General features: G+C 74.1%; 38 protein-coding genes and 1 riboswitch (1 of these 39 only partly in view). Of the genes, 7 read left to right on the top strand and 31 right to left on the bottom strand.

The features are described from left to right. Nucleotides 1-609 carry the 5' portion of an acyl-CoA dehydrogenase family protein gene (locus ACR80Q_RS11320; RefSeq protein ID WP_435377717.1) on the bottom strand. The gene continues 597 nt to the left of window position 1, outside the view, so the window shows 609 of its 1,206 coding nt (coding positions 1-609); its start codon is at nucleotides 607-609; its stop codon lies off the left edge, out of view. 116 nt (nucleotides 610-725) lie between these two features. Here ACR80Q_RS11320 and ACR80Q_RS11325 point away from each other — a divergent pair, with 116 nt between their 5' ends. Further along, nucleotides 726-1,661, top strand: a complete 936-nt coding sequence (locus ACR80Q_RS11325) for a 5'-3' exonuclease (RefSeq protein ID WP_435377718.1) — start codon at nucleotides 726-728, stop codon at nucleotides 1,659-1,661. 41 nt (nucleotides 1,662-1,702) lie between these two features. On the opposite strand, the gene ACR80Q_RS11330 is transcribed toward ACR80Q_RS11325, so the two are convergent. The 20 genes from ACR80Q_RS11330 to arc form a co-directional block, all read right to left on the bottom strand. Continuing rightward, on the bottom strand, nucleotides 1,703-2,518 hold the full coding sequence (locus ACR80Q_RS11330; protein WP_435377719.1) for an energy-coupling factor transporter transmembrane component T family protein: 816 nt from the start codon (nucleotides 2,516-2,518) through the stop codon (nucleotides 1,703-1,705). Next, nucleotides 2,515-4,272, bottom strand: a complete 1,758-nt coding sequence (locus tag ACR80Q_RS11335) for an ABC transporter ATP-binding protein (RefSeq protein ID WP_435377720.1) — start codon at nucleotides 4,270-4,272, stop codon at nucleotides 2,515-2,517. Before ACR80Q_RS11335 ends, ACR80Q_RS11330 begins: the two co-directional genes overlap by 4 nt. Beyond that, complete coding sequence (locus ACR80Q_RS11340; RefSeq protein WP_435377721.1) at nucleotides 4,265-4,879, bottom strand: ECF transporter S component; 615 nt, start codon at nucleotides 4,877-4,879, stop codon at nucleotides 4,265-4,267. The genes ACR80Q_RS11335 and ACR80Q_RS11340 overlap by 8 nt, the downstream gene beginning before the upstream one ends. Continuing rightward, complete coding sequence (locus tag ACR80Q_RS11345) at nucleotides 4,876-5,592, bottom strand: YkoF family thiamine/hydroxymethylpyrimidine-binding protein (RefSeq protein ID WP_435377722.1); 717 nt, start codon at nucleotides 5,590-5,592, stop codon at nucleotides 4,876-4,878. The genes ACR80Q_RS11340 and ACR80Q_RS11345 overlap by 4 nt, the downstream gene beginning before the upstream one ends. A gap of 56 nt (nucleotides 5,593-5,648) precedes the next feature. Further along, nucleotides 5,649-5,753, bottom strand: a riboswitch (TPP riboswitch). A gap of 49 nt (nucleotides 5,754-5,802) precedes the next feature. Next, nucleotides 5,803-8,583, bottom strand: coding sequence for a DEAD/DEAH box helicase (locus tag ACR80Q_RS11350; RefSeq protein WP_435377723.1), 2,781 nt, complete (start codon nucleotides 8,581-8,583; stop codon nucleotides 5,803-5,805). A 10-nt stretch (nucleotides 8,584-8,593) separates the two neighbouring features. After that, nucleotides 8,594-9,601 (bottom strand): diacylglycerol kinase family protein, encoded by a 1,008-nt coding sequence (locus tag ACR80Q_RS11355; protein ID WP_435377724.1) that lies wholly within the window; start codon nucleotides 9,599-9,601, stop codon nucleotides 8,594-8,596. 78 nt (nucleotides 9,602-9,679) lie between these two features. Beyond that, complete coding sequence (tatC, locus tag ACR80Q_RS11360; protein ID WP_435377725.1) at nucleotides 9,680-10,528, bottom strand: twin-arginine translocase subunit TatC; 849 nt, start codon at nucleotides 10,526-10,528, stop codon at nucleotides 9,680-9,682. 34 nt (nucleotides 10,529-10,562) lie between these two features. After that, a complete protein-coding gene (gene tatA / locus ACR80Q_RS11365; protein ID WP_435377726.1) occupies nucleotides 10,563-10,874 on the bottom strand; it encodes a Sec-independent protein translocase subunit TatA in 312 nt (103 codons plus the stop codon). Between the two features lie 32 nt (nucleotides 10,875-10,906). Next, a complete protein-coding gene (locus tag ACR80Q_RS11370; protein WP_435377727.1) occupies nucleotides 10,907-11,065 on the bottom strand; it encodes a hypothetical protein in 159 nt (52 codons plus the stop codon). 132 nt (nucleotides 11,066-11,197) lie between these two features. After that, nucleotides 11,198-11,557: a hypothetical protein gene (locus tag ACR80Q_RS11375; RefSeq protein ID WP_435377728.1), complete on the bottom strand. Its 360-nt coding sequence runs from the start codon at nucleotides 11,555-11,557 to the stop codon at nucleotides 11,198-11,200. A 132-nt stretch (nucleotides 11,558-11,689) separates the two neighbouring features. Then, nucleotides 11,690-13,780: a helix-turn-helix transcriptional regulator gene (locus ACR80Q_RS11380; RefSeq protein ID WP_435377729.1), complete on the bottom strand. Its 2,091-nt coding sequence runs from the start codon at nucleotides 13,778-13,780 to the stop codon at nucleotides 11,690-11,692. Nucleotides 13,781-13,825: 45 nt separating this feature from the next. Further along, complete coding sequence (locus tag ACR80Q_RS11385) at nucleotides 13,826-14,869, bottom strand: FKBP-type peptidyl-prolyl cis-trans isomerase (protein WP_435377730.1); 1,044 nt, start codon at nucleotides 14,867-14,869, stop codon at nucleotides 13,826-13,828. 86 nt (nucleotides 14,870-14,955) lie between these two features. After that, nucleotides 14,956-16,335 carry a Pup--protein ligase gene (gene pafA / locus ACR80Q_RS11390; RefSeq protein ID WP_435377731.1) on the bottom strand — a complete coding sequence of 460 codons (1,380 nt, stop codon included), beginning with the start codon at nucleotides 16,333-16,335 and terminating at the stop codon, nucleotides 14,956-14,958. A 22-nt stretch (nucleotides 16,336-16,357) separates the two neighbouring features. Beyond that, entirely contained in the window at nucleotides 16,358-17,065 is a 708-nt protein-coding gene (gene prcA, locus ACR80Q_RS11395) for a proteasome subunit alpha (protein WP_435377732.1), read from the bottom strand. After that, nucleotides 17,062-17,922: a proteasome subunit beta gene (prcB, locus tag ACR80Q_RS11400; RefSeq protein ID WP_435377798.1), complete on the bottom strand. Its 861-nt coding sequence runs from the start codon at nucleotides 17,920-17,922 to the stop codon at nucleotides 17,062-17,064. Before prcB ends, prcA begins: the two co-directional genes overlap by 4 nt. Next, nucleotides 17,922-18,119: a ubiquitin-like protein Pup gene (locus ACR80Q_RS11405; protein WP_435377733.1), complete on the bottom strand. Its 198-nt coding sequence runs from the start codon at nucleotides 18,117-18,119 to the stop codon at nucleotides 17,922-17,924. The genes prcB and ACR80Q_RS11405 overlap by 1 nt, the downstream gene beginning before the upstream one ends. Nucleotides 18,120-18,185: 66 nt before the next feature. Then, a complete protein-coding gene (gene dop / locus ACR80Q_RS11410; RefSeq protein WP_435377734.1) occupies nucleotides 18,186-19,751 on the bottom strand; it encodes a depupylase/deamidase Dop in 1,566 nt (521 codons plus the stop codon). Between the two features lie 92 nt (nucleotides 19,752-19,843). Then, nucleotides 19,844-20,365, bottom strand: a complete 522-nt coding sequence (locus tag ACR80Q_RS11415; RefSeq protein WP_435377735.1) for a DUF421 domain-containing protein — start codon at nucleotides 20,363-20,365, stop codon at nucleotides 19,844-19,846. Nucleotides 20,366-20,476: 111 nt separating this feature from the next. Further along, nucleotides 20,477-21,229, bottom strand: coding sequence for a VOC family protein (locus ACR80Q_RS11420; protein ID WP_435377736.1), 753 nt, complete (start codon nucleotides 21,227-21,229; stop codon nucleotides 20,477-20,479). 63 nt (nucleotides 21,230-21,292) lie between these two features. Continuing rightward, nucleotides 21,293-22,870, bottom strand: a complete 1,578-nt coding sequence (gene arc, locus ACR80Q_RS11425; protein WP_435377799.1) for a proteasome ATPase — start codon at nucleotides 22,868-22,870, stop codon at nucleotides 21,293-21,295. A 278-nt stretch (nucleotides 22,871-23,148) separates the two neighbouring features. On the opposite strand from arc, the gene ACR80Q_RS11430 reads away from it, so the two are divergent. Then, complete coding sequence (locus ACR80Q_RS11430; RefSeq protein WP_435377737.1) at nucleotides 23,149-24,141, top strand: trypsin-like peptidase domain-containing protein; 993 nt, start codon at nucleotides 23,149-23,151, stop codon at nucleotides 24,139-24,141. Nucleotides 24,142-24,186: 45 nt separating this feature from the next. Here the strand turns inward: ACR80Q_RS11430 and ACR80Q_RS11435 are convergent, their stop codons facing one another. The 3 genes from ACR80Q_RS11435 to ACR80Q_RS11445 are packed head-to-tail and all read right to left on the bottom strand — an operon-like array spanning nucleotide 24,187 to nucleotide 26,691. Further along, nucleotides 24,187-24,492 carry a hypothetical protein gene (locus ACR80Q_RS11435; RefSeq protein ID WP_435377738.1) on the bottom strand — a complete coding sequence of 102 codons (306 nt, stop codon included), beginning with the start codon at nucleotides 24,490-24,492 and terminating at the stop codon, nucleotides 24,187-24,189. Between the two features lie 37 nt (nucleotides 24,493-24,529). Continuing rightward, a complete protein-coding gene (locus ACR80Q_RS11440) occupies nucleotides 24,530-25,492 on the bottom strand; it encodes a tRNA (adenine-N1)-methyltransferase (RefSeq protein ID WP_435377739.1) in 963 nt (320 codons plus the stop codon). Then, nucleotides 25,489-26,691, bottom strand: a complete 1,203-nt coding sequence (locus tag ACR80Q_RS11445) for a site-2 protease family protein (RefSeq protein WP_435377740.1) — start codon at nucleotides 26,689-26,691, stop codon at nucleotides 25,489-25,491. Before ACR80Q_RS11445 ends, ACR80Q_RS11440 begins: the two co-directional genes overlap by 4 nt. Nucleotides 26,692-26,779: 88 nt before the next feature. Here ACR80Q_RS11445 and ACR80Q_RS11450 point away from each other — a divergent pair, with 88 nt between their 5' ends. Further along, nucleotides 26,780-27,814 carry a RecB family exonuclease gene (locus ACR80Q_RS11450; RefSeq protein WP_435377741.1) on the top strand — a complete coding sequence of 345 codons (1,035 nt, stop codon included), beginning with the start codon at nucleotides 26,780-26,782 and terminating at the stop codon, nucleotides 27,812-27,814. Between the two features lie 20 nt (nucleotides 27,815-27,834). On the opposite strand, the gene ACR80Q_RS11455 is transcribed toward ACR80Q_RS11450, so the two are convergent. After that, nucleotides 27,835-28,995 carry a hypothetical protein gene (locus tag ACR80Q_RS11455; protein WP_435377742.1) on the bottom strand — a complete coding sequence of 387 codons (1,161 nt, stop codon included), beginning with the start codon at nucleotides 28,993-28,995 and terminating at the stop codon, nucleotides 27,835-27,837. Next, the gene (locus ACR80Q_RS11460) at nucleotides 28,992-29,528 is read right to left on the bottom strand and encodes a sigma-70 family RNA polymerase sigma factor (RefSeq protein WP_435377743.1); all 537 of its coding nucleotides are present in this window, start codon (nucleotides 29,526-29,528) and stop codon (nucleotides 28,992-28,994) included. Before ACR80Q_RS11460 ends, ACR80Q_RS11455 begins: the two co-directional genes overlap by 4 nt. A 244-nt stretch (nucleotides 29,529-29,772) precedes the next feature. Between ACR80Q_RS11460 and ACR80Q_RS11465 the strand changes: the two genes are divergently transcribed. From ACR80Q_RS11465 to ACR80Q_RS11475, 3 genes are all read left to right on the top strand, one after another. Then, nucleotides 29,773-30,561: an ABC transporter ATP-binding protein gene (locus tag ACR80Q_RS11465; protein ID WP_435377744.1), complete on the top strand. Its 789-nt coding sequence runs from the start codon at nucleotides 29,773-29,775 to the stop codon at nucleotides 30,559-30,561. Beyond that, complete coding sequence (locus tag ACR80Q_RS11470) at nucleotides 30,561-33,062, top strand: ABC transporter permease (RefSeq protein ID WP_435377745.1); 2,502 nt, start codon at nucleotides 30,561-30,563, stop codon at nucleotides 33,060-33,062. The genes ACR80Q_RS11465 and ACR80Q_RS11470 overlap by 1 nt, the downstream gene beginning before the upstream one ends. A gap of 155 nt (nucleotides 33,063-33,217) precedes the next feature. After that, nucleotides 33,218-34,366 (top strand): NAD(P)/FAD-dependent oxidoreductase, encoded by a 1,149-nt coding sequence (locus ACR80Q_RS11475; protein WP_435377746.1) that lies wholly within the window; start codon nucleotides 33,218-33,220, stop codon nucleotides 34,364-34,366. An 80-nt stretch (nucleotides 34,367-34,446) separates the two neighbouring features. Here the strand turns inward: ACR80Q_RS11475 and ppc are convergent, their stop codons facing one another. After that, a complete protein-coding gene (gene ppc, locus ACR80Q_RS11480) occupies nucleotides 34,447-37,287 on the bottom strand; it encodes a phosphoenolpyruvate carboxylase (RefSeq protein WP_435377747.1) in 2,841 nt (946 codons plus the stop codon). A 185-nt stretch (nucleotides 37,288-37,472) separates the two neighbouring features. On the opposite strand from ppc, the gene ACR80Q_RS11485 reads away from it, so the two are divergent. Next, the gene (locus ACR80Q_RS11485; protein ID WP_435377748.1) at nucleotides 37,473-38,120 is read left to right on the top strand and encodes a class I SAM-dependent methyltransferase; all 648 of its coding nucleotides are present in this window, start codon (nucleotides 37,473-37,475) and stop codon (nucleotides 38,118-38,120) included. A gap of 86 nt (nucleotides 38,121-38,206) precedes the next feature. Here ACR80Q_RS11485 and ACR80Q_RS11490 read toward each other — a convergent pair whose 3' ends face one another. From ACR80Q_RS11490 to ACR80Q_RS11505, 4 genes are read right to left on the bottom strand one after another with little or no spacing between them, the layout of a single operon-like run. Continuing rightward, nucleotides 38,207-39,262: an ABC transporter ATP-binding protein gene (locus ACR80Q_RS11490; RefSeq protein ID WP_435377749.1), complete on the bottom strand. Its 1,056-nt coding sequence runs from the start codon at nucleotides 39,260-39,262 to the stop codon at nucleotides 38,207-38,209. Beyond that, nucleotides 39,259-40,326 (bottom strand): ABC transporter ATP-binding protein, encoded by a 1,068-nt coding sequence (locus ACR80Q_RS11495; protein WP_435377750.1) that lies wholly within the window; start codon nucleotides 40,324-40,326, stop codon nucleotides 39,259-39,261. The genes ACR80Q_RS11490 and ACR80Q_RS11495 overlap by 4 nt, the downstream gene beginning before the upstream one ends. Before the next feature lie 5 nt (nucleotides 40,327-40,331). Beyond that, nucleotides 40,332-41,303 (bottom strand): ABC transporter permease, encoded by a 972-nt coding sequence (locus ACR80Q_RS11500; RefSeq protein WP_435377751.1) that lies wholly within the window; start codon nucleotides 41,301-41,303, stop codon nucleotides 40,332-40,334. Between the two features lie 21 nt (nucleotides 41,304-41,324). Further along, nucleotides 41,325-42,374, bottom strand: a complete 1,050-nt coding sequence (locus ACR80Q_RS11505; protein ID WP_435377752.1) for an ABC transporter permease — start codon at nucleotides 42,372-42,374, stop codon at nucleotides 41,325-41,327. Nucleotides 42,375-42,463: the final 89 nt, after the last annotated feature.

A 42,463-nucleotide genomic window follows, 5' to 3' on the forward strand; every position in this document is an offset into this window, starting at 1 on the left:
CAGGAACGCCGAGATCCCCGTGCTGGGCGCCCCGCCCTCGGGTGCGGGGGACGTGCGGGCGAACACCGTGTAGCTGTCGGCCATGCCGCCGTGGGTGATCCAGGCCTTGGTGCCGTGCAGGCGCCAGCCGTCGCCGTCCCGCTCCGCGCGGGTGCGCATCGCGGCGGCGTCGGAGCCGGAGTCGGACTCCGACAGGCAGTAGGCCGCGAGCAGCTCGCCGCCCAGCAGGTCCGGCAGCCACCGCTGCACCTGCTCGGGCGTACCCGCCAGGGCCAGGCCGTGGCAGGCGAGGACGTGGACGCTGGTGCCCATCGCGACGGTCCCCCAGCAGCGGGCCAGCTCCTCCAGCACCTGCAGGTAGACGACGTAGGGCTGCCCGCCCCCGCCGTGCTCCGGGTCGTAGGGCAGGCCCAGCAGACCCGCCTTGCCCAGCAACCGGTAGGCGTCGCGGGGGTACTCCTGCAGCCGGGCGGCGCGGTCCTCGGCCTCGGCGGCCACGGGCGCCAGCTCGGCGTCGGCGATCTCGCGCACGAGCGCGAGGAGCTCGGTGGCCTCGTCGGTGGGCAGGTCACGGGCGGGGGCGGGGAAGGGTCGTCGTCGACCGGTCACGGGCGTTCCTCGGGGTGTGAGGGGTGGTGGGGTGCCGCGGGGTGGCGGCTGGGGTCACGATAACCGGGCGTGCGCGGCCTCGCCCGGTCGTCGGCCCGGCCTGCCAGCATGAGCGCGTGAGCAGACTGCTGGCCGTCGACGCCGCCACGTTGTACTTCCGGGCCTTCTACGGCGTGCCCTCCTCGGTCCGGGCGCCGGACGGCTCGCCGGTCAACGCGTTGCGCGGGTACCTCGACATGACGGCGATGCTGCTGGAGCGGTTCTCCCCCGCGGCCTACGCCGCCTGCTGGGACGCGGACTGGCGCCCCGCCTGGCGGACCGACCTCATCCCGTCCTACAAGGCCCACCGGGTCGCCGAGGGCCAGGAGGAGGAGGTCCCCGACGAGCTGTCGCCGCAGGTGCCGCTCATCGCCGAGGCCCTGGCGCTGCTGGGCCTGCCGCGGGTCGAGGCCGCGGGGATGGAGGCCGACGACGTCTGCGCGACGGTCGCGCGGCGGTGGACCGACGCGGGTCTCGGTCCGGTGGACGTGGTCAGCGGGGACCGTGACCTGCTGCAGCTGGTCGACGACGAGGCCGGGGTCCGGGTGGTCTACGTGGCCAAGGGCGTCAAGGACGCGCCCGCCATGACCGGGGCGGACCTGCTGCACCGGTACGGGGTCGCCGACGGTCGCGCGTACCTGCACATGTCCGTGCTGCGTGGCGACCCCTCCGACGGGTTGCCCGGCATCGCCGGGATCGGCGAGAAGTCCGCGGCGGACCTGATCGCCCAGCACGGCGACCTGCACGCGGTGATGGCCGCCGCGGCCGACCCCGACCGTCCCATGACGCCGGCCCGGCGCGCGAGGCTGGTCGGCTCGCTCACCTACGTCCTGGCGGCGCTGCAGGTCGTCAGCGGGGTGGACGACGCCGACGTCGTGCCACCGGCCACCGACGACTGGCTGGTCCGGGGGCCGGCCGACGACGACGCGGTGACGGCGTTCGGCGAGCGGTGGGGCTGCGCGCGTCAGATGGCCCGCGTCGCCGAGCTGGCCCGCACGGCCGCGACCCGCTGAGCCCCGGGTGGTCGCCCGGGTCCACCACCACCGGCCTCCCCTCACCCGGTGAGCGCACCGGGACCGTCCAGCAGGTCCAGCGACCACCCCAGCAGCAGGACGGCCACCATCACCACCAGCACGGAGCCCGCGAACCACGCGTCGCGGGCCCGCAGCGGCGCCGGGCGCCAGGTGGTGCGCGGCTGCAGCCCCAGGCCCCTCGACTCCAGGGACTGCGCGAGCCGCTCACCGCGTCGGACCGACACCACCAGCAGCGTGAACACGACGCCGGCCAGGAACCGGGGCGAGCGCGGCAGCCGGCCGTCGGTGCGCAGCGGGGCCCGCACGGCGTGGGCCTGCCGGATGGTCTGCCACTCCTGCGGCATCTGCTGCAGCATCCGGTAGCCGGCCAGCAGGGCGTGCGTCACCCGCGCCCCCAGCCGCGCGTTCTGGTGCAGGCTGGTCATGAGCGCCACCGGCCCGGTCGAGGCGATGAACCCGATCGCCAGCACCCCGATGAGCAGGGTCCGGGCCGCCAGCGCCGACCCCACCTCCACCCCCTCGACCGTGACCCGCAGCACCCCCCAGCGCCAGAGCACCTCCCCCGGCCGGCTCAGGACGTTGACCAGGAGCAGCCCGGTCGCGAAGGCGACGAACGGCAGGTGGGCCAGGGCGAGCGTCCGGGCGGGCAGCCGCGTGCCCGCCGCCACCGCGACCAGGCCGAGCAGGTACAGCACCGTGGGCACGAACGGGTGCAGCACCAGCAGCATGGCGGCCGACACCACGACCAGGACGCCCAGCTTGACCGTGGGGTCGACGCGCCCCAGCGGGGACGGCGCGGCCCGCTCGTCGGGGGCGAGCCGGGCGGTGGCGCTCATGCGGGCACCACCGCCGGGCCCACCGCGGGCAGCCCGTCCAGGCGCTGCAGGACCCGGGCCAGCCCCGCGGGGTCCTCCCCCGGCAGCTCCGCCAGCAGCCAGGCCACCAGCGCGGGCAGGCGCAGCCCTGCGCCCTCCAGCACGTCGGGACGGCGGAGGACGTCGACCGTGGGGCCGTCGGCCAGGACGCCGTCACGGGCCAGGACGACCAGCCGGTCGGCCACGGCCGCCACGCTGCGCAGGTCGTGGCTCACCAGCAGCACGGCCCGCCCGGCGGCCGCCTCGCGCCGCAGGGTCTGCAGCGTGGCCGCGGTGTCACGGCGGTCCAGGCCCAGCGTCGGCTCGTCCAGCAGCAGGCAGGGCCGGTCGTGGGCCAGCACGGCGGCCAGCCCGACGCGCCGCTTCTCCCCGCCCGACAACCGGTACGGGCTCTGGTCGCCCAGGTGCTCCAGGCGGTGGTCCCGCAGGGCCGCCGCGACGGTGGCGGCCGAGGTCGCGGGGTCGAGTCCGTGGGCCACCTCCTGGCGGACGGTCGTGGCCAGCAGCTGGTGCTCGGCGTGCTGGAACACCATCCCCGGGCGCGCCCCCTGCACCGTGCCGGCCGCGGGGGCCAGCAGCCCGGCCAGGGTCAGCAGCAGCGAGGACTTGCCCACCCCGTTGGCCCCCAGGACCGCGACGACCTCACCGGCGTGCAGCCGCAGGTCGACGTCGCGCAGCAGCGCCGGGGTCGGCCCGGGCGGCGGGGGGCGTCGACGCAGCCCCCGGCGACGCGCCCGCGCGGGGTCGGCGTGGCGGCGGTCCCGCACCGCCAGCCCTCGGGCGTACAGCACGACCTCCCCCGGTGGGGTCGGGCCGAGCCCCGGTGGGGTCGGACCGTGCCCGTCCCCCGCCACGAGCTCGCGCAGCAGCGCCCGGTTGGCCGCCGCGGCCAGCCCGCCGGCCACCCCGGTGACGGCGTGCAGCTCGGCCTCCAGCGGCAGCCAGCACCCCCCGGCCCGGAGCTCCGCCGAACGACCGAGCAGGACCTCGGCGGTCGGGCCGTCGGCCACCACGCGGCCCTGCTCCGACAGCACCACCGAGCGGTCGGGCAGCCCCGCGGTCCCCGCCTCCCCGGCCAGCTCGTCCAGGCGGTGCTCGACCATGACCACGGCCGGTCGGTCGTGGGCCACGACGGACCGCACGGCCGCACGGACGGCGGCCACCCCTGCCGGGTCGAGCATCGAGGTCGGCTCGTCCAGCAGCAGGACGCGGGGCCGCGCGGCCAGGGCCGCGGCCAGCGCGACCCGCTGCGACTCCCCACCGGACAGCCACGCCGTGGGCCGGGCCAGCAGGTGCTCCGCGTCCACCAGCGCCAGGACCTCCCGCACCCGCGGGCCGATCCGGTCCGGGTCGACGGCCTGGTTCTCCAGCGGCAGCGCCACCTCGGTGTCCACGTGGGGCAGGCAGACCGCGCCCGTCGGGTCCTGGGCCAGCACCCCGACCTGCCGGGAGAGCTCGACGACCGTGGTGCCCGCGGTGTCGACGCCGCCCACGACCACCCGTCCCGTGGTCCGGGCGGTGACCGTGTGGGGCACCACCCCGGTGATGGTCTGCAGCACCGTGGACTTGCCGCACCCCGAGGCCCCCAGCAGGAGCACCTGCTCCCCCGGGGCCAGGTCGAGGTCGACGTCGCGCAGGACGTCCTCGCCACGGCGGGGGAACCCCACGCCGACGCGCTCGAGCCGGACCGCGGGGTCGACGCCGTCCTCAGGCACGTCCGTCCGCCAGCTGGGCCCGGCCGATGGCGAAGTTGTCCAGGACGCCCGTGCGGGCGAGCCGGTCCACGACGACCTTGGCCAGCAGACCGCCCAGGACGACCCCGGACACCAGCTGCACCACCAGCCGCAGCACGAAGACGTCCTGGCCGTACCAGCCGAACCGGAACGCGGACCAGAAGAACACCAGCCCGGCCCCCAGGAGGCCCGACACCGCGAACACGGCCCAGCCGTAAGACCGGTACCGCGTGGCCGCGAAGGCCAGCTCGCTGCCGAACCCCTGGATCGCGGCGGCGACCACCAGCAGCGGGCCGACGGGCGAGCCCAGGAACACCACCTCGACCACGGAGGCGAGCACCTCCGCGACGAGACCGGCCCCGGCCCGGCGGACGATGGCGATGGTGATCGGCGCGACCATCAACCACCCCCCGAACACCACGTGCTGCGCCAGGTCGCCGGCCGGGCCCATGAGGATGGCCAGCCCCGTCCACGCCTGCACCAGCGCCCAGTAGACGAACCCGAACACCACGGCGAGCACCACCATGAGGACCAGGTCGCGCAGCTCCCAGCGGAACAGCCGGGGCGCCGGGGCCACGGGCGCGCTCACCGGTCACCGGCCGCGCTCGGGGAGCCGACGGACACCGTCAGGTGGCTCACGACGTGCGCGACGACGGACCCGACCGAGCCCCACGCGTCGGCCGCGGTGGCCAGCACCTCCGCGACGTCCCCGCTGAGCCGCGTCGCGTAGTGCGCGGCGCCCCTGGTGGTGCCCCGCTCGACCGCCTGGGCGATGGCCCGCTCGATGTGGACCATGTGGGCCCCGTCGTCGGACCCGCCGTCCAGCAGCGGGTACAGCGACCACTGGGCGGCGGCCGTCACGCCGGTGGGCTCGACCTGCACCGGGTCCGGGCGGGACAGGCCGGTGACCGACAGGTCGCAGCCCACCTCGCCCGGGCAGCCGCGCGACAGCAGGACGTGGGCGACGACGTGCCCGCCGCCGCTGCGTCGGTGCGCCGCGGCCAGCACGGCGGCCAGGTAGGCCACGAGCCGCTGCTCGGCCGGTTCGTCGACCGCCCCGACCCAGGTGCTCACGTCGTCGGTCTCCAGGGTCAGCCCTCGGGTGAGCCCGGCGCGCTCGACGTCCGCCAGGGCCCCGAGGATGACCGCGACGAAGTCGTCGCAGTGCGGGTGCAGGCTGAACCGCATCCCGATGCCGCGCTCGCGCGGCGTCGCGGTCCCGCTGCTCGGGCTGCCCGTGGTGCTCCTGGTCCCGCTGCCGGTGCCGGTCGTGCTGCTCGTGGTGCTTCCGGTCGTGGTCATGACGTCCTCGCTGTCCCGCCCACGGGTCGACCGAGACGACCGCCGTGCCGGACGCACGTCGGTACCTGGCCCTGCTCCCTACGCCGGTGCTAACCGGATCAGGTGACGGGTCTGCGGACGTTCCGCACTCTCAGCGCTGCTGCGCTCCCCGGGGGTCGGACAGGACCTTACGCACCGTCGCCCGGACGTGTCGAGGCGGGGTGCGTCCGCCTAGGCCGCGGGGCCCAGGGAGTACTCGACGACCCCCCGGCGGACCCGCTTGACGGCGTCACCGGCCGCGGCGCGCAGCAGGCTGCCGCGCGGGGCGGAGGCCTGGACCTGGTCGAGCAGGTCCAGGGTCTGCCGGCACCAGCGGACGAAGTCGCCCGGGCTCAGGTCGCTCTCGCGCAGCACGTTCTCCAGCGGCTGGCCCTGCGCCCACCGCCACACCGGGGCCGCGAAACCGGGGTCGGGCTCCCGGGTGGACGTCACCTTGTGCCGGTCCTCCACGTCGGTGAGGGCGGACCAGGCCCGCATCGTCGCGTCCCAGGCCAGCGCCGTGCCCCGCCCGGGCAGGCGGGGGTCGACGCCCTCGACCTCGCGACGGGCCTCGAAGACCAGGCTCGACACGACCGCCGCCAGCGCGGGTCCGTCCAGGTCGTCCCAGATGCCGGTGCGCAGGCACTCGGCGACCAGCAGGTCGGAGTGCGTGTAGATCGAGCGGAGCGCGTCGCCGGCGTCGGTCACGGTCTCGCCGTCCAGGTAGCCGAGCTCGTCGAGCACCTCGCACACCCGGTCGAACGTGCGGGCGATGACGGCCGTGCGGCCCTGGATGCGCCGTTGCAGGCCCCGGTGGTCGCGCTCCAGGTCGTCGCGGCGCTGGGCCCAGCGGGCGTGGTCCTCCCGCTCGGCGCAGCCGTGGCAGGGGTGGGCGCGCAGCTCGCGCCGCAGCTGCACCAGCTGCAGCTCCCCCGCGTCCTCGCCGTGGCGGCCACGCCCGGGCGGCTCGTCCTGGTGAGGAGGGACGACGTCGCCGCCACCGACCGCCGCCAGGGCGTTGCGCATGCTGCTGGCCAGGTCGCGGCGGGCCCGGGCGTCACCGGCGTCGAAGTGCTTGGGCACCCGGACGGTAGTGGCCACCCGGACGGCGGAGGGGAAGCTGACGGTCTCCAGCCGGCGGACCTGGCGGTCCGCGGTCAGCACGGTCGGGCGAGGGCCGGGCCCGTTCAGGCCCGGGTCCAGCACGACGGCCCAGCCGCGCTTGCGCCCGGCCGGCACGTCGATGACGTCCCCGCGGCGCAGCCGCTCCAGGGTGGCCGAGGCGTCGGCGCGACGGTCGGCCGACGCCCGCCGCGACAGGTCCTTCTCCAGGATCGAGATGCGCCCGCGCAGCCGGTGGTAGCCCTCGAAGTCGCCCAGGTGGCACGTCATCGCGTCGGAGTAGCCCGCCAGCGCCTCCTCCTGCTTGCGCAGCTGCGTGGCCAGCCCGACCACGCCGCGGTCGGCCTGGAACTGCGCGAACGACGTCTCCAGGATGGACCGGGCCTCGTTGCGCCCGACCCGCTGCACCAGGTTGACGGCCATCGAGTAGGTCGGCGCGAAGCTGGACCGCAACGGGTAGGTGCGGGTCGAGGCCAGCCCCGCGACGTGGTCCGGCTGCAGGCCGTCGCTCCACAGCACCACCGCGTGGCCCTCGACGTCGATGCCACGGCGCCCGGCCCGCCCGGTCAGCTGGGTGTACTCCCCCGCCGTGATGTCGACGTGCTGCTCGCCGTTCCACTTGACCAGCTTCTCCAGCACGACGGAGCGGGCCGGCATGTTGACGCCCAGCGCCAGGGTCTCCGTGGCGAAGACGACCTTGACCAGACCGCGCCGGAAGAGCTCCTCCACGGTCTCCTTGAACGCGGGCAGCAGACCGGCGTGGTGGGCCGCCACCCCCCGCTCCAGGCCCTCCACCCACTCCGACCAGCCCAGCACGCCGAGGTCGGCGTCGGGCAGCGACGCGGTCCGCTCCTCGGCCAGCAGGCGGATCTCGCGCCGCTCGTCGGGCGTGGTCAGCCGTACCCCCCAGGCCAGGCACTGCCGGACGGCGGCGTCGCAGCCGTTGCGGCTGAAGATGAAGTGGATGGCCGGCAGCAGGCCGTCGGCGTCCAGGGCCTCGACCACGGTGGCCCGGCTGGGGGCGCCGCGGCGTCGGGGCCGGCTGCCGCCCCGCTGCGGGCGACCCTTGTAGCGACGCTCGGAGCGCGACTCCTCGCGGGCCAGCGCGACGAGCTCCGGGTTGACCAGGCCGGGGTCGTCCCCCGGCAGACCCAGCACGGGGTCGCCGTCGGGGTCGACGAACAGGTCGTGCAGCCGCTTGTCCACCAGCACGTGCTGCCACAGCGGCACGGGGCGGTGCTCGCTGACCACCACGCGCGTGTCCCCGCGCACGGTGGCCAGCCACTCGCCGAACTCCTCGGCGTTGCTGACGGTGGCCGACAGCGAGACCAGCTGCACGTCGTCGGCCAGGTGGATGATGACCTCCTCCCAGACCGCGCCGCGGAACCGGTCGGCCAGGTAGTGCACCTCGTCCATCACGACGAAGCCCAGCCCGGCCAGGGTCGGTGAGCCCGCGTAGATCATGTTGCGGAGCACCTCGGTGGTCATCACGACCACGGGGGCCTCGCCGTTGACCGACACGTCACCGGTCAGCAGGCCCACCGCGTCGGCGCCGTGCACCGCGACCAGGTCGTTGTACTTCTGGTTGGACAGCGCCTTGATCGGGGTGGTGTAGAACGCCTTGCGTCCGGTGCGCAGGGCCAGGTCGACGGCGAACTCGCCCACCACGGTCTTGCCCGCCCCCGTGGGGGCGGCCACCAGCACGCCGTGCCCCTCGGCGACGGCCTGCATGGCCTCGAGCTGGAAGTCGTCCGCCTCGAAGGCCAGCCCGGCGACGAAGCGACCGAGCGGTGAGCTCTCCTGCCGCTGCCTGGCGCGTGCCGCGGCGAACCGTTCGGCGGGGCTGGACATGCGTCCCAGGTTACGTGCGTGCGGGAGACAGCACCGCCACCGCCCCGCCGTGAGCGGTGAACCGTCGCGGCAGCGGCCCCAGCCGCTCGCCGTCGCCGTAGGCCACGATGGGTCGCGGGTGGCGTCCGAGCGGGTCGACGTGGACCTCGACCTGCCGGGCACGCCGCACCTCGACGGCGTCGATCTCGACGTGGGTCCCGGCGTACACCCGGGGGAACAGCCGGACGAACCGGTGCAGCGCGACCGGGGTGACCACGACCACGTCCAGCAGCCCGTCGCCGTGGTCCGCGTGGGGCGCGATGTGCATCCCCCCGCCGTAGGAGCTGGTGTTGGCCACGGCGACGAGCAGGCCCTCGGTGCGCCACTCCTCGCCGTCGAGGTGCAGCCGGTACGGGACCGGGCGGAACAGCGGCAGCTCGCGGACGATAGCCAGGTTGTACCGCGCCGCGCCGCGCGGCCAGCGCCAGCCGTTGGCCCGTTCGTTGACGACGGCGTCGAACCCGGCCGCGGTCACCCCCGCGACCCAGCGTGCGGCGGCCACGCTGCCGTCCGGGCTCAGCTGCTCGACCTGCATCCCGTCCACCCGGCGGACCGACCCCAGCCGCAGGCAGGCGTCGATGGTGTCCACGGCGGCGACCGGGTCGGCCGGCAGGCCCCAGGCGCGCGAGACGTCGTTGCCGGTGCCGGCGGGCACCACCCCGAGCGGGACGTCGGTCCCGCTGACCACGTTGACCCCGAGGTGCACCACCCCGTCGCCGCCGACCACGACCAGCGCGTCGACGCGCTCGTCGCCGGTCCTGGTGACGGCCTCGCGGGCCAGGCGCTCGGCCGTGGCGGCGTCGGCGGCGACGACCCGCTCGACCTGGTGGCCGAGGCCTCGCAGCCGGACCACGGCCGCCTCGCCGATGCCGGCCCCGCGGCCGCCGCCCGAGCTGGGGTTGATGAGCAGGGCGACCCGGAGGCCGGAGTCCTGGGGCGTCGTCGTTGCCGCCGCGTCGTCGCGGTCCCGGTCCCTCACGGCCGGAACATACCCGGATCCTGCGCCGACCCCGTCAGGCTCGCCCGGGGGCACGGGTCGGCGGCCGGGCCGGGAGGGTCAGGGCTTGTCGACGGGAGAGGGCTCCTCGTCGAGCTCCGACGGCTCCTCGTCCAGGACCGAGGCCTCGTCGTCGTCCAGCCCGGCGGTGCCGTCGCGGCGGCGCCGGCGCCAGTCGTTGACGCAGGCGATGCCCACCGCGACCCAGTACAGGCCGACGATGGGGATGGCGAGGGTGAACATGACGATGATGTCGGGCGTCGGGCTGGCGATGGCCGCGAAGACGAACGAGGCCACGATGGCGACGCGCCAGCCCTTGAGCAGCGCGCGGCCGCTGGCCAGCCCGGCGAAGTTGAGGGCCACCATGACCACGGGCAGCAGGAACGCGATGCCGAACCCGAGCGCGACCCGGGTGACGAACGACAGGTACAGGCTGAAGTCGAAGATGCTGCCGACCTCCTCGGGGTTGAGCCCGGTGAGGAAGATGAACGCGTTGGGCAGCACCAGCCAGGCCAGGGCCACGCCGGACAGGAACAGCGGGACCGACGCCGCGAGGAACCCGACGGAGTACCAGCGCTCCTTGCGGGTGAGCCCGGGCGTGATGAACGCCCAGACCTGGTAGATCCAGACCGGGCTGGACCCGATCAGGCCGATCCACAGCGACAGCTTGATCCGCTGGTCGAACGCCTCGGTCGGTGACGCGAACCGGAGGTCGAGCTCCATGTCGTTGGCGGCGGAGGCGACCTGGATCGGGGTGACGAGCTCCGAGATCAGCCAGGGGTAGACGAACCAGCCCCCGATGGCACCGAGGACGATGAACGCGGTCGAGACGAAGAACCGGTTGCGCAGCTCGACGAGGTGCGCCCGCAACGGCATGCGGCCATCAGGGGTGCGGGCCTTGCGGAGCACGGTCGCCTCCTGGCGTCAGGCGATGAAGGACGGGTCAGACGTCGTGACGGGCCGGGTCGGTCCTGCGCGGCTCGTCGACCGGGTCGACGCGGGGGGCGTGGTCGTCGGCGATCACGCGGCCCTCGAGCGGCTCGGTGGCGTTGTCGGGCGTCGCGGGGCGAGCGGGGGCCGCGGGCTTGTCGTCCTTGCCCTCGTCCTTCATGGTCTTGACCTCGCTCTTGAAGATCCTCATCGATCGACCGATCTGCCGGGCGGCGTCGGGCAGACGCTTGTACCCGAAGAGGACCACGACGGCGAGGATGATGATGACGAGCGCGAACGGCTGGTCGATGAGGTTCCGGAACATGCGCCTACCTCCATAGGTCGATGGCGAGGAGTCTACGTCTCACGAACGTCCGTGGGACGCGAGGAGGGCTGCGACGCCTCTCCCGCGCGAGCCGCGGCGGTCTCGATCTCGCCGAGCAGCAGGCGGGACTTGCGCCACACCTCGCGGGCCTGCAGGAACAGGTAGATGAGCCCGACCAGCGCTATCAGCACGCACGCAAGGACCCATCCCACGACCGACACGCTAGCCGGTCGTGGGCGGGCCCGGGGGCAACGGTGGCTGACCGTTGCCCGGCAACCTGCCCCAGCGCTCGGGTGGCCCCCGCGTCCGCCGTCACCTCGGGGTCAGAGGGTCGCGGACTCCCCCGCCGGGCGGGGCCGGTCGTGGGTCTGGGCCGCGGCGGACACCAGGTCGGCGGACTCCAGCCAGAGGCAGAAGTCGAGCAGGTCGTCGTGGGACAGGGCGGGCCCGGCGTGCGGCTCGAGCGCCTCCGCCGGGATGACCCAGCGCTCGGGCAGGACCCCACCGGTGCGCAGCAGGGCGACGACGTCGCCCCCGGCCGGCTTCCTGACCTCGTCGCCGCACTCCGAGCACGAGAAGCTGTAGAAGCTCCGGTCCTCGACCGAGCACACGACGAGACGGACCTGCCGCGGCGTGAGCTCGACATCTCCGCACGACGGGCACGACGCCTTGATGACCGTCATGTCGCCCTCCTCGCTGTCCGGCCCTGCTGGGCCTGTTCCGGGAGCCGGTGGCGGCTCCTCGTGTGACAACGGTTCGGCAGGGCAGCCCGAGAACTTGAACGCCGGGACGGCGTCGTGTCCGGATTCGCGGTGCTAGTGGGCCTCTGCGGCCCGCGGCGGGGGTCCAGGACCACCCGAACGGTCCAGCGCCGCGGCGGCGGCACCGGCGACGGCCGCCCGCACCGACGCGGGGGCGAGCACCTCGGCGCGCCCGCCCAGCCCCAGCACCAGCCGCACCACCCGGGCCGGGTCGGCCACCCGCATCCGGACGTCGCGGGTGCCCTCGCCGACCGCCACGTCCTCCACCGGGTAGCTCTCCGCCACCCACTGCGCGCCGCGGTGGAGCCGGATCAGCACGGCGAGGTCCGCCGGCGAGGGCGGCACCTGCCCGTGCAGCGACGACCCGACGGCCGCGGGGACGTGGCTCCGGCCGGGGGTGGCGGGCACCTCGACGTCGAGCACCTCGGCCGACACGACGCGGTCGAGGCGGAACAGGCGGACCTCGTGGGCCCGGTGGCACCAGCCCTGCAGGTAGTGCCGACCCGACTCGTGGACGATGCGCTGCGGGTCGACGTCGCGCACGGACAGCTCGTCCCGCCCGGCGGACAGGTACCGCAGCCGGAGCCGGTGGTGCCCGAGCAGGGCCCGGGTGACCGTGTCGGCGTGCCGCGGCGGCCCCCACGGGTCGGGGACGAGGCCGACGTGCACGTCCTGACCGACCGTGAGCAGCTCCAACGTGGTCGCGGCCGAGGTGAGCGCGCCCCGGTCGTGCGGCCCGGGGACCTCCTCCAGGAGCCGCAGACCCAGCAGCAGCACCACGGCCTCCTCGCCGGTGAGGCGCAACGGCCGGCTGATCGGCTCGGCGTTGCCGATCCGGACGACACCCCCCTCCCAGTCGGCCTCGATGAGGTCGTCCGGCAGGTGGCCGGGCGTGCCGCAGACGAAGAGCAGCTCCAGGTCCTTGACCACCTGCTTCTCGGAGACCTCGAAGTGCCCGGCCAGCTCGGTGAGGGTGACCCCCTCGCGCCGCAGCACGAACGGCACCATGGCCAGCAGGCGGGACAGCCGTTCGGTGGCCCCCGGACCGTGCGCCGCCGGGGCCACCGCGGACGGCGGGCCGGCGAGGGCGTCGGGCTCCCCGGCGGGGCTGCTGTGGCGGGCCAGGGCGGCGCGCCAGACCACGTCGACCGCCTGGACCAGCTCGAACGGCTCGATGACCTGCACGTCGGGGCCGGTGGCCGCGACGGCCTCCACCACGACCCAGGGCAGGTGGTCGGCCCGGTCGGGGTCGCCGCCGTACAGCCGGACGCGCACCTCGTCGCCGTCGCCGGGGTCGTCGCCGGAGCGCACGGCCATCGCCCGCAGCCGCCCGCCGCGGCCGGGGGCGAGCCGGAGCACGGCCACCCGTTGCGGTCCGCTGCGGGGACCGGCCGGCCCGTCCACCGCGCGCAGCACGTGCAGCGCCTGCGTGACGGCCGCCTCGTCGGGCGGCGGGGCCGCGCGTCGTCCCCGCACCACGGTGACGGCGCCGTCGATGCGGCTGAGCCGGAACACCCGGGCGGCCCCGCGGTCGTCGTCGAGCCCGACCAGGTACCAGGTGCCGGCCCGCAGGACCAGGCGCCAGGGCTCGACCGTCCGGACCGCCCGCTGCCCGTCGGGTCGCCGGTACGCGAACCGGACGACCTGGCCGAGGCGCAGCGCGTCGTGCAGGGGCGAGAACGACCGCTCCACGGTCCGCACCACCGGGTCGACGAGACCGGCCAGGTCCCGGGCCGCGTCCACGGCCCGCATCGGGTCGTCGGAGGCACCCACCGCCTTGAGCTTGGTGAGGGCCCGCGCCGCCGGCACCGCCAGGTCCGCCTGCTGCCAGACGTGGGCCGCGAGACCCAGCACGGCGACCTCCGCGGGCGTGAAGGTCACCGGCGGCAGCTCGTAGGCCCCGGCGTCGATCCGGTACGCGTCGTCGGCGTCCACGAGCACGTCGCTGGGCACGGTGACGATCGGGACCCCGATCTGACGGAGGTCCTCCTTGTCACGCTCGAACATCCGCTCGAAGGCCGTCTCGCTGGGCGAGGCGGCGTACTGCGGCACGGCCCGGCGCAGGTCCTCGCGCCGCATGCCACGACGGGTGGCACGCAGCGCGATGACGAGGTTGAGCAGCCGTTCGGTCCGGGAACCCGACATGCCGCCCACCTCCTCCTGCGCCAGGGGCCGCGCAGGAGGGTACTGCTACTCCGAGGACTCCGGGGCGGGCTCGGCCGGCGCCTCGGGGGCGGCGGCGGTGTCGAGCACGTCGATGACGAAGACCAGCGGCGCGTTCGCGGGGATGGTGGGGGGGCTGCCCGCCTCGCCGTAGCCGAGCTCGGCCGGGACCTGCAGCACCACACGGCTGCCGACGGGGACCCCGGTCAGGCCCTCCTGCCAGCCCTGGATGAGGTTGCCCAGCGGGAACGAGGTGGGGGCGCCGCGGTCCCAGGAGGAGTCGAAGGGCGTGCCGTCGGCGGCCAGGACGCCGGAGTAGTGGATCGTCACGGTGTCGGTGGCCTGCACCTCGTCGCCGTCGCCCTGGACGACGGGGGTGACGACGAGCTCGGCGGGCGGCTCGACGCCGTCCACGGTGATGCCGGTGACGTCACCCTCCTCGGAGGTCTCGACCGTGGGGACGCCGGCGACCGGGTCGACGGGCTCGCCGTCGGCGCGCTCGGGGATGATCTCGAGCAGGTCGATGACGAAGATGATCGTCTCCTGGCCGGGCTGCTCCGGCGCGGGCGACTCCCCCGCACCCTCCGGCGGGGCCTCCGGGGCGACCGCGACGAGCACGCGGGAGCCCAGCGTCTCGCCCACCAGGGCCTCGATCAGGTCCGGGGTGGTCTGGCCCTCGGCCAGGGGCAGGCTGATCGTCGACGTGCCGAAGCTGGTCTCGAGCTCGGAGCCGTCGGTACCGGAGGCGATCGTGTAGTCGATGGACACGGTGTCGCCCTCCTCGACCTCCTCGCCGTCGCCCTCCTCGAGGACCTGGCTCTCGGAGCTCTCGAGCTCGAAGGGTGCCTCGAAGTCGATCGTCGGCGGCTCGCCGAAACCGCCCTCGACGGCGATCCCGTCCAGCGAGGCGTTGGCGGCCCCGCTGGCCTCGCCCCCGCTCTCGCCGTCGCCGCAGGCCGCGAGGCCGAGCACGACGGCGGTGCCGACGGCTGCGGCACGCAGGCCTCGGCGGCCGGGCGGCACCGCGAGGCGGCGCGAGGGGTGGGCACTGGACCGGAGGGGTGAGAGCACCCGGTTCGAGGACATCACCGCAGAGACTATGCGCCGTTCCTGGGTGCTTCCTGACAACCGCCCCTGACCGGGCCCCCGGCGTGGCGTCACATCCCGGCGATCAGACGTTCCACGCGGTCGTCGACGGAACGGAACGGGTCCTTGCAGAGCACGGTCCGCTGGGCCTGGTCGTTGAGCTTCAGGTGCACCCAGTCGACGGTGAAGTCCCGGTGCTTCTCCTGGGCCGCCCGCACGAAGTCGCCGCGCAGCTTGGCCCTGGTCGTCTGCGGCGGCACCACGGTGGCCTCGAACACCTCCAGGTCGGTGCTCACCCGCTCGACGAGCCCGCGGCGGGCCATCAGGAAGTACAGGCCCCGGTTGCGGTTGATGTCGTGGTAGGCCAGGTCGAGCCGGCTGATGCGGGCGTCGTCGAGGCCCATCGAGTTCTTGTCCATGTACCGCTGCAGCAACCGGTACTTGATGACCCAGTCGATCTCGCGCTCCACCAGGGACAGGTCGTCGGTCTCCACCGCCCGCAGCGCCCGCTCCCACAGGTCGAGGACCTGCTTGAACGTGCCCGGCGTGGTGCCCACCGCCTCGTCGGTGCCACCGGCCTCGACGAAGGCCTTGGCCCGCAGCAGGTACTCGCCCTGGATGTCGAGGGCCGAGGCGGTGCGCCCGCTGGCCAGGCGCACCGGGCGGCGTCCGGTCAGGTCGTGGCTGATCTCCCGGATGGCCCGGATCGGGTTCTCCAGGGTCATGTCCCGCACGGGGTGGCCGGCCTCGATCATCCGCAGCACCAGGTCCGCGGAGCCGACCTTGAGCAGGGTCGTCGTCTCCGACATGGACGAGTCGCCGACGATGACGTGCAGCCGGCGGAAGTGCTCGGCGTCCGCGTGCGGCTCGTCCCGGGTGTTGATGATCGGGCGGCTGCGGGTGGTGGCGCTGGAGACGCCCTCCCAGATGTGGTCGGCCCGCTGCGACAGCGAGAACACGGCCCCGCGCGGGGTCTGGGTGACCTTGCCCGCGCCGGCCACCAGCTGCCGGGACACCAGGAACGGGATCAGCGTGTCGGACAGCTTGCTGAACTCGCCGTGCCGGCTGACCAGGTAGTTCTCGTGGCAGCCGTAGGAGTTGCCGGCCGAGTCGGTGTTGTTCTTGAACAGGAAGACCTCGCCGTTGACGCCCTCCTCCTTCAGCCGCTGCTCGGCGTCGGTGGCCAGGCCCTCCAGGATGCGTTCCCCCGCCCGGTCGTGGACCACCAGGCTGCGGACGTCGTCGCACTCGGCCGTCGCGTACTCCGGGTGCGACCCGACGTCCAGGTACAGCCGGGAGCCGTTGCGCAGGAACACGTTGCTGGAGCGGCCCCAGGACACCACCTTGCGGAACAGGTACCGGGCCACCTCGTCCGGGCTCAGCCGCCGGGTGCCCTCGAACGCGCACGTGACGCCGTACTCCGTCTCGAGCCCGAGGATCCGTCGGTCCATGACAGGACGGTACGCGACCGACCTACGCCTGCTGCAGGGCCTCGCGGACCTCGTCCACGTCGGGGCGCCGGAACGCCCGGCGCGGGCGGCCCCGCACCAGGGTCGCGACCTCCAGCGCCTCGGCCTCGATGCTGCGGGCGGCGCCGTCGGCCCCGGCCGGGGCGCCCGCCGCCAGCGCGGCGACGGTGAGCCGCAGGGCCGCCGCGTGGTCGAGGCCGGTGTCCCAGTGCTCGCGCAGGTAGGTGCTGATCTGCTCGGCCCCGGCGCCCATCGCGACGAAGCCGTGCTCCTCGACCACCGAGCCGTCGTAGGTGAGCCGGTACAGCTGGTCCGCGTCGGGCGCCGGCCCGACCTCGGCGACGACGAGCTCGACCTCGTAGGGCTTGGACTCCTGCGTGAACACCGCACCCAGGGTCTGGGCGTAGGCGTTGGCCAGACCGCGAGCGGTGACGTCGGAGCGGTCGTAGGAGTAGCCGCGCAGGTCGGCGTACCGGACCCCGGCCACCCGCAGGTTCTCGAACTCGTTGTACTTGCCGACCGCGGCGAACGCGATCCGGTCGTAGATCTCGCTGACCTTGTGCAGCGCCCGGGACGGGTTCTCCCCGGCGAAGCTGATCCCGTCGGCGTGGGCCACCACGACCACGGCCCGGCCACGGGCGACGCCCTTGCGCGCGAAGTCCGCCCGGTCCTTCATCAGCTGCTCGGGCGAGACGTAGAACGGCTGGCTCATGCGGGTGTCCCCCCGACCTCGGGCACGGCCCCTCCGGGGTTGTCGTCGTCGTGGCGGCGGTCGAGCAGGTCCCTGACCAGGGCCTCGACCGCCTCGTCGTCCAGCTCTCGGTATCCGGCGGCGTCGACCACGGCCACCACCGGCCAGATCCGGCGCACCACGTCGGGCCCACCGGTGGCGGAGTCGTCGTCGGCCGCGTCGAACAGCGCCTCGACGGCCACGGCGGCGGCCTCGGCGGTGGTGATGCCGTGGCGCCAGCGCTTCTTCATCGAGCCGCGGGCGAAGTAGCTGCCCGAGCCGATGGAGTGGTGGTCGGACTCGGTGTAACGACCGCCCGTGGCGTCGAAGCTGAAGATGCGGCCCCGGGCGTGCGTCAGGTCCCAGCCGGCGAACAGCGGTACGGCCGCCAGGCCCTGCAGCGCCATGCCCAGGTTGCCCCGGACCATGGCCGCGAGCCGGGTGGCCTTGCCCTCCAGGCTGAGCGTGGCGCCCTCGATCTTCTCGAAGTGCTCGAGCTCGACCTGGAACAGCCGGATCATCTCCAGGCCGATGCCCGCGGCCCCCGCGATGCCGATGGCGGAGTGGGCGTCGGCCGGGTGGACCTTGACGATGTCGCGGCTGGCGATGACGCTGCCGGCCGTGGCCCGTCGGTCACCGGCCATCACGACGCCGTCGGCGCAGGCCAGCGCCACGATGGTGGTGGCGTGCGGGGTCAGCGGGGTCCCGGCGGTCCCCGGTGGTGGCGCCAGCGAGGCCAGCGTGTCGGGGGCGTGGCGGCCCAGGAACTCGACGAAGGACGACGTGTCGGACGCCAGGAAGGCTGCGGGCAGCCTGCCGGTGCCGTCGTGGCTGGGGATCACTGACCACCCTTCTGGACGAACCCGCGCACGAACTCCTCGGAGTTGGTCTCCAGGACGTCGTCGATCTCGTCGAGGAGGGAGTCCACCTCGGAGGTCGCAGGGGTCTCGGTCGTCGTCGCGGGCACCGCGACGTCGTCGGTCTCCTCGGGCGCGTCGCTGCGTCGCTGCGGGCGCTGCTGCTCCTGACCTGGCATGGCCGTCACCTCCGTGCGTCGTGCCGCGGCCCTCGGCGGGTCGTCGGCAGCGGTACCTCGACCAGCCTACGACCCGGGCCGGGTCAGGGCCTCGACCAGGGCCGTGGCGGTCGGGTTGGCGTCCAGCAGCGCCCCGACGTGCTCGCGGGTCCCGCGCAGCGGCTCGGGGGTGGGGACGCGCTGCAGCGCGCCCCGGCCGGGGACGTCGAAGATCACGGAGTCCCAGCTGGCGGCGGCCACGGCGCTGCCGTACCGGGACAGGCACTGGCCCCGGAACCACGCCCGGGTGTCCTCCGGCGGCTGCTCGACGGCCGCCCTGACCTCCTCGTCGGTGACCAGCCGCTCGACCTCGCCGCGGGCCACCAGGCGGTGGTAGAGCCCGCGGTCGGGGCGGACGTCGGACCACTGCACGTCGATGGCGGCCAGGCGGGGGTTGTCCCAGGCCAGGCCGTCCCGGTCGCGGTAGGACTGCAGCAGGCGCAGCTTGGCGGCCCACTCCACGTCACGGTGGGTGCCGGCCGGGTCGGCCTGGAGCCGGTCGAGCACCTCGCCCCAGCGGTCGAGGACGTCGCGGGTCTCGGTGGCCGTCACCACGTCGGTGTCGTCCCGGCGGGCCTTGACGTGCTTCTCGGCCGCCGCCAGGTAGCGGCGCTGGACGTCGATCGCGGTCAGCTGCCGCCCGTCCAGGGTGCGGACGAGCGTGGTGAGGGTGGGGTCGTGGCTGATGGCGTGCAGCGCCCGCACCGGGTCGGACAGCGCCAGGTCGTCCGGCAGCGTCCGCGCCTCGATCATGTCCAGCACGATCGCCGTGGTGCCGACCTTGAGGTAGGTGGCGGTCTCCAGCAGGTTGGCGTCGCCCAAGATCACGTGCAGGCGCCGGTAGCGGTCGGCGCTGGCGTGCGGCTCGTCGCGGGTGTTGACGATGGGCCGCTTGAGGGTGGTCTCCAGACCGACCTCGACCTCGATGAAGTCGGCCCGCTGGGACAGCTGGAACCCCGGCGTCGAGCCGTCCGGCCCGATGGACACCCGTCCCGCCCCGGTGAAGACCTGCCGGGTGACGAAGAACGGGATCAGCCCGGCGACGACGTCGGAGAACGGCGTGGCCCGGCTGAGCAGGTAGTTCTCGTGGGTGCCGTAGCTGGCGCCCTTGGAGTCGGTGTTGTTCTTGTACAGCCGGACCTCGCCCAGGCCCGGGGTCGCGGCGACGCGTTCGGCGGCCTCGCGCATCACCAGCTCGCCCGCCTTGTCCCAGACCACGGCGGCGCGCGGGCCGGTGACCTCGGGCGAGGAGTACTCGGGGTGCGCGTGGTCGACGTAGAGCCGGGCCCCGTTGGTCAGCACGACGTTGGCCGTGGCCGGGTCCTCCAGGTCGGGCATCGCTCCCCCGTCGGCGGCGGCGACGTCGGTGAGCTGGCTGCGGTGCGCGCTGCTGCGGGCCTGCTCGCTGCCGCGGGCGTCGCGGAGCGGGGCCTCGTCCTCGTAGTCCCAGCGGGCGCGGCCCACCCGGCTGCCGGGGCGGTTGGCGAAGGCGTTGACGACCTGGCTGGACAGCAGCATGGGGTTGGTGTCCGGGCGCCCGGGCGCCGTGATGCCGTACTCGGTCTCGATCCCCATCACCCGGCGCGTCGTCACGCCTCGCAGGCTACGGGTGGGTGCCGGCGCCCGGAGACCGGGTCGCCCCGGGCCGGGGCGGGCGGGGCGCGTGGGGCGAGGACCGGGTGGCGTCAGCGGTGGGTGTGGGGCTCGACGGCGCTCCCGTCGCCCCAGCTGCCGGGGCCGACCACGGCGAACTGGCCGTCGGACTGCAGCAGCACGGCCCGCACCTCCCCGAGCGAGCCCCAGCCCTTCTCCCGGACCGCGCTGGTCAGGTCCTTGTCGGTCATCCGGTGACGACGCAGGGCGGCCTGGACGGGTTCGCCGTCCAGGAACAGCACCGTCGGCTCGACGTCCACGAGGGCGGCCACGCGCCGTGACCTCGCCCGGGCGGTGGCCAGGGCCCACTGCAGCAGCACGAGCACCCCGAACGTCACCATGGCGTCGACGACGCCGACCTCGGCCGCGGTCAGGGTGCGCCCGAACGCCGATCCCAGCGTGACGGTGATGACGAAGTCGAACGGCGTCATCTTGGCCATGGTCCGGGCACCGGACACCCGCAGCAGCAGCACCAGCCACAGGTAGCCGACCGTGGCGACCACCACGATGCGCAGCAGGTACTCCCAGCCGCTGGAGAGGAAGACGATGTCCATGGGGGCTCCTGTCCGCGGTCGCGTCTCGACCATCGGCGCCGATGGTCGCAGCCGCGGCAGCCGTCGGGCCCGACCGCCGGCCGGCCCGGTCCCCCACGCCCGGCGGCGTCCTCAGCCGGCGGCCTGGAGCAGGGCGAAGGCCGCGCCGCAGGGGTCCGTGACGAAGGCGAAGCGCATGGTCTCCACCGTCATGGCCGGTACGACCACGCTGCCCCCGAGCTCCTCGACCCGGGTGCAGGCCCGGTCCAGGTCGGTCACCGCGAAGTACGCCGCCCAGTAGCTGGGCACCTCGGCCGGGACCTCGTCGGGCATCGCCATGAGCCCGGCGACCTGCGCCCCGTCGTGCTCGAGGACGTGGTAGCCGTCCGTCACGGGCCCGGGGCTCCACCCCAGGTGCTGGTAGAACGCCAGGCTCGCCGGCAGGTCCCGGCTCTGCGACTCGACCCACGCCACGGCCCCCGCGGTGCCCTGGACCGTCGGGGCCCCGCCGGCGGACTCCATCAGACCCACCGCTGCGCCCGCCGGGTCGGTGACCACCGCGATCACGCCGCCGGGCACCTCCATCGGGGGCTGCAGGGCCGTCGCCCCCAGGCGGAGGGCGCTCGCGTAGGCCTCGGTCGCGTCCGGCACGGCGAAGAACACCGCCCAGGCCGACGGCTCGGCCGCCTGGCCCGGCGGCGGCGCCATCATGCCGCCGACCGGGCCGGCCGCGACCGAGCCGACGACGTAGCGACCCATCGGGGTGTCGGTTGACTCGAGGTCCCACCCCAGCAGCGCCGAGTAGAAGGACTCGGCCTTGTCCAGGTCAGGGGTCGTCAGGTCGACCCAGGCGAGCTCCTGCAGCGGTCCGGCCCCGTACGACATGGGTCCAGGCTGCTCGCGTGCCGCGGAGCCCACCAGGGTCCAAGGTCCTGGGGGCGGCGGCGTCTAGAGGTACTGCCCGGTGGAGCCCACGTTGTCGATGCTGCGACCGGGCTCGGTGCCCTGCTTGGACTGGACGAGCGTGCGGATGAACACGATCCGCTCGCCCTTCTTGCCCGAGATGCGCGCCCAGTCGTCGGGGTTGGTCGTGTTGGGCAGGTCCTCGTTCTCCTTGAACTCGTCGACCACGGCCGCGAACAGGTGCTCCATCCGGATGCCCCGGTGACCCGTGGTCAGCAGGTCCTTGATGGCCATCTTCTTGGCCCGGTCGACGATGTTCTGGATCATGGCGCCGGAGTTGAAGTCCTTGAAGTACAGGACCTCCTTGTCGCCGTTGGCGTAGGTGACCTCCAGGAACTGGTTCTCCTCGGTCTCGGCGTACATCCGCTCGACGATCCGCTGGATCATGTCCTCCACGCAGGCGCGGGTGCTCCCGCCGTGCGCGGCCAGGTCGTCGGCGTGCAGGGGCAGGCTCGCGAGGAGGTACTTGCTGAACACGTCCTTGGCGCCCTCGGCGTCGGGTCGCTCGATCTTGATCTTCACGTCGAGGCGGCCCGGGCGCAGGATGGCCGGGTCGATCATGTCCTCGCGGTTCGACGCGCCGATCACGATGACGTTGTCCAGCCGCTCCACGCCGTCGATCTCGGCCAGCAGCTGCGGCACGATCGTGTTCTCGACGTCGCTGGACACGCCCGAACCGCGGGTGCGGAACAGGGACTCCATCTCGTCGAAGAACACGACGACCGGTGTGCCCTCGCTGGCCTTCTCGCGCGCCCGCTGGAACACCAGGCGGATGTGCCGCTCGGTCTCGCCGACGTACTTGTTGAGCAGCTCCGGGCCCTTGATGTTGAGGAAGTAGCTGCGGGCGGTGCTGCCGTCCTCGCCCCGGGTCCGGGCCACCTGCTTGGCCAGGCCGTTGGCGACGGCCTTGGCGATCAGCGTCTTGCCGCAGCCGGGCGGGCCGTACAGCAGGACGCCCTTGGGGGCCTTCAGGCCGTGCTCGGCGAACAGGTCCGGGTGCAGGAACGGCAGCTCGACGGCGTCACGGATGGTCTCGATCTGGGAGCCCAGACCGCCGATGTCGGCGTAGTCGATGTCGGGGACCTCCTCCAGGACCAGGTCCTCGACCTCGGCCTTGGGGATGTGCTCGTAGGCGAACCCGGTGCGGGTGTCGACGGTCAGGGCGTCCCCGATCCGCAGCGTGACACCGAGCAGGGGCGCGGCCAGACGGACCACCCGCTCCTCGTCCGCGTGCGCCCCGACCAGTGCGCGGTCCGGCGGGAGGAGCTGCTTGAGGGTGACGAGCTCACCCACCCGCTCGAACGTGGTGACGGCGACCACGTTCATGGCCTCGTTGAGCATGACCTCCCGGCCGGGCTGCAGGTCGGCGGTCGGCACCGCCGGCGTCACCGCGACCCGGAGCTTGCGCCCACCGGTGGTGATGTCGGCCGTGCCGTCGTCGCCGACCGCGACCAGCGTGCCGTAGGAGGCGGGCGGCTGGGCGAGGCGCTCGACCTCGCCGCGCAGGCTGACGATCTGCTCGCGGGCGTCCTTGAGGGTCTCGACGAGCCGCTCGTTCTGCATCGCCACCCGACCGGCCTCGGCGCGGGCACGCGTGACCTCGTCCTGCAGCCGCTCGGTCCTGATCCGTTCGCCGGACTCGTCCACGTGGGGCCCTCCACTCGTCTCGAGGTGCGTCCAACCGTAACCCCGGTGCTCCCGCGAGGTCCGGTGGAGGGGGGTGTCGTGCGTCACGGGTCGGGTATCTGCCGCCGCCACCCGGGCTCCTGCCTGCGTGGACGACCGGCGGGCCGGGACGGACCCGGGACCCGAGTCCGGTCGACCGGACGAGGTGACGTCAGATGGAAGACAAGGACCTGTTCGACGCGCAGGCCGCGCCGCTCCCGGACGAGCTGGGCAAGGCCGCCGACGCGCTCGAGGGCACACGCGACAGCCTGCTCGACAAGGACCACGTGGTCGGTGTCGGGCTGGGCTACAAGATCAAGGACGGCAGCACGACGACGACGCCGAGCGTGATGGTCCTCGTCAGCGAGAAGCTGCCGAGCACCATGCTGGGTCGAGCCGACTCGGTGCCCAGGACGGTGGCCTCCGTCCCCACCGACGTGCTCGAGGTGGGGACGCTGTTCGCCGGCGGCACCGCCCCCTCGCCGTTGCAGGAGATCGACGCGCAGACCCTCGCCAAGCGGGTCCGGCCCGTGCGGCCCGGCTACAGCGTGGGCCACCCGAAGGTCACGGCGGGCACCATCGCCGCCGGCTGCTACGACATCGCACCGCTGCCGGGCAAGCCGGCGCGGTACTACGTCCTCAGCAACAACCACGTCCTGGCCAACTCCAACGACGCGAACATCGGTGACCCGATCTACCAGCCGGGCGTGTTCGACGGCGGTACGCCGGCCGACGCGATCGGACGGCTCGCCCGCTACATCCCCATCAGGTTCGACGGCACCTGCAACTACGTGGACGCGGCGGTGGCCGAGGTCCCGTTCGACACCATCGACCGGGACGTCTACTGGTCGGGGTACCCCACGGCTGCCGCCACGCCCGCGCTGGTGGGCGGCCTGGTCAAGAAGACGGGTCGGACCACCCACTTCACCACCGGCCGGATCACGGTCGTCAACGCCACCATCGACGTGAACTTCGGCGGCGGGAAGGTCGCCCGGTTCTGCAACCAGATCGTCACCAGCGACATGTCGGCCGGCGGCGACAGCGGCTCGCTCGTGCTGGACTGGGAGAACCGGCCGGTGGGCCTGCTGTTCGCGGGGTCGCCCGTCGCGACGATCCTCAACCCCATCGCGACGGTGCAGGTCGCACTGGGTGTGCGGCTCTGGCCCTGACGGCGCGGACCCGGACCCGCGGCGGCCGGTCAGGACGGGGCGTCGTCAGGAAGGGGCGTCGTCGGTCCGGGTCTCGTCGGTCTGCACGTGGAAGGCACCGCCCCTGACCACGCGCACGGGCAGCCCCTCGACCGTGTCGGGCAGGTCGGGGGCGGGCTGCCCGGCGTCGACGTGGACCACCAGGCAGGGCGTGCCGTCCGGCTCGGCGCCGAGGCCGACCCCGGTTACGGCACCGCCGACCCAGCTGCTCGCCACCCCCAGGGCGCGAGCCGTCCGGTCGTCGACCACGGGCAGCGAGGCCTCGAGGTCGTCTCGCCAGCGGTCGTCGTCCGGGCGCTGCTCGGGAGCCATGCCGGATGGTACGCCCGGCGGGCGGCTGGGCGAGGGCTCAGCGACCCCAGCCCGGGTCCTCCTCGGTGAACTGGGACGGTGCGGGGCGGCGACGGCGGCGCGGGGCCTCGACCCCGTCGGCCATCCGGCGGGTGCTGATCAGGAAGCCCGTGTGACCGACCATGCGGTGCTGCGGCCGGACGGCCAGCCCCTCCAGGTGCCAGCCGCGGGACAGGGACTCCCAGGCGCTGGGCTCGGTCCAGCAGCCCGCCTCCTTGGCGGTCTCGGCGACCCGCGACAGCTGCGTGGCGGTGGCGACGTAGACGACCAGGACGCCGCCGGGCTCCAGGGCGCGCGACACCGCGTCCAGGCACTCCCACGGCGCGAGCATGTCCAGCACGCAGCGGTTGACGCGGACCGGGTCGCCCGCGGCCTCCCGCGCCTCGAGGGTCTGGACCAGGTCGCCGACCTCGAGCTGCCAGGCAGGGTGCTCGGCGCCGAAGAACGTCTCGACGTTGGTCCGGGCGATGGTCGCGAAGTCCTGCCGGCGCTCGACGGAGTGGACCAGGCCGGACTCCCCCACGGCCCGCAGCAGCGACATCGTCAGCGCACCGGACCCGACCCCGGCCTCCAGGACGCGCGCGCCGGGGTGGATGTCGCCCATGTGCACGATCTGCGCGGAGTCCTTGGGGTAGATGACGGCCGCACCCCGCGGCATCGACATCACGTAGTCGCTGAGCAACGGGCGCAGCGCGAGGTACTGCAGGTCGGCGGTGCTCCTGACCACGGACCCCTCGGGCTGCCCGATCAGGTCGTCGTGCGCGATGGCGCCGCGGTGGGTGTGGAACACCTTGCCCTCGGCGAGGGTGATGGTGTGCAGCCGACCCTTGGGATCGGTCAGCTGGACCCGGTCACCGACGTGCAGCGGGCCGGTGCGGTGGCTCTCCAGCGGCTGCGGCTGCGCCACCTCGGGCGTCCGGACGTCCTGCTCCGGCGCGGCGTCGGTGCTCGGCTCGGTCATGACAGGCCCATCGCGGTGGCGAAGTCGTCGGGCCGGACGCGGCCGGTCGGACGGCCGGCGTCGTCGACCAGGACGATGCCCTGCTCGCCGGAGCGGGCGAGGCCCTCGACGGCGCCGAGCGCACCGCCCGAGGCCGGTACGACGGATCCGGGGGGCAGGGCGCGGGCCAGCGCGGAGGCGGGCGTGGTCGTTCGCAGGTGGGCGGGCACGGTCGCGACGCTACCGCCCGGGACGAGGGCCACCGGTCGACCGGTGGCGTCGACGAGGACGACGTCGACGGGCCGGCCGTGGGGGTCCAGGTGCTCGACCAGCTGGGCGACCACGGCCGAGTCCGCGACGACCGCGGCCGGACGGGTGACCGACCGGAGGTCGACCCCGGCCGCCCGGCGGCGGAACTGCCCGACCTTGAGGGACGCCGAGGCCCCCCGCCACAGGAACAGCCCGATGAGACCGCCCCAGATGATCGTGAACGTCGAGGGCACGCGCCCGTCCAGCAACGGCGGCAGGAGCAGCCACGCCACCAGCCCGACGGCGACCACGCGACCGGCCCACCCCGCCACCACGCCCGCGGTGTCCTGGTCGCCGGTGACCTTCCAGACCAGCGCCTCCAGCACCCGTCCGCCGTCCAGCGGCAGCCCGGGGACGAGGTTGAACAGCCCGACCAGGGCGTTGGTGGCGGCCAGCCCGAGCAGCAGGAAGGCGACGACCGCGAGCCCGGACCCCGGCACGGTGGGCGGCAGCTGCCGTCTGACCAGCTCCGCGACGAGGGCCAGCGCGACGTTGACCAGCGGCCCGACGACGGACACCACGGCCGACGCGCCCGGGGTCCGGGGCCGGCCCAGCGACGTGTGCCCGCCCCACAGGTTGATGACGACCTCGGTCACCGGCAGGCCGTAGGCGCGGGCGGCCACGGCGTGCCCGGCCTCGTGCAGCAGCACCGACACCGCGAGCAGGACGGCCAGGACGAAGGCGATGAGGTAGGCGCCGAGGCCGGGGACGCCGGTGGCGCTGGACGCGGTGCCCGCGAACAGGAAGGTGATGACGGCGGCGATGATGAGCCACGAGGCCGACAGCTTGACCGGTACGCCGCCGATCCGGGCCAGCGTCAGGTCCTTCACGACGACAGGGGCCGGGCCGGGACGGCGGTCGCGACCGCGTCCGGGGCGCCCGGTGGACGGGCGGGGACCCGGGGTGCTCACCGGTCGATGGTACGGCGGGCGACCGGGCCGGCCGGGCGCGCCCGGTACGGTCCGCTGTTCTGTCGCAGGCCCGACCTACCGTGTCGTCATGTCCAGCCGCACCGTCGACGCCCCGACCGGCACCCCCGTCACCTCGACCGGCGCCCCCGTCGGGCCCGGCGCGGGCAGGACCACCGTCACCGGGTTCAGCACGGACGAGCGTTCCGGCAGCCTGTCGCCGTCCCGGGCGGGCGACTTCAAGCAGTGCCCGCTGCTGTTCCGGTTCCGGGTGATCGACCGGCTGGCCGAGCGGCCGTCGTCGGCGGCGGTCCGCGGCACGGTCGTCCACCGCGCCCTGGAGCAGGTGTTCGACGTGCCCGCGCCGCAGCGCACGGTCGAGCACGCCCGGTCGTTGCTGGCCCCGGCCCTCGCCGAGGTCGTGGAGCGCTGGCCCGAGGTGTCCGGGCTCTTCGACACCGGGGACGACACCGGGGACGACACCGGGGACGACAGCGAGACCCGCAGCGGCGGCGACGGCGACCGGGGCGCGGCCCGGGCCGAGACGGAGCGCGTGTGGCTGGCCGAGGCCGAACGCCTGGTCGGTCGGTGGTTCGAGCTGGAGGACCCCACCCGGCTGGAGCCGGACGGCCGTGAGGTCCGCATCGAGCACCGCGTCGCCGACGACCTGGTGCTGCGGGGCATCGTCGACCGGGTGGACGTCGCCCCCGACGGGCGGATCCGCATCGTCGACTACAAGACGGGGCGGGCACCCAGCGAGGCGTTCGAGGCCAGGGCCCTGTTCCAGATGAAGTTCTACGCCCTGCTGCTGTGGCGCACCCGGGGCCGGGTGCCGACCCGGGTGCAGCTGGTCTACGTGGGCGGGCGGGGCCAGACCCTGCCGCTGGACGTCGACGAGACCCAGCTGGCGGCCTTCGAGCGGACGGTCCTGCAGCTGTGGCAGGCGATCCGCGAGGCCGCCATCACCGGTGACTGGCGGCCCAGCCCCAGCCGGATGTGCGGCTGGTGCGACCACCAGGCGCTGTGCCCGGCCAAGGGCGGTACTGCTCCACCGCTGCCCCCGGACGCCCTGGACCGCGTGCTGCGCCCGGTGCCGGTGGAGGTGCCGGGCGCCGACGAGGCGTGAGGACGCGGCGCGGCGCCGCGTCACCCCTCGCGCGGCCGCACCAGCAGGTTCGAGGCTCGGGTGTCCTCCTCGTCGAGGCCGATCCGGTTCAGGGCGGAGCCGTCGCCCCCTCCCTCGGCCGTCCACGAGTCCGGGACCAGGACCGCCGTCAGGGGCGTCCCGTCACGGATCACCGCCCCGGTGACCGTCAGACCGCGGGCGGCGAACGCCTCCGGGCTGACGCAGGACGCCCCGCCGCTGTCCTCATCGACAGGCCGGTACAGCAGGCACACCCGGGCGAGGCCGTCGACCGCCGCCCAGAACTCGGTCCCGTCCGCCTCCCCGAGTCGCCGGCTCGTACTGGGCACCACACCGTCCGGCTGACCCGACGACGTCCCGAGCACCCAGGACGGCACCTCGTCGCCCGGGCCGGCCGGGCGGGCCAGCAGGGGCAGCAGCGCCAGCACGTCGTCAGGCACGGCAGGCGGGCCCGACCGCGAGGCGTCCGAGCCGCCCACGCCGGCCCCGACGCCCGTGGTCCGGGCGTAGAGGTTGCGCGCCAGTGCGTCGTCGAGGCCCAGGTCGCCGCCGAGCCCGGCCGAGATCCGCGTGACGTCGGCGGGCGACGCGCCGTCGGGGACGAGCAACCCCGACGCGGAGTCCTGGGCCGGGCCTGTCACCTGCACCTGGGCCCCGAACTCCTCGAAGGGACGCCCCGGGGACGAGCACGCCGTCGCGGCCACGTCGGTCGCCTCGAGGTGGACGACCAGGCAGACCTGGCCGGACGCGTCGGTCCCGGCGAAGTACGCCACGCCGTCCTGCCGCACCACCAGCCTCGAGGTGCCTGCCACGATCTCGCCCTCCCCGCCCCCGCCGGCCATGACCTCCGGCAGGGCGTCCACCGACGTCCGCTGCCGCTGCAGCAGCGACAAGCTCGCGTCCGGACCCGCCGTGCCGTCCGGACCCGCCGTGCCGTCCGGAGCGGGTGCCGGCGCGACGAGCCCGGCCCCCAAGACGACCGCGAGGACCACCACCGCGGCTCCCCCGCCGGAGGCCAGCGCGCCCCGCAGCCGCGCCCTCCCGCGTCGCCTCGACGCACCGCCGCGCAGCACGCGGTCCAGGTCGAGGTCTCCCTGGGGCTGCTGCCGCCGGGCGGCGGCTCGCAGCGTGGCTACGGTCTCGTCGTCGGGGGTCGTGGTCATCGTGCCCTCCTCGCCAGCGGCGGCTCGGCGGTGGCGTGGGCCTGCTGCCGCAGCCGCTGCAGAGCGTCGTGGCACTGACGCTTGACCGTGCCGTGACTGACGCCCAGCACGTCGGCGACCTCCGCCAACGGCAGGTCCTCGACGAAGCGCATGATCACCACGGCCCGTTGCTTCACCGTCAGGCAGCGCAGCAGCGACGTGAGGTCGAGCCGTTCGACCGCGGCGTCGGTGGGGTCGGTCCTGCGGTCGTCGAGCGGCTCCGGGGTACTGGTCTCCCGGGTCCAGCGGTGCCGGCGCTGCTCCCGCAGGGCCAACCTCACCAGCACCGTGCGGACGTAGGCCCCCGGCCGCTCCAGGTCGTGGACCCTCGGCCACACCGCGTAGACCCGTTCGAGGGCGCCCTGCACCAGGTCGTCGGCCCGGTGGGGGTCGGCGCACACCCCGAGCGCGAACCGGCGGAGCCCGGGCATCTCCGCCTCCGCCATCGCCGTGAACGAACCGGCCAGCCCGGCCGACAGCTCCCCCCGTGTCACCCTCACACCCTACGAAGCACCTGGGTGCCCCGTCCGGTTGTGCCCGGGGTCGGACTGGTCCCGGTGCGCCACCCCGAGACCACCTCCGGGACACCCCTGGGGCCCACGGCCGCAGAGATCGGGGGGAATCCCCCTGGACGCTGACGTGGGGGGAGGTGGTTCGCTAGGCGCACCGGAACGCCACGCTGACCCCTGCAGCAGCCCTGCCAGCCCGGCCCATCCCTGACACAGAGACGGAACGCCCGTGAGCGAGTCCACCACGTCCACCGACACCACCCGTCACGGCCGGCACGAGGCCGGCTCCGGCGACTCCGTCGCCACCGCCCGCGGCCTCACCAAGGTCTACGGCCAGGACGAGGCCGCCGTGCACGCCCTGGCCGGCGTCGACATCGACTTCGCCCGCGGCGAGTTCACCGCGATCATGGGTCCCTCGGGCTCGGGCAAGTCCACCCTGATGCACTGCATGGCCGCCCTGGACACGCCCACCGCCGGCACGGTCGTCGTCGACGGGATCGACGTGTCCACGCTGGGCGACAAGGCGCTGACCAAGCTGCGTCGGGACCGGATCGGCTTCGTCTTCCAGTCGTTCAACCTGGTCCCGACCCTCAACGCGGCCGAGAACATCACGCTGCCGCTGGACATCGCCGGCCGCAAGGTCGACCAGGACTGGTACGACACCGTCATCGACATCCTGGGCCTCGGCCCGCGTCTCACCCACCGACCCAACGAGCTGTCGGGCGGGCAGCAGCAGCGCGTGGCCGCCGCGCGCGCCCTGGTGGGCAAGCCCGCGATCGTGTTCGCCGACGAGCCCACGGGCAACCTGGACTCCAAGTCCTCGGCGGAGGTGCTCGGGTTCCTGCGCCGCAGCGTCGACGAGTTCGGCCAGAGCATCGTCATGGTCACCCACGAGCCGTCGGCCGCGGCCTACGCCGACCGCGTGGTCTTCATGGCCGACGGCAGCTTCGTCGACGAGATGCGCAACCCCACGGCCGAGTCCGTCCTGGACCGGATGAAGACCATGGGTGACGTCTGATGCTCAAGGTCACGCTCGCCAACGTGCGCGGGCACCTGGTGCGGCTGCTGCTGACCGGGCTCGCGGTGATGCTCGGCACGGCGTTCGTGGCCGGCTCGTTCGTGCTGACCGACTCCATCGACGAGACGTTCTCGGCCATCTTCGCCACGTCGGACTCCACCGACGCCGTCGTCCGGCTGACGGAGGACACCGAGCTGGGCGGGCTCGACCTGGCTTTCAGCGAGGAGATCGAGGCCGTCGACGGCGTCGAGCGGGCCATCCCGGCGCTGACGGGCAACGCCGTCATCCAGGGCGCGGACGGGACCGCGGTGCGTTCCGGCGGTGCGCCCGCGTTCGGCTTCGCCTGGGACGACGACGACCCGTCGATCCGTCTCGTCGAGGGGCGCGCGCCCGAGCAGGCCGACGAGGTCGCGGTCGAGACGTCCACCCTGGAGCGGTCCGGCTTCGTCGTCGGCGACGAGACCGTCGTCGTGGTCAACGGCACCCCGACGGACGTCACCATCGTCGGCGAGGCCACCAACGACACCCCCACCGCCGGCGCAGCCATCGTGCTCCTGCAGGACGACCTCGCCCGCGAGCAGTTCGCCCCCAGCGGCCAGGTCCCGTCGTTCACGGTGACCGGGACCGACGGGACGGCTCAGCAGACGCTCGTCGACGCCATCGCCCCGATCCTCCCGGCCGGCGCCGAGGTCATCACCGGCCAGGCGCAGGCCGATGAGACGCAGGAGCAGCTGTCGCAGGCGCTCGGTTTCGTGTCGATCTTCCTGCTGGTCTTCGCCGGGGTGGCCCTGTTCGTCGGCGCCTTCATCATCTTCAACACCTTCTCGATGCTGGTCGCGCAGCGGACCCGCGAGCTGGCCCTGCTGCGGGCGATCGGCGCCTCACGCCGTCAGGTCACGAGCTCGGTGCTCGGAGAGTCGCTGCTGGTCGGCCTCGTCGGGTCGCTGGCCGGGCTGGCCGTCGGCATCGGGCTGGCCGCCGGCATCCAGCAGGTCGTCAGCGCCTTGTTCGGGCTCAGCCTGACCGGGCTTCCCGTCAACCCGCGCACCATCATCGCCACCCTGGTGGTGGGCGTGCTCGTCACCGGTCTGGCCGCGGTGCTGCCCGCCCGCCGCGCGTCCTCGGTGGCCCCGGTCGCCGCCATGCGCGACGACCAGGCGCTGCCCACGTCGGCCGTCCGGACCCGGGCCCTGCTGGGTCTGCTGCTGGCTGCGCTCGGGGCCGCCACCATGGCCCTGGTCCTGAACGACGTCGTCGAGACCCAGGCGCTGGCCGTGCTGGGCGGCGGCGTCCTGGCCGTCTTCCTCGGCGTCGCCGTGGCGAGCCCGGCCGTGTCCAAGCCGGTCGTCTGGCTGCTCACCGCCCCGTTCGCCGGCGGTGCCGTCGGGCGGCTCGCCCAGCGCAACGGCCTGCGCAACCCCCGGCGCACGGCCGCCACCGCCAGCGCCCTGATGATCGGCCTGGCGCTGGTGGGCACGGTGTCGGTGCTGTCCAGCTCCGCCTCGGCCAGCGTCGCCGACGTCATCGACGACGAGTTCCGCGGTGACCTCGTCATCAGCGACGGCGGGGCGCCGACCGTCCCGACGTCCGTCACCGCGCAGGTCGCGGGCATCGACGGCGTCGAGTCGGTCCTGCCGCTGCCGTTCACCCCGGTGACGGTCGACGGCGAGGACGGCTTCGTGATGACCGTCGACCCGCAGACGCTCCCCGACCTGGTGGACATCACCGCCGTCGACGGCGACCTGGGCTCGCTCGGCGACGGCGTCTGGCTCAACGAGTCCGAGGCCGAGGACCGCGGCGTGGCCGTCGGCGACACCGTCGCCGTGCAGGTGGCCACCGGTGAGTCCGCCGACCGCGAGGTCGTGGCCGTGTTCGAGGACAGCCAGATCCTCGCGGCCGACGCCGTCGTGTCGCAGGAGGTGTACGACGCCGGCACGGTGGCCCTGCAGGGTCAGGGCCTGCAGCTGCTGCTGGTCGCGGCCGCCGACGACGCGGACCTGGCGGCCGTGAGGGCGGACGTGACCGACGTCGCAGCCGAGTTCCTGACGCTGTCGGTCCTGGACGCCGAGGAGTTCACGTCCTCGCAGACCGCCCAGATCAACCAGGTCCTCGGCCTGCTGTACGCGCTGCTGGGCCTCAGCCTGGTCATCGCGACGCTCGGCGTGATCAACACCCTGGCGCTGTCGGTGGTGGAGCGGACCCGTGAGATCGGCCTGCTGCGGGCCATCGGTCTCACCCGGTCGCAGCTGCGACGGACCATCACCATCGAGTCGGTGGCCACGACCGTGTTCGGCGCCATGCTCGGCGTGGTCCTGGGGCTGGCCTTCGGCATCGCCCTGCAGCGCGGGCTGAGCGGCGACGGGCTCGCGGTGCTCGCGGTGCCGTGGACCACGGTCGTCGTGGTGCTGGTCGGCTCGGGCGTGGTCGGGGTCGTGGCGGCCGTGCTGCCGGCGTGGCGGGCGACCCGCATCGACACCCTGCGGGCCATCACGACGGAGTAGCCCGGGCCGCCGGGACGGCCGGACCGGTCCGCCGCGACCTGCGGCGCGATCCGGTCCGGCCGTCCCGACGTCGGGATGTGGTGGGTCGGTGGAGGGACCGTGCGACGGCGGTGCAGGACCGCCCGGACGTGCGGCCCCGCTCCTAGCGTCGCGGCATGGAGACCGCTGACGTCCTCGTCGTGGGGGCCAGCCTGGCCGGGCTGCGCACGGCCACCCGGCTCGCGGAGCGGGGGCACGACGTGCTCCTGGTGGACCGACGGGAGCAGCTGAGCGCCGCGATCCGCACCACCGGGATCTTCGTACGGCGGACCCTGGAGGACTACGCGCTGCCGGAGGACTGCCTGGGCCCGCCGATCCGCCGGGTCGTCCTGTACCCACCGAGCCTGCGGCACCCGGTACGGCTGGACAGCCACCGCGACGAGTTCCGCGTGGGCGACATGGCCGCGCTCTACCGGTCCGCCGCGCAGCACGCCGTGACCGTCGGGGTCCGGCTCGCGCCGGCCACCCGCTACGCCGGACGGCACGACGGCGGGTCGCTGCTCGTCGGTCCGGACGGACCCCGCGCCGTGCGGGCGCGGTTCGTGGTCGGCGCGGACGGCGCGCACTCCCGGGTCGCGCGGGACCTGGGCCTGGACCGCAACAGGCACCTGCTGGCCGGGGCCGAGGAGGTGTTCGCCGTGGCGGCCGGCTCGTCACAGCCACCGACGTTCCACTGCGTCGTCGACCCGTCGCTGGCCCCCGGGTACCTGGCCTGGGTCGTCGACGACGGCCGCCACGCCCACGTCGGCGTCGCCGGCTACGCCCACCGGTTCCCGCAGGGCCTGCGGGCGGCGCTGCGCCAGTTCTCCTCACGGGCCCCGGGACTGCCCACCCCCGACCGCCCCGACGAGGTCGAGCGTCGCGGTGGCGCGATCCCGGTCGGTGGCCTGCTGCGCCGGATCGGGTGCGCCGAGGGCCTGCTGGTCGGCGACGCCGCCGGCGCCGTCTCCCCGCTCACCGCAGGCGGCCTCGACCCGTGCCTGCGGCTGTCGGACCTCGCGGTCGACGTCCTGGACGACGCGCTGCGGCACCGCCGGTCGGACCGGGTCGAGCGCGGCTACGACGGGGCCGCGCTGCGGGCCCGGTTCCGGGGCCGGCTGCTGATGCGCCACGGCCTGGACCAGGTGCGTTCGCCGGCCGCGGCCGAGGCCGCGTTCGCCCTGCTACGGACCCCGCCCGGCCGGGCGGCGGCCGCCCGGGTGCTCTTCGGCAACGGGTCCTTCCCGACCCCCGACCGGACCAACCTCGCCGAGCCGCCCCCCTGACGAGGCCTCCCGCGGTCGAGGAGTCCGATCGGCCGGCCGCGGTCGGCGGCGCGTGTCGATCCGGCGTCCTCGGCCCGGGCTCAGCCCGTGTTCCGCAGCCCCGCGGCGATGCCGTTGATGGTCAGCAGCAGCGCCCGCTGCAGCTCGGCCGGCACCTCGGCGTCCTCGGGCAGGGCGCGGGCCCGGGCCAGCAGCGACACCTGCATCGCGTGCAGCGGGGCCAGGTAGGCGTCTCGCAGCTCGAGGGTCTTCCGCAGCACGGGCGCGGACTCCAGCAGCTGCGACTGGCCCGTCACGGCCAGCACCTCGGTGACGGTGCGCTCGTGCTCGGTGCGGATGGCGTCGAACAACCCGGCCGCGTCCTCGGGCACCAGCTCCTTGACGTAGCGGGCGGCGATGTCGAGGTCGGTCTTGGCCAGCGACATCTGCACGTTGGACAGGAACGTCCGGAAGAAGTTCCAGTCCCCGTACATCGCCCGCAGGTTGTCGGCCTGACCGTTCTCGCGAGCCGCGGCCAGACCGCTGCCGACACCGAACCAGCCGGGCAGGACCATCCGGGACTGGGTCCACCCGAACACCCACGGGATGGCCCGCAGGTCGTCCAGGCCGCCCGGGCCGCCGGGACGCTTGGACGGCCGCGACCCGATGTTCATCTTGCCGAGCTCCTCGACCGGGGTGGCCGACACGAAGAACGGCACGAGCGCCTCGTCGCGGACCACGGCCCGGTAGGCGTCCTGCCCGGCCCGGGCGACCACGTCCATGGTCGCGTCCCAGCCGTCGAGGACGTCCTGCGACAGGCGCGGTCCGCGGTGCAGCACCGACGCCTCGACCACCGCGGCCAGGGCGCTCTCCAGGTTCCAGCGGCCGAGGCCGGACAGGATGTACTTGTCGGAGATGACCTCGCCCTGCTCGGTGATCTTGATGGGCCCGTCCAGGCTCCCCCAGGGCTGGCTGAGGATCGCCTCGGCGGTCGGCCCGCCGCCGCGCCCGACCGACCCGCCCCGGCCGTGGAACAGCCGCAGCCGGACGCCGTGCTTGGCGGCGACGTCCCGCAGCGACCGCTGGGCGCGCTGGATCTGCCACTGCGACGCGGCGATGCCCGCGTCCTTGGAGGAGTCGGAGTAGCCGAGCATGATCTCCTGCAGGTCGCCGCGCGCGGCCACCACCCGCCGGTAGGACGGGTCGCTGAGCAGGGCGTCGAGCAGGTCACCGGCGATCTCCAGCTCGGCCACCGTCTCGAACAGCGGCGCGAACCCCAGCCGCGACGTCGCGGGCTCGGTGTCGGAGCCCAGGTCGACGAGGCCGACCTCGCGGGCCAGCACCACGACGGCGAAGATGTCGTCGACGTCGTGCGTCATCGACACGATGTACGTCTCGACCACGTCGGGGCCGTAGGCGTCCAGGACGGTGCGGATGGTGCTCAGCAGCCCCAGCGACGCCGCGGCCGGCCCGTCCTCGGCCACGTTGCCCTGCCCGACGATCGGGCGCCGGCCGGCCATCTCCCGCGACAGCAGCTGGATCCGCTCGCGTCGGTCCAGGTCGCCGTAGGGGGTCTCCAGCTCACCGAGACGGTCGTACAGCTCCGCCAGGGCGGCGTGGTGCTTGCCGCTGTGCTCGCGGACGTCGAGGGTGGCCAGCCCCGTGCCCATGGCCGTCGCGGTGCGGATCAGGCGCAGGATGACGCCGTCGCCGGTCAGCCGGTCGCCGCCGGCCAGCATCGAGTCCCGGACCAGGACCAGGTCCGCGAGCAGCTCGTCCAGGCCCAGGTAGTCGCGGCCGGGCTCGTGCGGGGTGCCCTCGAGCAGCCGCTCGCGGGTCCGGACCAGGCGCACCCGCACGAAGCTCAGCTTGAGCCGGTACGGCTCCTCGGCGTTGAGCCGCGCGATCCGGGAGTGCGTGATGGGCAGGGCGTCGGCGTCGGCCTGCAGCGAGGCCAGCAGCGCCTCCGACGCGGTGACGACCCGGCTGGACGACGACATCTCGGTCAGGGCGTCCTCGACCTGCCGGATCAGCTCCCGCAGCCCGGCGTCGTGCTGCAGGGCCAGGACCTCGACGGTGATCTCGGGGGTGACGTTGGGGTTGCCGTCGCGGTCGCCCCCGGCCCAGCTGCCGAAGCGCAGCGGCCGGGCGTCGGCGGGCAGCTCGACGCCGATGCCGCGGAGCTGGCGGTCGAGCTCCTCCATCAGGTCGGGGACGACGTCGCCCGCGATGGACGTCAGGTAGTACATCGCCGTGCGGGCCTCGTCCTTGGGGTCGGGCTTGGCGATGCGGAGCTCGTCGGTCTGCCACAGCAGGTCGACCAGCTCGGCCAGGCGGCGCTCCTGCTGGTCGGCCTGCGCGGGGGTGCGGCGGGGGTCCTCGGACGCGTCGACGATGCCCGCGATGCGCTGCAGCAGCCGCAGGACGGTGCGGCGGCTGGCCTCGGTGGGGTGGGCGGTGAAGACAGGCCGGTACTCGACCCGGTTCATCACCTCGCGCACCAGGTCCACGTCGACGCTGCCCGCCTCCAGCGCCTCGCTGATGCGGGACACCGTGGCCGACAGCGGCCCGGCGGTGTCGGTGGTGACCTCGCGCCAGCGGTGCAGCTGCTCGGTGACGTTGACCAGCTGGAAGTACCCGGTGAACGCCCGGGCCAGGACGACCGCGGTCGCGTCGTCGACCCCGGCCAGCAGGTCGTGCAGGGCGCCGTCGTCCGGCTCGCGGGCCATCTTGCGGACCTGCTCGACCAGGGCCAGCAGCTCCGGTCCCTCGTGGCGGGTCAGGGCCTCGCCCAGCAGGGTGGCCAGCTGGCGGACCGAGGCCCGCAGCGCCGCGTGCTGGGTGTCGGAGGAGACGCCGGCCGCGAACCGCGCGACGTCGTCGTCACGACCGCTGCCGGGCTCGTCGGGGGTGGTGCCGACCGGGTGCTCCGCATCACGCATGAGCGCAGTGTGGCAAGAGACTGTGTCGCGGGTGTGACGGGCCTCGCGTGGTCCCGAGGTCTGGACAGGGGTGGCGCACCAGCGAATCCCTTGCTGCTGTCCGGTCGAGCAGAGCGACGGCGAGGTGTCACCCGGACGGACGGGTCCACCGGGCGCCCCGACCACGGCGACCGCAGACTGCTCCCGTGCCTGCTGACGCCGACGGCCTCCCACCCGGCTTCTTCGACCGCGACGACCCGACGCCGGACGACCGGTTCTACCTGCCGCCCAGGCTGGTGACGCACATCGACGAACGGGCGGTCGCTGCGGTCGGCGCGTTGTACGCCGAGCTCGGCGTCGACGGGTCCGCGGCCGAGCCGCAGCACGTGCTGGACCTGATGTCGTCGTGGGTGTCCCACTTCCGCGCCCCGCCCGCGCGGCTGACGGTGCTCGGCATGAACGAGACCGAGCTCTCCGCCAACGGCGACGCGACTGCGCGCGTCGTGCACGACCTCAACCTCGACCCGACCCTGCCGTTCGACGACGCGTCGTTCGACGCGGTGGTCTGCTGCGTGTCCGTCGACTACCTGACGCGGCCGGTCGAGGTGCTGCGGGAGGCCGCGCGGGTCCTGCGACCCGAGGCACCCGTCGTCGTCACGTTCTCCGACCGCTGCTTCCCGACGAAGGCGGTCCGCGGCTGGTTGACCACGGACGACGCGGGCCGGTGCCAGATCGTCGTGGACTACCTGCGCCGCGCCGGCGGGTTCACCGAGCCTGAGGTCTCGCTGCGGACCTCGCCGCGGTCCTGGGGCGACCCGCTGTACGCGGTGGTGGCGCGACGGGCCCCGGCCTGACGGGCGATGAGCCCACGGACCACGACCCACCGACGAACCGCCACGACCACCACCTCGTCGGCAGGTGACGCCGGCAGGCGCCCCCCTCACGCCGTCCGCGCGACCCGCCCCGCCTTGATGTCCTCCGCGTAGTGGCACGCGACCTTGTGCCCGGGCGCGACCTCGCGGAACTCCGGCCGCTCGGTGGTGCAGCGGCCGGGCTGCACCCACGGGCACCGCGTCGAGAACCGGCAGCCGGTGGGCGGGTCCGCCGGGCTGGGCAGGTCGCCCGACAGCAGGATCCGCTCGCGGGTGGCCTCGACGAGCGGGTCGGGCACGGGGATGGCCGACATCAGGGCCAGCGTGTACGGGTGCATCGGGGCTTCGTACAGCGTGTCGCTGTCGGCCTCCTCGACCAGGGCGCCCAGGTACATCACGCCGACCACGTCGGACACGTGCCGCACCACGGCCAGGTCGTGGGCGATCACGACGTAGGTCAGGCCGAGCTCGTCCTGCAGCTCCTCGAGCAGGTTGACGACCTGCGCCTGCACCGACACGTCGAGCGCGGACACGGGCTCGTCGGCGACGACGAGCTCCGGGCGCAGCGCCACGGCGCGGGCGATCCCGATCCGCTGGCGCTGCCCGCCGGAGAACTCGTGCGGGAACCGGGACGCGGCCGAGGCGGGCATGCCGACCTGGTCGAGGAGCTCCTTGACCTTGGCGCCGAACCCGCCGGCGCCGGGCGAGACCCCGTGCGCCCGCAGCGGCTCCGACAGCGCGGCCTCGACCGACTGGCGGGGGTCCAGGCTCGACATCGGGTCCTGGAAGATCATCTGCATCCGTGACCGGGACCGGCGCAGCTCCTCGCCCCTGAGGGTGGCGATGTCCGTGCCGTCGAACCAGACCTCGCCCCTCGTGGGGGTGAGCAGGCGCAGGATCGCCCGGCCGAGGGTGCTCTTGCCGCAGCCGGACTCCCCCACCAGGCCGTAGGTGCTGCCGCGCGGCACGTCGAGCGAGACGCCGTCGACCGCCTTGACGTGGCCGATCACCTTGTCGCGGATGATCCCCTTGGTGATCGGGAAGTGGACGGCGACGTCGCGCACCGACAGCAGGACGTCCTGCTGGTTGCGGGTGGGACCGCTCGTGGTGTCGGTGACGGTCATGCTCGCTCCCCGTTCGGGTCGACGACGGCGACGGGCTCCGGGACGCCGTAGGGGTGCCGGCAGCGCACGGCGTGGCCCCGCTCGACCTCCATCGGCGGCGCCGAGCCCAGGCAGTCGGGCTGGGCCCGGGTGCAGCGCGGCTCGAACGCGCACCCGGTGCTCCACGGCCGGGTGAGCGTGGGTGAGCCGGGGATGGGCGTCAACGGCTCGCCGCGCGGGGAGTCCATGCGCGGCACCGACGCCAGCAGTCCGTTGGTGTACGGGTGCTCGGGCCGGGCGAACAGCTCGTGGCGGTCCGCGGACTCCACCAGCCGTCCGCCGTACATGACGTGCACGTCGTCGCACATGCTGGCCACCACGCCCAGGTCGTGGGTGATGAGCACCAGCGCCGTGCCGGTGTCGGCGATCAGGCTGCGCAGCAGGTCCAGGATCTGCGCCTGGATGGTGACGTCGAGGGCCGTGGTGGGCTCGTCGGCCACCAGCAGGCGCGGCGAGCACGCCAGCGCGATGGCGATGAGGGCGCGCTGCCGCATCCCCCCGGACAGCTGGTGCGGGTAGTCCTTCAGCCGACGCTGGGCCTCGGGGATGCCGACACGGCGCAGCAGGTCGACGGCCTCGTCGCGGGCCTCGGCCTTGTTCATGTCGCGGTGGCGTCGCAGCACCTCGGTGACCTGCACCCCGATCGGCACGACCGGGTTGAGCGAGGACATCGGGTCCTGGAACACCATGGCCATCTCGGCGCCGCGCAGGGCCCGACGACGGTCGTCCGACATGCCGAGAAGCTGCTCGCCGTCGAAGGTGACGCTGCCCGCGACGTCGACCCCTCGCTTGGGCAGCAGACCCATGATCGCCAGGGACGTCACGGACTTGCCCGAGCCGGACTCCCCCACGATGCCGACGCTGCGTCCCGCGGCGACGTCGAAGCTGACGCTGTCCACGGCGACGACCGGGGCGCGGCCCTTGCGGGTGAACCGGACCGACAGGTCGCGGACCTGCAGCAACGGCCCGTCGCCCGCCGGTCGCGGTCCGCCGGCGTGCCCCGTGACGGTGGTGGTCGTGGGCATCCCGCTCACCTCCGGTACTTGGGGTCGAGGGCCTCGCGCATGGACTCCCCCAGCAGGGTGAACCCGAGCGCGGCCAGCACGATCGCGATGCCGGGGAAGAACGCCAGGTGCGGCGCGGAGGCGAGGAAGCGCTGCGTCTCGGCCAGCATCCGGCCCCACTCCGGCACCGACGGGTCCGTCCCCGACAGGCCGAGGAACGCCAGCGCGGCCGCGTCGATGATGGCGGTGGCCAACGTCAGGGTCCCCTGGACGATGACCGGCGACAGGCTGTTGGGCAGGACGTGGCCGAGCACCACGTTGCGGTCGCGCACCCCCAGGCTGCGCACCGCCACCACGTAGTCGCTGTTGCGCTGGGCGAGCATGGACCCGCGCAGCAGCCGGATGAAGATGGGCACGTTGACCACGGCGATGGCGATCATCACCGACAGCAGCGACCGGCCCAGCACGGCGGCGATGCCGATCGCGAACAGCAGGCCCGGGATGGACAGCATGATGTCGGTGATGCGCATGACGAGCGTGTCGACCCAGCCCCCGAACGCGCCGGCCAGCAGGCCGATGGAGATGCCGACCGTGGCGCCCATGAGCAGGGACACCACCCCGACCAGCAGGGACTGCCGGGCGCCGTAGATCACCCGGCTGAACTCGTCGCGGCCCAGGCTGTCCAGGCCGAACCAGAACTCCGCCGACGGGCCCGGGATGTTCGTGGGCGTGACCGCGCCGACCCGCTCGTTGGGGCCGTACGGCGCGAGCCACGGCGCGAAGATCGCGACGAGGACGAAGGACAGGACGAGGAACGCGCCGAAGACCGCGAGCGGGTCCCGCACCACCCGACGGACGGCCTCGCGGCCCAGCGACGTGCCGGCCTCGCCCGGGGCCGGCTCGGTCGCGGTCCGGGTGGCCAGCGCCTCGGCGCTGCTGGGGGCCCCGGGCACGGCGGCGTCGGTCGACGTCGCCTCGGCCCGGGCCCTCTCGCTCATGTCGTCATGGGGAGGCACGGGTCAGACACCTGCTCCTACGTTGGACGAGGCCGGGGCCTGCGTCATGGTCGAGGCCCGGACCCGGGGGTCGATGAGGCCGTACGAGATGTCGACGAGCAGGTTCACCACGACGATGATCACGGCGATCACGAGGATGAAGCCCTGGACGACGGCGAAGTCCCGGTTGGTGATCGCGTCCACGAGGAACGACCCGACCCCCGGGAAGGCGAACACCGTCTCGGTGAGCACCGCCCCGGACAGCAGCAGGCCGATCTGCAGGCCGATCACCGTGACCACCGGCAGCAGGGCGTTGCGCAGCACGTGACGTCCCCGCACGGTCGCCCGGGACAGCCCCTTGGCGTCGGCGGTGCGCACGTAGTCCTCGTTGACGACGTCCAGCACGCTGGCGCGGGTGATGCGGGCGATGATCGCCAGCGGGATCGTGGCCAGGGCGACGGCCGGCAGGATCAGGTGCAGGAAGGCGTCCCAGGCGGCGTCGGGGCGGCCGACCAGCAGCCCGTCCAGCACGTAGAAGCCGGTGGGGTGCTCGGAGAACAGCCGTGGGTCCTGGCGGCCGGAGGACGGCAGCAGACCCAGCTGGACCGAGAACACGTACTTGAGGATGAACCCCAGGAAGAACACCGGGATGGTGACACCGATCAGCGAGGCCAGCACGGCGCTGGAGTCGACCCAGGTCAGGTGCCGGCGTGCGGCGACGTACCCCAGCGGGATGCCCAGGCCGACCGCGAGCACCAGCGCGAAGGACGCCAGCTCGATGGTGGCGGGGAACAGCCGCAGCAGCTCGTCGGTGACGGGTTGACGGGTCGTGGTCGACACGCCGAGGTCGCCCTGCAGCACGCGGCCCATGTAGGCGAGGTACTGCTCGATGACCGGCCGGTCGAAGCCGTAGAGCCGGTTGAGCTCGGCCACGGCCTCGGGGGTAGCCCGCTCCCCCAGCAACGCCTGCGCGGGGCCACCCGGCAGGGCGCGGACCCAGGTGAACAGGAGCAGGCTGAGCCCGAACAGGATGGGCACCAGCAGCAGCAGGCGCCGTACGACGAAACGGAGCACCGAGGTCCTTGTCTGGGTCGTGAGGGGGCGGGGTGATGGCGCGGCCGTGGGGGGGGGGGGGGGGGGGGGGGGGGATAACGAAAAGAAGA

It is taken from the genome of Aquipuribacter aurantiacus (assembly GCF_051216895.1).
Taxonomy (GTDB): Bacteria; Actinomycetota; Actinomycetes; order Actinomycetales; family JBBAYJ01; genus Aquipuribacter.

Bases quoted from the DNA above. Each gene is read 5' to 3' on its own strand.
- ACR80Q_RS11330 (WP_435377719.1), bottom strand. From the start codon at position 2,518: ATGAGCGCCACCGCCCGGCTCGCCCCCGACGAGCGGGCCGCGCCGTCC.
- ACR80Q_RS11345 (WP_435377722.1), bottom strand. From the start codon at position 5,592: ATGACCACGACCGGAAGCACCACGAGCAGCACGACCGGCACCGGCAGC.
- ACR80Q_RS11350 (WP_435377723.1), bottom strand. From the start codon at position 8,583: ATGTCCAGCCCCGCCGAACGGTTCGCCGCGGCACGCGCCAGGCAGCGG.
- tatA (WP_435377726.1), bottom strand. From the start codon at position 10,874: ATGTTCCGGAACCTCATCGACCAGCCGTTCGCGCTCGTCATCATCATC.
- ACR80Q_RS11375 (WP_435377728.1), bottom strand. From the start codon at position 11,557: ATGACGGTCATCAAGGCGTCGTGCCCGTCGTGCGGAGATGTCGAGCTC.
- ACR80Q_RS11380 (WP_435377729.1), bottom strand. From the start codon at position 13,780: ATGTCGGGTTCCCGGACCGAACGGCTGCTCAACCTCGTCATCGCGCTG.
- pafA (WP_435377731.1), bottom strand. From the start codon at position 16,335: ATGGACCGACGGATCCTCGGGCTCGAGACGGAGTACGGCGTCACGTGC.
- prcA (WP_435377732.1), bottom strand. From the start codon at position 17,065: ATGAGCCAGCCGTTCTACGTCTCGCCCGAGCAGCTGATGAAGGACCGG.
- ACR80Q_RS11405 (WP_435377733.1), bottom strand. From the start codon at position 18,119: ATGCCAGGTCAGGAGCAGCAGCGCCCGCAGCGACGCAGCGACGCGCCC.
- ACR80Q_RS11415 (WP_435377735.1), bottom strand. From the start codon at position 20,365: ATGGACATCGTCTTCCTCTCCAGCGGCTGGGAGTACCTGCTGCGCATC.
- ACR80Q_RS11420 (WP_435377736.1), bottom strand. From the start codon at position 21,229: ATGTCGTACGGGGCCGGACCGCTGCAGGAGCTCGCCTGGGTCGACCTG.
- arc (WP_435377799.1), bottom strand. From the start codon at position 22,870: ATGCAGAACGAGCGGCTCGTCGAGACCCTCAAGGACGCCCGCGAGCAG.
- ACR80Q_RS11430 (WP_435377737.1), top strand. From the start codon at position 23,149: ATGGAAGACAAGGACCTGTTCGACGCGCAGGCCGCGCCGCTCCCGGAC.
- ACR80Q_RS11435 (WP_435377738.1), bottom strand. From the start codon at position 24,492: ATGGCTCCCGAGCAGCGCCCGGACGACGACCGCTGGCGAGACGACCTC.
- ACR80Q_RS11440 (WP_435377739.1), bottom strand. From the start codon at position 25,492: ATGACCGAGCCGAGCACCGACGCCGCGCCGGAGCAGGACGTCCGGACG.
- ACR80Q_RS11450 (WP_435377741.1), top strand. From the start codon at position 26,780: ATGTCCAGCCGCACCGTCGACGCCCCGACCGGCACCCCCGTCACCTCG.
- ACR80Q_RS11455 (WP_435377742.1), bottom strand. From the start codon at position 28,995: ATGACCACGACCCCCGACGACGAGACCGTAGCCACGCTGCGAGCCGCC.
- ACR80Q_RS11470 (WP_435377745.1), top strand. From the start codon at position 30,561: ATGCTCAAGGTCACGCTCGCCAACGTGCGCGGGCACCTGGTGCGGCTG.
- ACR80Q_RS11475 (WP_435377746.1), top strand. From the start codon at position 33,218: ATGGAGACCGCTGACGTCCTCGTCGTGGGGGCCAGCCTGGCCGGGCTG.
- ppc (WP_435377747.1), bottom strand. From the start codon at position 37,287: ATGCGTGATGCGGAGCACCCGGTCGGCACCACCCCCGACGAGCCCGGC.
- ACR80Q_RS11490 (WP_435377749.1), bottom strand. From the start codon at position 39,262: ATGACCGTCACCGACACCACGAGCGGTCCCACCCGCAACCAGCAGGAC.
- ACR80Q_RS11495 (WP_435377750.1), bottom strand. From the start codon at position 40,326: ATGCCCACGACCACCACCGTCACGGGGCACGCCGGCGGACCGCGACCG.
- ACR80Q_RS11500 (WP_435377751.1), bottom strand. From the start codon at position 41,303: ATGAGCGAGAGGGCCCGGGCCGAGGCGACGTCGACCGACGCCGCCGTG.